Source organism: Asticcacaulis endophyticus, from assembly GCF_014652575.1.
GTDB classification, from domain to species: Bacteria; Pseudomonadota; Alphaproteobacteria; order Caulobacterales; family Caulobacteraceae; genus Asticcacaulis; species Asticcacaulis endophyticus.
The window spans coordinates 55,991-113,661 of record NZ_BMZB01000004.1 but is presented as its reverse complement, the minus strand read 5'-3'; the positions used below and the strand labels follow the sequence as shown (position 1 = coordinate 113,661).

50 protein-coding genes and 1 tRNA gene (2 of these 51 running past the window's edge) are annotated in these 57,671 nt (G+C 56.7%); 16 read left to right on the top strand and 35 right to left on the bottom strand.

Going from position 1 to position 57,671, the window contains the following annotated elements; genetic code table 11:
• Positions 1 to 818, bottom strand: the 5' portion of a protein-coding gene (locus IE102_RS13685; RefSeq protein ID WP_189487621.1) for an oxidoreductase. 10 nt of this gene lie to the left of the window's left edge; the window shows 818 of its 828 coding nt (coding positions 1-818); it begins with the start codon at positions 816 to 818; its stop codon lies beyond the left edge, outside the window.
• 213 nt (positions 819 to 1,031) lie between these two features.
• Between IE102_RS13685 and IE102_RS13680 the strand changes: the two genes are divergently transcribed.
• Positions 1,032 to 1,604, top strand: a complete 573-nt coding sequence (locus tag IE102_RS13680; protein ID WP_189487619.1) for a TetR/AcrR family transcriptional regulator — start codon at positions 1,032 to 1,034, stop codon at positions 1,602 to 1,604.
• Between the two features lie 18 nt (positions 1,605 to 1,622).
• Here the strand turns inward: IE102_RS13680 and IE102_RS13675 are convergent, their stop codons facing one another.
• The 5 genes from IE102_RS13675 to guaB all read right to left on the bottom strand — a co-directional run bounded on the left by IE102_RS13675 (position 1,623) and on the right by guaB (position 7,865).
• Positions 1,623 to 2,798 carry a glycoside hydrolase family 140 protein gene (locus IE102_RS13675; RefSeq protein WP_189488027.1) on the bottom strand — a complete coding sequence of 392 codons (1,176 nt, stop codon included), beginning with the start codon at positions 2,796 to 2,798 and terminating at the stop codon, positions 1,623 to 1,625.
• A 292-nt stretch (positions 2,799 to 3,090) separates the two neighbouring features.
• Positions 3,091 to 4,629 (bottom strand): glutamine-hydrolyzing GMP synthase, encoded by a 1,539-nt coding sequence (gene guaA, locus IE102_RS13670; RefSeq protein ID WP_189487617.1) that lies wholly within the window; start codon positions 4,627 to 4,629, stop codon positions 3,091 to 3,093.
• A 5-nt stretch (positions 4,630 to 4,634) separates the two neighbouring features.
• Positions 4,635 to 5,954 carry an RsmB/NOP family class I SAM-dependent RNA methyltransferase gene (locus IE102_RS13665; RefSeq protein WP_189487616.1) on the bottom strand — a complete coding sequence of 440 codons (1,320 nt, stop codon included), beginning with the start codon at positions 5,952 to 5,954 and terminating at the stop codon, positions 4,635 to 4,637.
• Positions 5,955 to 5,960: 6 nt separating this feature from the next.
• Entirely contained in the window at positions 5,961 to 6,350 is a 390-nt protein-coding gene (locus IE102_RS13660; RefSeq protein WP_189487613.1) for an MAPEG family protein, read from the bottom strand.
• A gap of 54 nt (positions 6,351 to 6,404) precedes the next feature.
• On the bottom strand, positions 6,405 to 7,865 hold the full coding sequence (guaB, locus tag IE102_RS13655; protein WP_189487611.1) for an IMP dehydrogenase: 1,461 nt from the start codon (positions 7,863 to 7,865) through the stop codon (positions 6,405 to 6,407).
• A 206-nt stretch (positions 7,866 to 8,071) separates the two neighbouring features.
• Between guaB and IE102_RS13650 the strand changes: the two genes are divergently transcribed.
• A complete protein-coding gene (locus tag IE102_RS13650; RefSeq protein WP_189487610.1) occupies positions 8,072 to 8,230 on the top strand; it encodes a hypothetical protein in 159 nt (52 codons plus the stop codon).
• Positions 8,231 to 8,394: 164 nt separating this feature from the next.
• Here IE102_RS13650 and IE102_RS13645 read toward each other — a convergent pair whose 3' ends face one another.
• Positions 8,395 to 9,123, bottom strand: a complete 729-nt coding sequence (locus tag IE102_RS13645; RefSeq protein WP_189487608.1) for an RlmE family RNA methyltransferase — start codon at positions 9,121 to 9,123, stop codon at positions 8,395 to 8,397.
• Between the two features lie 118 nt (positions 9,124 to 9,241).
• Here IE102_RS13645 and IE102_RS13640 point away from each other — a divergent pair, with 118 nt between their 5' ends.
• From IE102_RS13640 to tgt, 5 genes are all read left to right on the top strand, one after another.
• Positions 9,242 to 9,709: a peptidylprolyl isomerase gene (locus IE102_RS13640; RefSeq protein WP_189487605.1), complete on the top strand. Its 468-nt coding sequence runs from the start codon at positions 9,242 to 9,244 to the stop codon at positions 9,707 to 9,709.
• 144 nt (positions 9,710 to 9,853) lie between these two features.
• Positions 9,854 to 10,288, top strand: coding sequence for a hypothetical protein (locus IE102_RS13635; protein WP_189487603.1), 435 nt, complete (start codon positions 9,854 to 9,856; stop codon positions 10,286 to 10,288).
• A 79-nt stretch (positions 10,289 to 10,367) separates the two neighbouring features.
• Entirely contained in the window at positions 10,368 to 10,781 is a 414-nt protein-coding gene (locus IE102_RS13630) for a hypothetical protein (protein WP_189487601.1), read from the top strand.
• 31 nt (positions 10,782 to 10,812) lie between these two features.
• A complete protein-coding gene (gene queA / locus IE102_RS13625) occupies positions 10,813 to 11,892 on the top strand; it encodes a tRNA preQ1(34) S-adenosylmethionine ribosyltransferase-isomerase QueA (RefSeq protein ID WP_189487599.1) in 1,080 nt (359 codons plus the stop codon).
• The gene (gene tgt / locus IE102_RS13620) at positions 11,889 to 13,010 is read left to right on the top strand and encodes a tRNA guanosine(34) transglycosylase Tgt (protein ID WP_189487597.1); all 1,122 of its coding nucleotides are present in this window, start codon (positions 11,889 to 11,891) and stop codon (positions 13,008 to 13,010) included. Before queA ends, tgt begins: the two co-directional genes overlap by 4 nt.
• Position 13,011: 1 nt before the next feature.
• Here tgt and IE102_RS13615 read toward each other — a convergent pair whose 3' ends face one another.
• Positions 13,012 to 13,662 carry a hypothetical protein gene (locus tag IE102_RS13615; protein WP_189487595.1) on the bottom strand — a complete coding sequence of 217 codons (651 nt, stop codon included), beginning with the start codon at positions 13,660 to 13,662 and terminating at the stop codon, positions 13,012 to 13,014.
• A gap of 253 nt (positions 13,663 to 13,915) precedes the next feature.
• On the opposite strand from IE102_RS13615, the gene IE102_RS13610 reads away from it, so the two are divergent.
• Positions 13,916 to 13,992 (top strand) — tRNA-Lys (locus IE102_RS13610).
• A gap of 297 nt (positions 13,993 to 14,289) precedes the next feature.
• Here IE102_RS13610 and hspQ read toward each other — a convergent pair.
• Positions 14,290 to 14,661, bottom strand: coding sequence for a heat shock protein HspQ (hspQ, locus tag IE102_RS13605; RefSeq protein WP_229807767.1), 372 nt, complete (start codon positions 14,659 to 14,661; stop codon positions 14,290 to 14,292).
• 218 nt (positions 14,662 to 14,879) lie between these two features.
• On the opposite strand from hspQ, the gene IE102_RS13600 reads away from it, so the two are divergent.
• On the top strand, positions 14,880 to 16,079 hold the full coding sequence (locus IE102_RS13600; RefSeq protein WP_189487593.1) for a Ppx/GppA phosphatase family protein: 1,200 nt from the start codon (positions 14,880 to 14,882) through the stop codon (positions 16,077 to 16,079).
• Between the two features lie 36 nt (positions 16,080 to 16,115).
• On the opposite strand, the gene IE102_RS13595 is transcribed toward IE102_RS13600, so the two are convergent.
• The 6 genes from IE102_RS13595 to IE102_RS13570 form a co-directional block, all read right to left on the bottom strand.
• Positions 16,116 to 16,976, bottom strand: a complete 861-nt coding sequence (locus tag IE102_RS13595) for a peptidylprolyl isomerase (protein ID WP_302112843.1) — start codon at positions 16,974 to 16,976, stop codon at positions 16,116 to 16,118.
• 3 nt (positions 16,977 to 16,979) lie between these two features.
• Positions 16,980 to 17,462, bottom strand: coding sequence for a pantetheine-phosphate adenylyltransferase (coaD, locus tag IE102_RS13590; protein WP_189487591.1), 483 nt, complete (start codon positions 17,460 to 17,462; stop codon positions 16,980 to 16,982).
• Between the two features lie 21 nt (positions 17,463 to 17,483).
• Positions 17,484 to 20,243: a DNA gyrase subunit A gene (gene gyrA, locus IE102_RS13585; protein ID WP_189487589.1), complete on the bottom strand. Its 2,760-nt coding sequence runs from the start codon at positions 20,241 to 20,243 to the stop codon at positions 17,484 to 17,486.
• Between the two features lie 297 nt (positions 20,244 to 20,540).
• Positions 20,541 to 21,965 (bottom strand): efflux transporter outer membrane subunit, encoded by a 1,425-nt coding sequence (locus IE102_RS13580; protein ID WP_189487587.1) that lies wholly within the window; start codon positions 21,963 to 21,965, stop codon positions 20,541 to 20,543.
• A gap of 21 nt (positions 21,966 to 21,986) precedes the next feature.
• Positions 21,987 to 25,172 carry an efflux RND transporter permease subunit gene (locus IE102_RS13575; RefSeq protein ID WP_189487585.1) on the bottom strand — a complete coding sequence of 1,062 codons (3,186 nt, stop codon included), beginning with the start codon at positions 25,170 to 25,172 and terminating at the stop codon, positions 21,987 to 21,989.
• Between the two features lie 12 nt (positions 25,173 to 25,184).
• Positions 25,185 to 26,399 carry an efflux RND transporter periplasmic adaptor subunit gene (locus IE102_RS13570; RefSeq protein ID WP_189487583.1) on the bottom strand — a complete coding sequence of 405 codons (1,215 nt, stop codon included), beginning with the start codon at positions 26,397 to 26,399 and terminating at the stop codon, positions 25,185 to 25,187.
• Positions 26,400 to 26,642: 243 nt separating this feature from the next.
• On the opposite strand from IE102_RS13570, the gene IE102_RS13565 reads away from it, so the two are divergent.
• On the top strand, positions 26,643 to 27,269 hold the full coding sequence (locus IE102_RS13565) for a TetR/AcrR family transcriptional regulator (protein ID WP_189487581.1): 627 nt from the start codon (positions 26,643 to 26,645) through the stop codon (positions 27,267 to 27,269).
• Here IE102_RS13565 and IE102_RS13560 read toward each other — a convergent pair.
• The 12 genes from IE102_RS13560 to flbT all read right to left on the bottom strand — a co-directional run bounded on the left by IE102_RS13560 (position 27,266) and on the right by flbT (position 38,805).
• On the bottom strand, positions 27,266 to 28,333 hold the full coding sequence (locus tag IE102_RS13560; protein WP_189487579.1) for a glycosyltransferase family 2 protein: 1,068 nt from the start codon (positions 28,331 to 28,333) through the stop codon (positions 27,266 to 27,268). The two genes, IE102_RS13565 and IE102_RS13560, sit on opposite strands and share 4 nt — an antisense overlap.
• 3 nt (positions 28,334 to 28,336) lie before the next feature.
• Positions 28,337 to 29,092, bottom strand: coding sequence for a polysaccharide deacetylase family protein (locus IE102_RS13555; protein ID WP_189487577.1), 756 nt, complete (start codon positions 29,090 to 29,092; stop codon positions 28,337 to 28,339).
• Positions 29,093 to 29,252: 160 nt separating this feature from the next.
• On the bottom strand, positions 29,253 to 29,768 hold the full coding sequence (ssb, locus tag IE102_RS13550; protein ID WP_189487575.1) for a single-stranded DNA-binding protein: 516 nt from the start codon (positions 29,766 to 29,768) through the stop codon (positions 29,253 to 29,255).
• 153 nt (positions 29,769 to 29,921) lie between these two features.
• A complete protein-coding gene (locus tag IE102_RS13545) occupies positions 29,922 to 30,374 on the bottom strand; it encodes a hypothetical protein (RefSeq protein WP_189487573.1) in 453 nt (150 codons plus the stop codon).
• Positions 30,375 to 30,390: 16 nt separating this feature from the next.
• Entirely contained in the window at positions 30,391 to 31,056 is a 666-nt protein-coding gene (locus IE102_RS13540) for a hypothetical protein (protein WP_189487571.1), read from the bottom strand.
• Between the two features lie 149 nt (positions 31,057 to 31,205).
• Positions 31,206 to 34,112 (bottom strand): transcriptional regulator, encoded by a 2,907-nt coding sequence (locus IE102_RS13535; protein ID WP_189487569.1) that lies wholly within the window; start codon positions 34,110 to 34,112, stop codon positions 31,206 to 31,208.
• A 155-nt stretch (positions 34,113 to 34,267) separates the two neighbouring features.
• Positions 34,268 to 35,104 (bottom strand): flagellin, encoded by an 837-nt coding sequence (locus tag IE102_RS13530; protein WP_189487567.1) that lies wholly within the window; start codon positions 35,102 to 35,104, stop codon positions 34,268 to 34,270.
• A 199-nt stretch (positions 35,105 to 35,303) separates the two neighbouring features.
• Positions 35,304 to 35,651, bottom strand: a complete 348-nt coding sequence (locus IE102_RS13525; RefSeq protein WP_189487565.1) for a flagellar biosynthesis protein FlaG — start codon at positions 35,649 to 35,651, stop codon at positions 35,304 to 35,306.
• 135 nt (positions 35,652 to 35,786) lie between these two features.
• Positions 35,787 to 36,617, bottom strand: coding sequence for a flagellin (locus IE102_RS13520; protein WP_189487563.1), 831 nt, complete (start codon positions 36,615 to 36,617; stop codon positions 35,787 to 35,789).
• A gap of 284 nt (positions 36,618 to 36,901) precedes the next feature.
• Entirely contained in the window at positions 36,902 to 37,735 is an 834-nt protein-coding gene (locus IE102_RS13515; RefSeq protein WP_189488021.1) for a flagellin, read from the bottom strand.
• Between the two features lie 250 nt (positions 37,736 to 37,985).
• Positions 37,986 to 38,405 carry a flagellar biosynthesis regulator FlaF gene (gene flaF / locus IE102_RS13510; RefSeq protein WP_189487561.1) on the bottom strand — a complete coding sequence of 140 codons (420 nt, stop codon included), beginning with the start codon at positions 38,403 to 38,405 and terminating at the stop codon, positions 37,986 to 37,988.
• Positions 38,406 to 38,409: 4 nt separating this feature from the next.
• On the bottom strand, positions 38,410 to 38,805 hold the full coding sequence (gene flbT / locus IE102_RS13505; RefSeq protein WP_189487559.1) for a flagellar biosynthesis repressor FlbT: 396 nt from the start codon (positions 38,803 to 38,805) through the stop codon (positions 38,410 to 38,412).
• A 322-nt stretch (positions 38,806 to 39,127) separates the two neighbouring features.
• Between flbT and IE102_RS13500 the strand changes: the two genes are divergently transcribed.
• Both IE102_RS13500 and IE102_RS13495 read left to right on the top strand, forming a co-directional pair.
• The gene (locus IE102_RS13500) at positions 39,128 to 40,984 is read left to right on the top strand and encodes a tetratricopeptide repeat protein (protein ID WP_189487557.1); all 1,857 of its coding nucleotides are present in this window, start codon (positions 39,128 to 39,130) and stop codon (positions 40,982 to 40,984) included.
• Positions 40,981 to 42,618, top strand: coding sequence for a tetratricopeptide repeat protein (locus IE102_RS13495; protein ID WP_189487555.1), 1,638 nt, complete (start codon positions 40,981 to 40,983; stop codon positions 42,616 to 42,618). The genes IE102_RS13500 and IE102_RS13495 overlap by 4 nt, the downstream gene beginning before the upstream one ends.
• Here IE102_RS13495 and IE102_RS13490 read toward each other — a convergent pair.
• Positions 42,596 to 43,429: a universal stress protein gene (locus tag IE102_RS13490; RefSeq protein ID WP_189487553.1), complete on the bottom strand. Its 834-nt coding sequence runs from the start codon at positions 43,427 to 43,429 to the stop codon at positions 42,596 to 42,598. The two genes, IE102_RS13495 and IE102_RS13490, sit on opposite strands and share 23 nt — an antisense overlap.
• Before the next feature lie 126 nt (positions 43,430 to 43,555).
• Between IE102_RS13490 and IE102_RS13485 the strand changes: the two genes are divergently transcribed.
• Both IE102_RS13485 and IE102_RS13480 read left to right on the top strand, forming a co-directional pair.
• Positions 43,556 to 44,173: an HD domain-containing protein gene (locus IE102_RS13485; RefSeq protein ID WP_189487552.1), complete on the top strand. Its 618-nt coding sequence runs from the start codon at positions 43,556 to 43,558 to the stop codon at positions 44,171 to 44,173.
• 13 nt (positions 44,174 to 44,186) lie between these two features.
• A complete protein-coding gene (locus tag IE102_RS13480; RefSeq protein WP_189487550.1) occupies positions 44,187 to 45,152 on the top strand; it encodes an NUDIX hydrolase in 966 nt (321 codons plus the stop codon).
• Here the strand turns inward: IE102_RS13480 and IE102_RS13475 are convergent.
• The 5 genes from IE102_RS13475 to IE102_RS13455 form a co-directional block, all read right to left on the bottom strand.
• Positions 45,149 to 45,862, bottom strand: coding sequence for a helix-hairpin-helix domain-containing protein (locus tag IE102_RS13475; RefSeq protein WP_189487549.1), 714 nt, complete (start codon positions 45,860 to 45,862; stop codon positions 45,149 to 45,151). The two genes, IE102_RS13480 and IE102_RS13475, sit on opposite strands and share 4 nt — an antisense overlap.
• A 111-nt stretch (positions 45,863 to 45,973) precedes the next feature.
• Complete coding sequence (locus tag IE102_RS13470) at positions 45,974 to 46,654, bottom strand: hypothetical protein (protein ID WP_189487546.1); 681 nt, start codon at positions 46,652 to 46,654, stop codon at positions 45,974 to 45,976.
• A gap of 218 nt (positions 46,655 to 46,872) precedes the next feature.
• Positions 46,873 to 49,536, bottom strand: coding sequence for a pyruvate, phosphate dikinase (ppdK, locus tag IE102_RS13465; RefSeq protein ID WP_189487544.1), 2,664 nt, complete (start codon positions 49,534 to 49,536; stop codon positions 46,873 to 46,875).
• Positions 49,537 to 49,874: 338 nt separating this feature from the next.
• A complete protein-coding gene (gene glyS, locus IE102_RS13460; RefSeq protein ID WP_189487542.1) occupies positions 49,875 to 52,157 on the bottom strand; it encodes a glycine--tRNA ligase subunit beta in 2,283 nt (760 codons plus the stop codon).
• A 22-nt stretch (positions 52,158 to 52,179) separates the two neighbouring features.
• Positions 52,180 to 53,100 carry a glycine--tRNA ligase subunit alpha gene (locus IE102_RS13455; RefSeq protein ID WP_189487540.1) on the bottom strand — a complete coding sequence of 307 codons (921 nt, stop codon included), beginning with the start codon at positions 53,098 to 53,100 and terminating at the stop codon, positions 52,180 to 52,182.
• 148 nt (positions 53,101 to 53,248) lie between these two features.
• Between IE102_RS13455 and IE102_RS13450 the strand changes: the two genes are divergently transcribed.
• Positions 53,249 to 54,562 carry an AmpG family muropeptide MFS transporter gene (locus tag IE102_RS13450; RefSeq protein ID WP_189487538.1) on the top strand — a complete coding sequence of 438 codons (1,314 nt, stop codon included), beginning with the start codon at positions 53,249 to 53,251 and terminating at the stop codon, positions 54,560 to 54,562.
• A 119-nt stretch (positions 54,563 to 54,681) separates the two neighbouring features.
• Here IE102_RS13450 and argS read toward each other — a convergent pair whose 3' ends face one another.
• Positions 54,682 to 56,478, bottom strand: a complete 1,797-nt coding sequence (argS, locus tag IE102_RS13445) for an arginine--tRNA ligase (protein WP_189487536.1) — start codon at positions 56,476 to 56,478, stop codon at positions 54,682 to 54,684.
• Between the two features lie 73 nt (positions 56,479 to 56,551).
• Complete coding sequence (locus IE102_RS13440; RefSeq protein WP_189487534.1) at positions 56,552 to 57,241, bottom strand: Tat pathway signal sequence domain protein; 690 nt, start codon at positions 57,239 to 57,241, stop codon at positions 56,552 to 56,554.
• Between the two features lie 157 nt (positions 57,242 to 57,398).
• On the opposite strand from IE102_RS13440, the gene ispH reads away from it, so the two are divergent.
• Positions 57,399 to 57,671, top strand: the start of a protein-coding gene (gene ispH, locus IE102_RS13435) for a 4-hydroxy-3-methylbut-2-enyl diphosphate reductase (protein WP_189487532.1). Its footprint extends 690 nt past the window's final position; the window shows 273 of its 963 coding nt (coding positions 1-273); the start codon lies at positions 57,399 to 57,401; the stop codon falls past the right edge of the window.

The window sequence follows — 57,671 nt, the reverse complement described above, 5'->3', positions numbered from 1 at the left end:
CCAAATTGCTTGCGCAAGGTCGCGTCAAACAGGGCGCGCGGTAGAAAGCGCCTCGCAAAAGAGGTTTGCCGTGCGGCCTTGCCCGAAGGGTAGCGCAGCCGTGGGGTCTTGTCCTCGGCGGCCGCCACAATGGTCGCCGCAACATCTTCCGACGTGTCTCCGGCCGCCATCGCCGCATCAAAGGCTGCCTGATATTTAGCCTTCGTCTGGGCATAGGCTGCAACCGGACGGTCGCCCTGCGGCGAATTGGCCTCAATTGAGGTCTTGGTGGCCCAGGGCTCGATCACCGCGACGCGGATGCCAAACTGACGCACTTCGTGGTCCAGCGATTCCGAATAGCCCTCAAGGGCGTGCTTGCTGGCCGAATAATAGGCGCCGTAAGGCCCCGGTATCAGCCCCATTACCGAGCCGATGTTGAGTATGCGGCCATGGCCCTGCTGACGCATCATCGGCAGAACCGCATTGGTCACACGTACAACGCCCAGGAAATTAGTATCGAACAGCGAACGCACCTGATCTATCGAGCTTTCCTCGGCGGCACCGGACACAGCGTAACCGGCATTATTGATCAGGAGATCGATATGGCCGAGTTCGGCATGGGCCAGAGCAATGGCCGCAGCGACGGAGTCATCAGAGGTCACGTCACATGCAATCATCCGGATACCCTCGCGAACCTCATTAGGGGTCGCCTTTCGACTGGTGCCGATCACCCGATAACCGGCCTTTGACAGGGCCAGAGCTGCGGCCTTGCCGATGCCGCTCGACGCACCGGTAATGAAGGCCGTTTTGTCGCGGTGTACTTTTTTAGACAAGGCCATTTTCGTTTCTTTCTTAGGTGTCCGGCGCTGGTTAGACTTCAGATGGAGGCAAACGACGCTGCGCATATTTTAGATGATGATTATCATCTTTTATGATAGATGATATTTACAATCTAAATTGTCAAGCGCGTTTTTGACTATGTGTGGACGCATACCTCCGAAACAGGCCAAGTTGGTCTGCTGGCGAGGCCCGACCAGAAAGGACAAGCACAGATGAGAGTGTCACGAGAAAAAGCCTTGGAAAGCCGTGAGCAGGTCATTGATACGGCGGCGCGCTTACTACGTGAACGCGGCTTTGACGGCATTGGCGTGGCCGATATTATGAAAGCCGCCGGGATGACACATGGCGGATTTTATCGTCACTTCGAGTCAAAGGACGAACTGGCCGTCAAAGCCAGCGAACGGGCGATCGCAGAGTCGAAAGCCGTGATCATCGATGAGCTGTCGAAAAGGCCGCAAGACCCACTCCGGGCAGTCATTGAGCGCTATGTGTCTTCGATCCATCGCGACGATCCCGGCACCGGCTGTATACTTCCGGCCCTTGCCGCCGACGCTGCGCGCCGGGATGACCCGGCTTTAAGTCAGGTTTTCACGGACAACATACAGGAATATCTCGATCAGCTTGGGACACTTCTGGCTGTCCGTCCCGCCGCGACTGGCGTTCGCACGCCCTCAGCCATCCTTGCAGAGATGGTCGGCGCCGTCGTTCTATCGCGGGTGATCAGCGACAAAGCGATGGCAGATCAGCTAATTGGCGACGTTGTTGATGATATAGTTGGTAAGTAGGCGCACCCTATGCTTCCACTATAGTCCGGGCGGCACAAAACCGGCATCTGCGTCGTCGAGCACCAGAACCCAATCCGGACCGTGAGGAGGACTTCGAAAGGTATATCGCCCCTCTTTGGGTACTGTGCCGATTAAAATCCCAACGCCTGAGCGAGGATCGAACCACCATGCCCTGAGTGTCTTTCCATTCAATTTCATCAAGTCTACAGTGGCCTCCTGATCATATTGGGGGAAATAGATCATCGCATAACGACCCGCCTTGTCGCGGGTAGCGACGATGCGGGACTTGCCCTGACCGAGATCACTTACCACAAGGCTATCGTCCGGAATGCGACCTGTTTGAGGCCTTGACTGCATCAGGTACCGCAAAAATCCCATCTGGCGCCCACCAGGGCGCTGCATCCCGCTTACCCAATCCATAGTCGCTAAATTAGTGACATCGTTGCGTGATCCGACAAACGGCCATACGGCGTTGTGTCCATAGGTTACGCCAGCAGCTCCGGCGAATACCGAACGATATACCTGTTTGCGAACATCATAATCATCGTAGAAACCCGTAGTGGCATCCCAGCGCGGCCAGGGGTTGTAGGCATGATCTTCGTAATTGGGCTCCAGATCCATGGTAGGTTTCGCGGTGGGAAGATGGAAATCGCGATGGACAAGCTCCCACACGGGGTAATCGCGCCCCCCGCCGTGACCGCTCTGCATACCATTAAAATCAAGCCATGCCTGATCAGCGAGAACAACCGAGGTTGATCTAGCAGCCCCTTGGGGATGGTAGCCGATCAAAGCCCGCTTACCGTAACCGGCCTCTATGCCTTGCGCCATTGCGCTCCAGACAGGTGTCCAATCAATTGTTTTTCCGAGATTATTGCGCGCCGCCATGACTTTGTCATTAGTATCGCTCCCCTCTTCAATACGGGGAGACCTGTCGCCGCCAAGCATCCAGATGACATTGTCGTAGGGCTTTAAGCGGTCACCCAGAAACTGTCCGTACGCTTTGACGTCCGGTAAGTTGTCATTGCGAAATAACGCAGGCCCGGTGCCCCAAGGGGCGGTAACCTTATCCCCCCATGTCGGTAACAAAATAACATAGAGCCCAAGGGAGTCGGCTTTTGCGATTATCTTCTCAAGTCGATCAAAAAATGCGGAATCTGGTCTTGAAATATATTGCCCATCTTTTTTTCGAAGCATCACCTGTAAACACTCGTTTATTGTCTACGCGTCGGCATATTGTACCTCAAACAATCCGCACTACGGAGGGCGGCGGTCGGATGGACCGAAATATATCTACCGTCACGGCCCTTAATGCCGTGACGGTAGATTCAATTTCTGGCGGTATCAAGCTGACGACATACCGCTCCTACGCTGTCACGCGATTGGATGAGGGTTCAAAAGTAAGCAATAAATTGTGAATTTTTCTATTGAAAATCAAATATTTATATCACAATAGAGAGCAAATCAAGGCGCAAGAAAGTGCTCGGATTTATTCCCACTCGATGGTACCGGGGGGCTTTGAGGTCACGTCATAAACGACACGGTTGACCCCTCTGACTTCATTGACGATGCGGGTGGCGCAGCGCCCCAGCACGGCCCACGGGAACTCATAGAAATCCGCCGTCATACCATCCGATGAGGTCACGGCCCGCAGCGCCAGCACGTCCTCATAGGTGCGGGCATCGCCCATGACGCCGACGGTTTTCACCGGCAGCAACACCGCAAAGGCCTGCCAGATCTGATCATAGAGCCCGGCCTTGCGGATTTCATCAAGATAGATGGCATCGGCGTCTTGCAGGGTTTTGACCTTTTCCGGCGTCACTTCTCCGGGGATACGGATGGCAAGCCCCGGCCCAGGGAACGGGTGGCGACCGACAAAGGCATCGGTCAGGCCCAGTTCTTTGCCCAGAGCACGCACTTCGTCCTTGAACAGTTCGCGCAACGGCTCGACCAGTTTCAGCTTCATATAGTCAGGCAGACCGCCGACATTGTGGTGCGATTTGATGACGGTTGATGGCCCACCGTGCGGCGAGACGCTTTCGACCACATCGGGATAAAGCGTGCCCTGCGCCAGAAATTCCGCGCCGTCAATTTTCGCGGCTTCTTCGTCGAAGACCTCGATAAACAGGCGGCCAATGGTTTTGCGCTTTTTCTCAGGGTCGTTCTCGCCCTTTAGTGCACCAAGGAATTTATCTTGCGCCTGCACATGGATCAGCGGAATATTGTAATGATCGCGGAACAGGGTCACGACCTGCTCGCCCTCGTTTTTGCGCAGCAAGCCGGTATCGACGAACACGCAGGTCAGTTGCTCACCGATCGCTTCATGGATCAGCACGGCGGCGACCGACGAATCCACCCCGCCCGACAAGCCGCAAATAACCTTGCCAGTGCCGACTTGTTTGCGAATCTTCTCGATCATTTCCTGACGGAACGCCGCCATCGTCCAGTCGCCTTTGAGGCCCGCGATCTCGAACAAAAAGTTGCGGATCATGTCGGTGCCGCGTTTGGTATGCACGACTTCCGGATGGAACTGCACCGCGTAGAAACGCTTGTCTTCATTGGCAATCGCGGCAAATGGCGCACCCTCAGAGACGGCGATGACCTCAAAACCATCAGGGATGGCCGTCACGCGGTCGCCGTGGCTCATCCACACGGTCTCTTTGGCGTCCAGGCCTTTGAAAATCGGCGACGATGTGGTGATTTCGATCTCGGCGCGGCCAAATTCACGGTGATGACCGCTTTCGACCTTACCGCCCAGCAGATCGCACATCAATTGCTCGCCATAGCAGATGCCAAACACCGGCAGCCCCATATCGAACAAGGCCTTATCAACCGTCGGCCCAGCATCAACAACGCTGTGCGGGCTGCCCGACAGGATGACCGCGTTGGGCTGCACGTTTTTCAGCGCCTCAGCCGCCTTGGTAAAGGGATGGATTTCGCAATAGACGCCGCATTCACGCACCCGGCGGGCGATCAATTGGGTCACTTGCGAACCAAAGTCGATGATCAGAACCTTTTCGTGGTGCATGGTGTTTAAGCTTTCCGTTGGTAGAGCGAGACGAAGAAACCATCAGTATTGGACTTGGCGGGCGACAGGCGTAAGCGATGGCCGCGCGTATCTGTTGCTTGGGCGATTTTGACAAGGGCGTCACCGCCCGCTGGCGTAATTTGAGGCACCTTAACCGCGTCGGCAATGGTGCGCGGTGCGAACTGCGGATGATCGACCTCGAACCGATCCGCCGTCATCTCATTCTCATCCGGCAGGACAGAACACGTCACATAGGCCAGCAGCCCACCGGGCTTTACCAGACGCGACGCCTGACGAAGAATTGCAGATTGCAATTCATGCAGACGTACAACCTCTTCTTCGGTCAGTTTATGGGCGGTTTCCGGCCGTCTGCGCCATACGCCTGAACCGGAACAGGGCGCATCGACCAGCACCACATCGGCCTTGCCCTCAAGGTCTTCCAGCCCCTCACCGGCCGCGCCAAGCTGACGAAACTCGGCCTCAAGCCCGGCCCGTGCCAAACGCGGCTTGATATTGTTCAGGCGCGTCTTTTCAATGTCAGACGCGATCAGAGCGCCAGACGTCTTGCCATTTGGTGCCTGCATCGCCTGCAGCAGCCCCAAGGTCTTGCCACCCCCGCCCGCGCAGTAATCAACCACCGTCATACCGGGTTTAGCGCCCGCCAGAAACGCCGCCAGTTGTGAACCTTCATCCTGAATTTCAATGATGCCCTGACTAAACGCCGGTAACGCGCGTACATTGGGCGGCGGATCGGCGGGCAGACGCAGACCAAACGCTGAATAGGGCGTCAACTCAGGCTTATACCCCAGCATCTCCAGCCCTTGACGTATCGGCTCACGGTCACCATTGACGCGCAGATCAATCGGGGCCCGTTCCTGCATCAGACCTTGGGCCTCGGTCAGCCAGTCGTCGCCATAAACCGTCTTCAGGCGTTCGGCGACAAAGGCCGGCAGGCCGGTTTGCGTCCCTTGCGAGGCATCCCCCTCACTGGCAATCAATTGATTGCGTTCAGCAACCGACAGCGCGGCTGGCGCATAGCCTTCACCGTTATAGAGTTGGTCGATCTCATCAAGTGAAACCCCATCCAGCAGGTGTAAAGCCCCTAAAATCAATGACCTGCCGGAATCAGACTCCATTGCAACTGACAAGTGTTCGCGCGCACGCAGGGCCTGATAGACCTTATCGGCAATGGCACGGCGATCCTTTGAGCCCGCATAACGGTGATTGCGGCCCCAATCTTTCAGAACCTCTTCGGCGGCTTTGCGCGTACCTTTGAGGATGTCGAGAATGTCAGCAGCGGCGGCTAATCGGGCGGCAGGGGTCATAATGTCCTAAATCAACAAGGCGATCAGACAGGCAACGATCGCAAAAAACGACACCAGCCAGATCGCGAAACGAAACGGCCAGCCAAAGGCATAGGCCGGAATATAGAGTGTGCGCGCCACCAGATAGACCGTGGCGCCGATTTGCGACAGCTCAGATGAGCGGCCCCTCAGCGCTAGGCATATAATGATGACAGCAAAGAAAACAAAGGTTTCCTTGAAGTTGGCAAACGACCTCTGCAACCGCGCCGCCATGCCAGTGTATTCAAACGGCTTATCGCGCGGGCCCGCCGCATATTTCAGATTACCTTCCTGACGACGCGCCGCCAGAGCCGTGATCACCAGATGGATCAGGCCCAGGATAACGGCATAGGCAAGAATAAACACTTCATAGGACATGGACGGCTCCGGTACAGGTTCAGGACCACCTTTATGATGGCCCTGTCTGATACGCTACTGGCGGTAGTTTGGAGCTTCGCGGGTGATCATCACGTCGTGGACATGGCTTTCGCGCAGGCCCGCATTGGTGATGCGCACAAACCGCGCCCGCTTTTGGAACTCCGCAATATCGGGCGCGCCGACATAACCCATCGACGCCCGCAAACCACCGACCAGTTGGTGAACAACCGGCGCGATCGGGCCTTTGTAAGGCACCTGTCCTTCGATCCCCTCGGGCACCAGTTTCATGGTGTCCTGCACATCCTTCTGGAAGTAGCGATCGGCCGAGCCGCGCGCCATAGCCCCGACCGAACCCATGCCGCGATAGGATTTGTAGGAGCGGCCCTGATAGAGAATGACCTCACCGGGCGCTTCTTCGGTGCCGGCAAACATCGACCCCAGCATGGCGGTAGACGCACCCGCCGCAATGGCCTTGGCCAGGTCGCCCGACAGCTTGATGCCGCCGTCGGCGATGATCGGCACGCCGGTACCTTCGGCGGCCCGCACACAATCTATAATGGCGGTAAGCTGCGGCACGCCGACGCCAGCCACCACGCGGGTGGTGCAGATTGAGCCCGGCCCGATACCGACCTTAACCGCATCCGCACCGGCATCAATCAGGGCACGGGTCGCGTCATAGGTCGCGACATTACCGGCCACGATCTGAACGTGATTATAGGCTTTCTTGATGCGCTCAACGGCCTGAGAGACCAGAATGGAATGGCCGTGGGCCGTGTCGATCACGACTACATCCACGCCGGCTTCGATCAGCCCAATCGAACGCTCAAACCCGGCATCGCCAACCGTGGACGCCGCTCCGACCAAAAGCCGTCCGGCATCGTCCTTGGCCGCACTGGGATAGGCTTGCGATTTTTCCATGTCCTTGACGGTGACAAGGCCGACAGCGCGGTAAGCGTCATCGACCACAATGATACGCTCAATCCGGTGCTCGGCCATCAGATGACGGGCCACCGATTGCTGAACGCTGCCGTCTTTCAGGGTGATCAGTCCTTCACGCACCATCAGTTGCGCGGCGATTTTGGAATTATCGCTTTCAAAGCGGATATCGCGGTTGGTCAGGATACCGACCAGTTTGCCCGTGCCGCGCTCGACCACCGGAAAGCCGGAAATACCGCGACGGGCGATGATGTCACGAACTTCGGCCAGAGTCGTTTCAGGATTGATGGTGATCGGGTTGATGACCATGCCCGACTCAAAACGCTTAACTTCGCGGATTTCTTCGGCCTGACGCTCTACGCTCAGATTGCGGTGAATAATTCCCATGCCGCCGACCTGCGCCATAGCCACCGCCAGACGCGCTTCGGTAACCGTATCCATCGCGGACGACACCAGCGGGATATTGAGATTGATCGAGCGGGTGAATTTAGATTTCGTATCGACCTGAGTGGGAATGACCTCTGACGGGCCGGGTTCCAGCAAAACGTCGTCGAAGGTTAAGCCTTCGCGTATTTCCATTACGGACTCTCCATTTTGCGGGTTGTTCCTAAGCCAAGCGCCGCAATAGGTAAAGGGCTTGAATGAAATTTTTATGCGCCCATCTAATAAGTCTGCGTGCCGTTAGCCTGGCCTAGAAAATAAGACGTTTTTAACCACGCTTATAACGGCTGCCTTAATCACTTCGGGGTAGTGTGAAATGTCCATCCCTCACTAAGGCCACCGTCATGAGCCATTCCACGCAGTACCAAATCGCCAAAGGCCTTGTCTGGCTGTCGTATCGCCTGCGCCCGCTGTTCGCCGGTCGGGTGTTTGGGGCCATGATGGAACGCCACCGCGCACGCTTAAAAATCTCGGGCTATTTCCCCAAAGCCGTTAAAATTTAACGATCAGCCGTGTGGGCGCCTGCCTTCGCACGCGCTATTGATCCAACGTCCACCGCCATCGAGACAAACATCTCTGGCGATTACCGGGCTAAACCGAAAATAAAGCAACAGTCCGATAAGTGAGATCGCCAGCAAGACCAGAGGTAACCACTGGCTGACCCGTCTCATCCTTTAAACCCCATCGCCACGATAAAGGTTTCGGACGAACCCTGACGGCTGGCCTTGGGCTTTATGTGCTTCACCTCGGTAAAATTGCGCTTAAGGATATCCAGCACAGCATGGGTTTCACCGCCCTGAAAGGCCTTGGCCACAAAAGTGCCGCCGGGCTTTAAGTTCAAAATCGCAAAATCAACCGCCATCTCAATCAGGCCGACGATCTTAAGGTGATCGGTCTGCTTATGGCCAACCGTATTGTGCGCCAGATCCGACAGCACCAGATCAGGTTTACCGCCCAACATCTCCATCAGGCGTGGGCCAACTTCCGGGTCGGTGAAATCCGCCTGAATGATCTCAGCCCCCGGCACCGGATCGACCGGCAGCAGATCAACCCCGACCACATGGGCCGCGCCGCGCTTTTTGGCGACCTGCACCCAGCCACCGGGCGCACAGCCCAGATCAACCACCCTCACCCCACGGTGCAGCAGCTTAAAGCGGTCATCAATCTCGGTCAGCTTGAATGCCGCGCGTGAGCGCCAGCCTTCGGCCTTGGCCCGCGCCACGAACGGGTCATTTAATTGCCGCTCCAGCCATTTGGCTGAGGATTCCGTGCGCTGCTTAGCCGTTTTGACGGCGGTGTGACCCTTGTTACGACCGGACAGATTGCCGCCGGTCGGGGGCTTGACCATTTTACGGCGCGCTTCGGGGGCGTCTTCAGGCGTTTTTTTATCGTTCATGGCAGGGCTATAGCGCTTTTTACGCCGCCGCAAAATGGCCTGACGTTAAATTACTTTTTGAAATAGCCACCGCAATGGCCTAAGAGGGGCGCAATTGTATACTCCAAGAGGACGCACCATGTCGGCTGATCCCGAAAACACCATCATTCTGACCCTCGAATCTGGCGAAGTCGTCATTGAACTTCGCCCTGATCTGGCGCCGAACCACGTCGCCCGCATCAAGGAATTGGCCCGCGAAGGCTTTTATGACGGCATCGTCTTTCATCGCGTGATCCCCGGCTTCATGGCGCAGGGCGGCGATCCCGAAGGTCAGGGCTATGGCGGCTCCGGCAAAAAGCTTAAGGCTGAGTTCTCGAATGAAGCGCACGTACGCGGCGTCTGCTCGATGGCCCGCTCGATGAACCCGGATTCCGCCGACAGCCAGTTCTTCATCTGCTTTGACGATGCCAATTTCCTTGACCGCCAATATACGGTCTGGGGTCAGGTCACGTCGGGCATGGAACATGTCGATGCCCTGCCCAAGGGTGAGCCGCCGCGCGCACCGGGCAAGATCGTGTCCTTCCGCGTCGCCGCTGACGTCACTTAACTGATGTAAAATCCAGCCGGTTCAGCGCACCGCTCCGCGGCGGTGCGCTTTTTGGCGTTTGAACGCCGGCCACAGTCAATCATTCATTAAAGGTCCACAGCTATAGTTGACATCCATAGGGACTAAACCAGAGGGCAACCGGTCATGGCGATACGATCGCGAATTACGGTACGGCTGGACGAAGAGCGCAAGATCATTGTGTTCAGAGTGCTAGGGGACGTAGACGGTGCTGAAATCGTTGATACCCTGATGAAGACCTATGCGGCGCTAAACGAGCCCTGGACATACCACCGCATTCTGGATATGCGCCGCCACGATGGCTTAATGCACGTAAGCCATATCGATGATCTGCGGCAACGCTGGCAGGCTATGGCCGGTGAGGATCATAACGTCATGCGTGGCGCTGTAATCACCCACAATCCGGTCAGCTTTGCCCGCATCGGCAATGTGCGCTCGTCATTTAACAATAAAAATATTTATACTTTCCGTGAATTCGAAGAAGGTATGGCGTGGGTCGAAAAGGGCGAACTGCCCGAATATGAAATGGCCGATGAACTCAGATTTGCGGCCAATTTTTAGGTCAATAAAGACTTAATGAGTTCCTCTTAGTATCCATCCTGTAACCTATGCCTAAGCGCCTTCAGGAAAAATCGCCGCCATGTCTATCCGTGCGCGTCTTGTCTTTGATGTTGATGATGCCCGCCGGATGATCACGGTGAAATACTTTGGCGATCTGGATTCAAAGACGATAGCCGATACACTTGCGGCCCAGTTTCAATCCCTCGAACAGCCCTGGCTCTACGACTCTTTATTCGATATGCGCCGGTTTGAAGGGGTTGTCGTTCTGGATGATCTGGCGCAGATGGCCCGCGCCTGGAATCAGGCCGCGCGCGGCCGGGATGCGGGCAGGCTTACCGCTATCGTCAGTGCAGACCCCCTGACACATGCCCGCCAAAAGGCCTATGAGGCGGGCTTACCTCTGCGGATCGTGCGCACGTTCAATGAGCTGACCGAGGCGACACAATGGCTGGAGGCCATGCGAAACGCTACGGACCCCAAGCTGGCCTCTTGACCTTTGGTCGCTTTGCCTGTTTGAAGCGGGCATGCTGGTATCTCAATTTGATTTCGACCTGCCCGACAGCGCCATAGCCCTGCGCCCTGCCACGCCGCGGGAGAGCGCACGCCTGATGACCGTGGACGAAAATGGCGAGATCGGCGATCATCATGTCGCCGATCTGACCCGCCTCATTCGCCCCGGCGATATTCTGGTTGTCAACGACACCAGGGTTCTACCAGTGCAACTTCACGGTCAGCGCAACCGCGAGGGCCAGTGTGTGGATATCGAAGCCACCCTGATCAAATCCCTGTCGCCCGTCATCTGGCAGGCCTTCATCAAGCCGGGCCGTCGCGTAAGAGTGGGAGATATAGTCAGCTTTGGCCATGAGGGCAGCGCGTCGATCTTAAACGCCATCGCCACGGCCAAGGACGACGACGGCCTTTACACCCTGTCGTTCGACCACAGCGCCGAAGACATGAGCACCCGCCTGCATAAGATCGGCGGCATGCCCCTGCCACCTTATATCCGTTCAAAACGCAGCGAAGATGAGCAGGATAAGACCGATTATCAGACCATTTTTGCCGCCTCCGAGGGCTCCGTCGCGGCCCCGACCGCCGGTCTGCATTTTACGCCCGCCATCCTCGAGACCCTGACCGCCAAAGGCGTCGAGATCGCTCAGGTCACCCTGCATGTCGGGGCCGGCACGTTTCTGCCGGTCAAGGTAGACGACACCCGCGACCATAAAATGCACGCCGAATATGGTGAGGTGACCCAAACGGTGGCCGATAAGATCAACGCCGCCCGCGCCAATGGTGGCCGCGTAATCTGCGTCGGCACCACGGCGCTGCGGCTGATCGAGAGCGCGTGCGATGATGACGGCGTGATCCATCCGTTTGCCGATGAAACCTCGATCTTTATCACCCCCGGCGTGCGGGTCCGGTCAGCGGACATTCTGATGACCAATTTCCACCTGCCGAAATCGACCCTGTTCATGCTGGTCTGCGCCTTTTCAGGCTATGAGACCATGAAAGCGGCCTATGCCCACGCGGTTGAGACCGGTTACCGCTTCTTTTCCTATGGTGATACCTCGCTTTTGGCCAATCGTTCCGGTATTGACGCGCGATGACAGCTTTTCCCTTTGAACTGACGGCCAGTGATAGTCAGGCCCGTACCGGCGTATTAAAAACCCCGCGCGGCGATATACCGACCCCGATCTTTATGCCGGTTGGCACCGCCGCGACTGTGAAGGCCCTGACGCTCGATATGGTGCGCCAGAGCCATGCCAAGATCATCCTCGGAAACACCTACCACCTGATGCTGCGCCCGACGGCGGAGCGGGTGAAGCGGCTGGGCGGGTTGCATAAGTTTATGGGCTGGGATGGCCCTATCCTGACCGATTCCGGCGGCTTTCAGGTCATGAGCCTGTCGCAGATTTCCAAGGTTACCGAAGATAACGTCACCTTCCAGAGCCATATCGACGGATCGCGCCACATCCTATCACCTGAACGCTCCATTGAAATTCAGGCCGATCTGCTGGGTTCTGATATCGTCATGCAACTTGATGAGTGCGTATCCTACCCTGCCGATGAGGCCCGCGCCCAAAAGGCCCTGCAACTGTCAGCCCGCTGGGGTCAGCGGTCAAAAAATGCATTCGGCACCCGCGACACTCAGGCTTTGTTTGGCATTCAGCAGGGCTCGACCTTTGAGGCCCTGCGCCGCGAATCGACAGATCGGTTGCTGGAGATCGGCTTTGATGGCTATGCCATTGGCGGTCTGGCAGTCGGCGAAGGCCATGAGGCCATGTGCGACACGCTCGATTACTGTGCCTCGATCCTGCCGTGGGATCGCCCGCGCTACCTGATGGGGGTCGGTAAGCCCATTGATCTGGTCGAAGCGGTGGCGCGCGGGGTCGATATGTTCGATTGCGTCCTGCCGACCCGCTCCGGCCGTCACGGTCAGGTCTGGACGTGGGAAGGGCCGATCAATATCAAAAACGCCCGCTTTGCCGAGGATGACACCCCGCTTGATCCGACCAGCGATTGCCCGGCCAGCCGTGACTATTCAAAGGCTTATCTGCATCACCTGATGCGGTCTGAGGAAATTCTGGGGCAGGTTTTGCTGTCGTGGCACAACACCGCCTTTTTCCAGGCGCTGATGATAAGAATCCGAACCGCCATTGCCGCAGGCGAATTCGCTCAGTTCAGAGCGTGGTTTCGCGAAACCCACCTGCGCGATAAGGCATAGCCTATTTATTCGAGCGCCGTGCCGTCGGCGAGGTGCGCACAACGTCCGAAGCCTCAATAACATCGGCGCGCCGACCACGCGGGGCCACATCCTCGGCCATTTGCGGCATGACGGCGGGCACGAACCACGAAGGGGCCGCAGGAGGTGCGCAGTTCTTGTTCAAGCCAATCCCTTTGAGATAGGCGCGACGGACAATCCCGGCTTGCTCGGCACGATCAATAGATTTCTGGTGCTTTTCCGCACCGGTAATTTTACGCACCAGGCCGCGCATCGGGATGATATCGCGCGCGGCGGATCGCACAGCCCCCAGAGTATAGCTGGTCGCGGCGCGACCGCTCTTTTCCGTCATATCGCTTTCCGGGGGTGGCGGTTCATCGAAATCATCGCCCAGAACCTCATCCAGACGCCGGACTTCGGCAGCAATCCCTTCGCAGCGTTCCATGCCGGTCAGGTCATAGGTTTTGGTGGAAGCGCGTATCAAAATAGCCGGAATATCGTCACGGCGCAGATTGAGGTCTTCGAGGGGTGCGGCCAGCGCATCGCCAAAACCATCCCCCACATCCATGGCGCTCTTTTTCATGGTCGAGCCGATTTTGCCTTTTTTCTCAGGTTCAGCCTGAGCATAGACAGGTTTTGATTCGACGAGAGACATCTCCCCCGCCTTGGGCTTGGACGCACATGCCGTCATACCCAACGACGTAAAGCCCATGCAAACAAGGGAAATGATCCCTATCTTGCGGCCCGCGCCCAAGGAAAATTCAGTGCTCACTGAAAAGCCTCCACACCTTTTACGCCATAAACCAATAAAACTGCGTCAAAATAAAGATGATGTGCTTGCGTAATCAGTCACACCTCTCTATGTAGTCCCTCTCGCTGACCGGTACTTGGTCGGCCATGAGGAGAGTGAGCTCTTAGCTCAGCCGGCTAGAGCATCTGACTTTTAATCAGAGGGTCCTGGGTTCGAGTCCCAGAGAGCTCACCAACTCACAAAATCTCCGCAGCAAAAAATCCGTAGTCCGATACGATCCGGTAGCGCCACCGCGCCCCCCAAAGGGCTCCGCCGTTGCACGCGATTGCAAGGTATTTTCTGCCTTGAAACACTGTTGCAACATTGCATCACCCAAAAATCGCAAATCAATCACTGTGGTAGCATTGACACGATTTTAAATAGGGTCAACTGCGCAGATGAGTCTAACCGTTCTCTTCTGATATTATATGACAGCATTTATAGGAATTCGATGGGGGCCGCAGGACACAAAATAAACCTGATCTAATTCGGTTAATTGGCCAGCCGTATCTTGGGCAGGTAGCGGCCATTTTCAAAACGATCGAAAATCAGATCGGTCTGCGGGTGGCGCAAGGGCTCCCCCGTGTCATCGGCGTCCAGATTGCCTTCTGAGGCATAGGCGACGTAACAGCTTTCACCGTTTTCCGCGAGCAGATGATAAAAGGGCTGGTTCTTTTCCGGACGCACGGCTTCCGGGATCGCCTGCCACCATTCTTCGTCATCCAGATATTGCGGATCGACATCAAACACGACGCCGCGAAAATCGAACAGACGATGCACGACAACCTGACCTATATCAAATTTTGCGCTTCGCTGATACGTCATCGGTTCACCGCCCTGATCCGGATTGCCGGAGAAATGCATAATTGAATTAGCCCCTGTTCATAAGCGCGATTCGTCCGTGGTCGCCTCATGCCGCCTTCATGTTTTAGCGCGAATATTCAAAAAGGCCTTTCCCCTTCTCCCCTTGGTTGATAGTGTTTTCGCGAAGTGGGTGCATGTGGAGATGATGTAACGATATCGCGTCATTTCGACCTCACCCGAAACATAAAATAACAATAAAAAAGCGGGGTATGAGCCACATGACAAAGGCTCCCTCTGACCATAGCGGACGGCCTGTGGCCTCCGGCAAAGCTTTGAACTCCGCCTCGGAAAATCCGGGTGCGGCTAGACGTTCTGAGGGGTTGAAACGCAGGCGGCGTGGCTCAGCGCAACAAGCGGCGGCATCCGATATAGCCAATTACGCGGCTCTTGATCTGGGCACCAATAATTGCCGGCTGATGATTGCGTCTTTTCAGAACGGCCAGTTCAAAATTGTCGAAGCCTTCTCCCGCATCGTCCGCCTTGGCGAAGGTGTATCCTCCACCGGCAACCTGCAACCGGCGGCGATGGAGCGGGCGATGGCCTCCCTCCGGCAATGCGCCGAGAAGATCAAGCGCCGCAATGTCGTGAAAATCCGGGCCGTCGCCACTCAGGCCTGCCGCGCGGCGGGGAATGGGGCCGACTTTATCGCCCGCGTCGAGCGTGAAACGGGCCTTAAGCTCACCATTATCACCCCTGAAGAGGAAGCCCGGCTGGCCGTCGTTGGGTGCGCCTCCCTGCTCGATACTCCCGCCAAGGCCGCCATCGTCATGGATGTCGGCGGCGGATCGACTGAAATTTCGTGGCTGGACCTCAGCCAGTACACCCCGCCCAAAGATATAGCCACGACCGGCAACCTGAAACTGATCAAAAATCACCCGCTGCCGAAATGCTGGCTGTCGATCCCCAAGGGCGTGGTCAATCTGGCCGAACGCTTCCCGGAGCCCAAGGACGGCGATCCCAAGGTCTGGTTTCAGGCCATGGTGGCGGATGTTCAGGCCGAACTGGAAAAATTTCGCGATGCCGACGGCATGACCGAGCACTTTTTCAATGGCGAGACCTATATGATCGGCACGTCGGGCGCGATCACTTCGCTGGCCGGTATGCATCTGGGGCTGGAACGCTATGACCGGTCGCGCGTGGACGGCCTGTGGATGACCCATGACGACTGCAAGGCCGTGATTAATCGGCTGCTGGAACTGGGCCAAAAAGGCCGGGAATATGAGCCGTGCATCGGCAAGGATCGCGCCGATCTGGTGCTGGCGGGGGCCGCCCTGCTTGAGGCCGTGCAGAACTTATGGCCCTCGCAGCGCCTGCGTGTCGCCGACCGGGGCCTGCGCGAAGGGCTGTTGCTGTCGATGATCAAGAAGAAAACACGCCATAGACGCCGCCGCAAACCGGGCACACATAAAACGGTATAAAAAAGCCCCTTCACCTGAGTGAAGGGGCTTTTTTGATTACTCGACCTTGGTTGGCACCGTGATGTCGCAGGCGGAGAAATCAGCGCCCTTTTCTTTGCGAGTCTTTTCGATCAGGTCGGCAAAGGCTTTTGAGCTGGTGTTCATAACCTTGACCTTGGGACGGTCGGCTTCGGGAATGTCAGCCATGATCTGAACCTTGGTCATGGTATCAGGGTCAACCGGCGGCTCACCGAGTTTCAGCTTACGCACCACATCCAGACCCTGCACCGTCATGCCAAAGGCCGTGTAGCGCTTTTCCAGCGCCGCATTATAGGAGCGCATCAAAAAGAACTGCGAATTGGCCGAATTATTGTCACCGGCCCGCGCCATACCCAGCACGCCGGAGCAATAAAGCCCCCAGGCGTGAACCTTGCCGTCCTTGGCAATAGGGATCAGTTCCTGAACCTGCGACTGCACCGGCATGGCACCCAGATAGCCGATCTGAGAACCACGCGGACGCGATGCCGTCACCATCGGGAAATCAGCACCGTGACGAATGGTAAATTCGCCGGGGACGTTAGGCAGGGTTGAACCGCCCTCACCCGTGCCTTGCGGATCACCGGTCTGAGCCATAAAGCCCTCGATCACGCGGTGGAATTTTTGACCGTTGTAAAAACCCTGACGCGTCAGCGTCTTCATGCGCTCGACATGAGCCGGGGCCAGTTCAGGATACATTTCAACGACCACGCGGCCTTTGTTCGTATCAATGACGAGCGTGTTTTCGGCATTCAGATCGCGCCATTCCGAAGCCGCCTGCGCCAGAGCCGCACTGATGGGTGCAAACGCCGTTGCCACCACCGTTAATCCCAAAACGGCGGATTTGAGTGCCGCAGACTTATATTTCAGAACAGACATCATGTCTTAGTTTCCCACCTTCGCCAAAAGCCGTGTCGCCACGCTTTCCGATACAAACGGCGCAATATTGCCGCCCAATTGGGCTATTTCTTTGACCAAGCGCGACGCAATCGCCTGATGGCGCGGGTCAGCCATTAAAAAAACCGTCTCAAGCTCACGATTAAGCTGTTGGTTCATGGCTGTCATCTGAAATTCGTACTCAAAGTCGGCCACAGCGCGCAAACCGCGGATAATCATGCTGGCACCGACCTCCTGGGCATAGTGCATCAGCAGGCTGTCAAAGGCCGCCACCTCAACCATGTCACCGAGATGACGGGTTTCTTCGCGCACCATCTCCACCCGCTCTTCGAGGGTAAACATAGGTGTCTTACCGATATTACGCGCCACGCCAATGACCAGTCTGTCGACCAGCTTGACCGCCCGCCCGATGATATCGGAATGGCCATTGGTGATCGGATCGAACGTGCCCGGATAAAGACCGATACGCATGGGCTGCCCCCTCTTTTTTATTTATTCGGTCGCGGTTCCGGCATCAGCGTCTGGTTCCCCGGCGATATCACCTTCGTCCTCAGCACTTTCGGCCAAGCGTTCAACCGACACAACCTTTTCGCCCGCCGTGCGGAAGATGGTCACACCTTGCGTATTGCGACTGGCGATGCGGACCTGCGAGACGCGCGTCCGGGTCAGTTGCCCGCCATCGGTAACCAGTAACAACTGATCGGAATCTTCGACGGGGAAGGACGCCACCAGCTTGCCGCCGCGTTTTGAGAGGTCGATGGCGACGATACCCTGCCCGCCCCGACCGGTGCGGCGATAATCATAGGACGATGTGCGCTTACCAAAACCGGTGTCGGCGATGGTCAGAATAAACTCTTCGGCAGCACCGAGTTCGGCAATCCGTTCAGGTGTCAGCGAGGCTTCATCTACCGCTTCGTCGCCGTCGTCTTCAACGGCCACAGACACGTCTTCGCCTTCGCCGGTCACCGCGGCGCGCATGGCCGCGGCATGTTTCAGATAGGCGGTCCGCTCCGCAGGTGTTGCCGCCACACGGCGTAAGATTGCCATCGAAATCACACTGTCGTCAGCCCCAAGGCGGACACCGCGCACGCCGGTCGAACTGCGGCCCGCAAAGACGCGCACTTCATCGACCGCAAAGCGGATCGAACGGCCCGAAGCGGTCGACAGCAGCACGTCCTGATCTTCGGTGCAGATGGCCACGCCCACAATCGCATCGCCCTCTTCGAGCTTCATGGCGATCTTACCAGCGCGGTTGACGTTGACGAAGTCCGACAGCTTGTTGCGACGCACATCGCCTGAGCGGGTGGCAAAGATGATGTCGAGCTTATCCCAGGCCGCTTCTTCTTCCGGCAGGGCCAGAATATTGGTGACGACCTCACCCTTATCGAGCGGCAGGAGGTTGACGAAGGCCTTGCCTTTAGATTGCGGATTGCCGAGCGGCAATTTCCAGACCTTAAGCTTATAGGCCTTACCGGCCGAGGAGAAAAACAGCATCGGTTGGTGGGTCGAGGCTGCGAAAATGCCGGTAATGGCGTCTTCATCCTTCATCGCCATGCCGGAACGGCCCTTGCCGCCGCGATGCTGGGTGCGGTAGGCGGTCAGTGCCGTGCGCTTGACATAGCCCGAATGGGTGACGGTCACGACCATGTCCTCACGCGGGATCAGGTCTTCGTCTTCGATATCACCTTCGCCGTCCACAATCTCAGTACGGCGCGGAATAGCAAACTGGTCGCGCACTTCGATCAGTTCATCGCGCACGATGCCCAAAATACGCTCACGCGACGACAGGATCTCAAGGAACCCGGCAATCGCGCCCGCCAGAGTGCGGGCTTCGCCAAAGATTTCGTCCTGACCCAGACCGGTCAGACGCGACAGGGTCAGCGCCAGAATAGCGCGGGCCTGCTCATCGGTCAGGCGGACATTGGAGCCATCCAGCACGATCGAGCGCGGGTCGGCGATCAGGTCGATGAGCGGCGACATTTCCCCGGCCGGCCAATCGCGGGCAGTCAAGCGCTCACGCGCTTCGGTCGGATCGGCGGATGAGCGGATAATATGGATGACTTCGTCGATATTGGCGACGGCAATGGCCAGACCGACCAAGACGTGGCCACGATCACGGGCTTTGTTCAGTTCAAACTTGGTGCGGCGGATCACGACATCTTCGCGGAACTCAAGGAACAGTTCCAAAAGCTTACGCAGGCCCATCTGCTGCGGGCGGCCGTGGTTCAGCGCCAGCATATTGACGCCAAAGCTGGTCTGAAGCGCCGTATAGCGGAAAAGCTGATTGAGGATGACATCGCCCGACGCGTCGCGCTTAAGCTCAACGACGATGCGCATACCCTGACGGTCGCTTTCGTCGCGGATGTCGGAAATGCCTTCGATACGTTTGTCACGAACCAGTTCAGCGATGTGTTCGATCAGGGACGCTTTGTTGACCTGAAACGGGATTTCGGTGACGACAATGGCCTCGCGGTCCTTACGGATCGTCTCAACGGTGGCTTTAGAACGCATGATCACCGAGCCACGCCCGGTCATCAGGGCCTGACGCGCACCGGAGCGACCCAAGATTTCGCCGCCGGTCGGGAAGTCCGGCCCCGGCACGAATTCCAGCAGTTCTTCAAGTGAGATATCAGGTGTTTCCAGCATGGCCAGACAGGCATTGACGATTTCGCCCAGATTGTGCGGCGGAATATTGGTGGCCATACCGACCGCGATACCCCCGGCGCCATTGACGAGCAGGTTGGGGATGCGCGATGGCAGAACGGTCGGTTCTTCTTCCTTACCGTCATAGTTGGGCTGGAAATCGACCGTGTCTTTATCGATGTCGGCCAGAATAGGCATGGCCGCCTTGGCCAGACGACATTCGGTGTAACGCATGGCGGCCGGCATATCGCCATCGACCGAGCCGAAGTTACCCTGACCGTCGATCAGCACCAGGCCCATCGAAAACGGCTGCGCCATACGTACCAGCGCCATATAGATGGCCGAATCGCCATGCGGGTGCAGGCGACCCATGACGTCACCGACAGGACGGGCGCACTTCACATAGGATTTATCCGGCGTATAGCCCGACTGCTGCATCATATAGAGGATACGGCGGTGTACCGGCTTCAAACCGTCACGGGCGTCCGGCAATGCGCGCGAAACGATCACGCTCATGGCATAGTCGAGATAGGAGCGTTTCAGCTCGTCTTCGATGGCGATATGGGCAATGCCGCCAGAGGGAATACCGGGAAGATTAGTAACAGTCATAAGGCTGTGGTCTTTGCGTTACGGATACGATGGGGGAATCACTTAAGCCCTAAGTTAGCACGGCCCAAAGCGATCATCAAAACGGGCGTTAACGTCTAAAGCAACGGGCAGAAAAGTGTGAGCGGTTTTCTGCGAAAACGTTGCGAAAAAGCAAAAATGAGAGCTGCGGATAAGTTCTTACGAACGTCCGCAGCTCTGACGGTAACGCGCCCCAAAGCAAATAACCGCCGCCATCAGATGTGGATAGGCGTCTCCAGCTTAAATAAAAAAGGCGGCCCGAAGACCGCCTTTTTTCCGTTACTGATTGGCCGCCGCCACGTCGGTGCCGGTTTCGGACACCAGACCGCCACCCAGAGCGCGATAAAGGTCAACCAGATTGGCCGAACGATTATAGCGCGCCTGAATGAGGCCCTGCTGAGACTGGTACAGGGTGCGCTGCGAATCCAGCAGAGTGATATAGCTGTCCACGCCGCGATCAAAGCGGGCCTGAGCCAGTCTTTGGCTGTCGGTTGCCGCCGCCACCACACGTTCAGACGCGGTGATCTGCTGATCGATCGTCGATTTGGTAGCCAACGCATCGGCCACATCGCGGAAAGCACTCTGGATCGCCTTTTCATAGGCCGCGACCAGAATATCACGCTGAACCCTGGCACCACGCAGATTAGCCAGATTGGCACCACCGGCAAAGATCGGCACTGAAACCTGCGGCGTAAAGCTCCAGGTCGACGTCCCGCTTGAGAATAAATCCCCAAATTCCGGGCTGACCGATCCGGTAGACCCCGTCAGCGAAATACGCGGGAAAAAGGCCGCGCGCGCCGCACCTATATTGGCGTTTTGTGACTTAAGATCGTGTTCAGCCGCCACGACATCCGGGCGATTGATCAAAACTTCAGACGGCAGACCGACCGACAGGTCAGAGCGCACCGCACCGGTTTGCGGGAATGACGTCGGCAGATAGTCCGCCGGAATTTCCGAACCGACCAGCAGGGTCAGGGCGTTTTTATCGCGTTCAACCTGCGCCGTCAGCGTGGCGACATCAGACCGCGCCTGCTCCGTCAGGATTTCAAGTTGACGCAACTGAAGCTGATCGGCCACGCCCAAATCAAAGCTGCGCTTGGTCAGGTTATAGCCATCTTCGCGCGCCTTGAGCGTATCACGCGACAAACGCAGGAGATCCTGATCCGCCGCCAGCGCCAGCCAGGCATTGGCGGTTTCCGCCATGAGCGAAATCTGAGCCGAACGACGAGCCTCGTCGGTGGCAAAATAGCTCTCTAAAGCCGCCCGGCTGAGCGAGCGCACCCGGCCAAACAGGTCGAGTTCATAAGACAGCCCCAGATTGGCGCTATAGCTTTCGGTCTCGCCCGACGCCGGTGTGTCCGCCTTGGTGCCCGATACCGCGGCATCAAGCGCCGGCACTAACGATGCCCGCTGAATACGGTACTGAGCGCGGGCCAGTTCGACATTAAGCACCGCCTGACGCAGATCGCGGTTATTTTTCAGCGCCAGATCGATCGTGCTTTGAAGCGCCGGATCAAGGAAGACATCCTTCCACGGCAGACTTTCGGCCGAAGCCGTCCCGGTGGTATCCGGTGCGATCGGCCAGCTTTGCGCGACCGGCATGAGCGGACGCTCATATTTCGGTGCCAGGGTGCAGGCGCTGAGGGCCAAAGCCCCCAGCACGCTGGTTGTCGTGAGCCGGACAACGGATTTGATACGCATCATAAAAATAGTCTCCATGCTCAATTAATGCCCACCATGATCGCGCGGATCATCGGTGGTGGGCGGCAGGCCTGTCGCTTCACGCTCACGCGCCAGCTTGGCCATGTGTTTTTCGTCAGCCTTGAATATCTTTTGTACGATGACAAAGAACAAGGGGATGAAGAAGATCGCCATAACCGTCGCCGCGATAACCCCGCCCAGCAGGCCGGTACCGATGGCGTGCTGCGCCCCGGAACCCGCACCGTTCGAGATGACCAGTGGCATGATCCCGAAGGAAAAGGCCAGCGACGTCATGATGATCGGACGCAGACGGATACGGACGGCCTCTAACGTCGCCTCAACCAGTCCCTTGCCCTGCTCATGCAGTTGCTTGGCAAACTCCACGATCAGGATGGCGTTCTTTGACGACAGGCCGATGGTGGTCAGCAAACCGACCTGGAAGTAGATGTCGTTCGATCCGCCGCGCAGCATGGTGGCCAGAAGCGCCCCCAGAATACCGAGCGGAATAACCAGAATGACCGAGATCGGGATCGACCAGCTTTCATAAAGCGCCGCCAGCAGCAGGAACACCACCAGAATAGAGATGGCATAAAGCGCAGGCGCCTGATTGCCGGATTCGCGTTCCTGCGCCGACAGGCCGGTCCACTCATAACCGATACCCGCAGGCAGTTTGGAGGCGATATCTTCCATGGCCGCCATCGCCGCCCCGGTCGAATTACCGGGGGCCGCAGCACCTTGGATATTCATCGACGAGACACCGTTATAGCGCTCCAGACGTTGCGGGCCGTAAGTCCAGTCAGAGGTCGCAAAGGCTGTGAACGGCACCATCTGCCCGGATGAGTTACGCACATACCATTGGCTCAGATCTTCGGGACGCATACGGTAAGGCGCATCGGCCTGCACATAGACTTTCTTGACACGACCGCGATCCACGAAATCGTTGACGTAGGAGCCACCCCAGGCAGAGCTGAGCGTCGAATTGATATCAGCAATGCTGATACCCATGGCACCCGCCTTAGCGTGGTCAATCGTGACCTTAAGCTGCGGCGTGTCTTCCTGACCGTTCGGGCGAACCCCGGCCAGAACCGGATTTTGACCGGCCATGCCCAGCACCTGATTGCGCGCGGCCAGCAAGGCTTCGTGACCGACGCCGCCAACGTCCTTAAGCTGGAAGTCAAAGCCCGAAGATGTCCCCAGTTCCGCCACGGCGGGCGGGATAATGGCAAACACCATCGCATCGCGGATACCGGCAAAAGCCCCCATCGCACGCCCGGCCACAGCCGGTGCCTTAAGGTTAGCGGCCTTACGATCCTCGAAATCCTTCAGGCGCACGAAGGCCATACCAGCGTTTTGTCCCGCGCCGGAGAAGCTAAAGCCCGTGATGGTGAAGGTCGACAATACGGCTTCGTCCTTGGAGAAGTGATCATATACCTGCTTTAGAACGCCCTTGGTGCGATCTTCCGTCGCGCCCGCCGGCAATTGAACCAGAGTAAAGACAATCCCCTGATCTTCATCGGGCAGGAAGGACGACGGCACGCGCGTAAACAGGAAACCAACCAGCGCCACAATGACGGCAAACACCACCATGTAACGGCCACCCTGATTCAGGATCTTTCCGACCGTGCCCTGATATTTGTTGGCGGCCGAATTGAACGACTTATTGAACCAGCCGAAGAAACCGCGCTCGCTCAGGCCGTGGCCCTTGGTGACCGGCTTAAGCATGGTCGCACACAGGGCCGGTGTCAGCACCAGAGCCACAATAACCGACAAGGCCATGGCCGAAACGATAGTGATCGAGAACTGACGGTAGATCACGCCTTGTGAGCCGCCAAAGAAGGCCATAGGCACGAACACCGCCGACAGCACCAGACCGATACCGACCAGAGCGCCGGTGATTTCATCCATAGACTTACGCGTGGCGGCAACCGGCGATAATCCTTCTTCCGCCATCACCCGCTCAACGTTTTCAACGACCACGATGGCGTCATCGACCAGAAGACCGATGGCCAGCACCATGCCGAACATGGTCAGGGTGTTGATCGAATAGCCAAAGGCCGCCAGAATCGCGAACGTCCCAAGCAACACCACCGGCACGGCAATGGTCGGAATAAGGGTCGCCCGCCAGTTCTGCAAAAACAGAAACATAACGATGAACACCAGCACGACCGCTTCGACCAGAGTTTTTACGACCTCATGGATCGACAGTTCGATGAACGGCGAAGAGTCATACGGCACAACATACTGGTAACCGGCCGGGAAGTTGGCTTTAAGCTCATCCATGCGGTGCTTAACCGCTTCGGCCGTTTCAAGCGCATTACCGCCCGGCGCCAAACGAATGGCCAGACCCGACGCAGGCTTGCCATTATAAAGCGCGCTTGAGCCATAGCTTTCGGAGCCCAGTTCAACCCGCGCTACGTCGCGCAGACGCACAATGGCCCCATCGGTGGCGTTTTTAACGACGATTTGATTGAACTGATCGACCGTCTGAAGCCGCGACTGGGCGGTGATGGTGGCGTTTAGGGCCACACCTTCGGTTGCGGGCAAACCCCCGATCTGACCGGCAGAGACCTGAGCATTCTGGGCCTTGATAGCATTCATGACATCGGTGGGAGTCAGGCCATAATTGGTCAGTTGCCCCGGATTAAGCCAGATACGCATAGCGTATTGCGCGCCAAACAACTGCACTTCGCCCACGCCCTGAACCCGGCTTAACGGGTCTTGCAGGTTGGCGGCGATATAGTCGCCTAGATCGGTATTGGTAACATTAGGGTCGTCAGAATAGAGCCCGACCACCATCAGGAAGTTACGCGCCGATTTGTTAACCCGCACCCCCTGCTGCTGCACTTCTTGTGGCAGGAGCGCCAGGGCCGATTGCAGTTTGTTCTGCACCTGCACCTGCGCAATATCGATGTCCGTGCCCGCCGAGAAGGTCAGGGTCACAGACGCCGAACCCGACGCATCCGAGGTCGAATTCATGTATTCCAGGCCATCAAGGCCCTGCATGCGCTGCTCAATGATCTGAGTTACGCTGTCTTCGACCGTCTTGGCCGAAGCGCCGGGATAGCTCGCCGACACCGACACCTGCGGCAGAGCGATTTCAGGATACTGCGAAATCGGCAGGGTGCGGATCGCCAGCAAACCCGCCAGCATGATAACAATGGCGACGACCCACGCAAAGACGGGCCTGTCTATAAAGAAACGCGATAACATATGACAGGTTCCCTATTGCTTGGCCGGAGCGGCAGCCGCTTTGGCCGCAGGTGTCGGTGCATCAGATTCCTTGGCACCAACCACGACCGGCTTGACCGGCGCATCACCTTGCACCTTCATCAGGCCGTCCACGATCACGCGGTCATTGGATTGCAGACCGCTGGTGACGACCCACTTATCGCCCATCATCTGAGCGATCTGAACCGGACGGGGCTCGACCTTGTTGTCCTTGCCCACGACCATGACCGAGGCATTACCCTTCGGGTCACGTTGCACGGCGGCCTGCGGGACCAGTATGCCCTGCCCCACCACACCCTTAGTCAGGCGGGCGCGTACATACATCCCCGGCAGCAAGGTGCCGTTAGGGTTATTGAAAATGGCGCGCAGGTTGACTGACCCGGTTTCAGGATCGACCGTCACGTCGGAAAATTCCAGCCGGCCCTTTTGCGGATAAACGCTGCCGTCTTCGAGGATAAGCTCTACATCGGCACTGCTGGACGCCCCCAATGAGCCGTCCGCCATCGCCTTTTGCAGGCTGAGCAGTTCCGAGGTCGTCTGATTAATATCGACGTAAATTTTGTCGGTCGCCTGAATCGTCGCCAGCGGGGTCGCCTGCGATGCCGTCACCAGCGCGCCAGACGTGACGCTCGACTTACCGATGCGGCCGGAAATGGGTGCCAGAACCTTGGTGTAGCCCAGATTGATGCGGGCATTATCCACAGCCGCCTTTTGGGCCGCGACATTGGCCTCGGCTTGCTGCAAAGCGGCCTGAGCGTCATCATTGGCCTGCTGAGAGACCGCGTTGATCTTGACCAGTTCAGTATAACGTCCGGCCAGAAGCTTGGCCGAGGTCAGGCTGGCATTGGCCTGAGCGAGCCCCGCTGCGGCACTGTTGTAGGCTGCCTGATAGGTGGCCGAATCGATCTGATACAGTGACTGACCGGCACTGACGACCGAGCCTTCTTCGAACAGGCGAGCCTTGACGATGCCATTGACCTGCGGGCGGACTTCCGAGACCAGAAAGGCCGAGGTACGGCCGGATAATTCCGTGGTCAGGGTGACGGGTTCGCTCTGGACGACGACAATGCCGACCTCAGCCGGGCCACCGGCTCCCATACCCTGAGCGGCGTTCTTATTGCCGCAGGCGACTAACAGCACCCCTGCAGCGCCGACGATCAGCGCCGTGCGGCCGGTTTGGCCCAGAAGGGTGCGTAAATGAATGCGCATGAAAAGCTCCATAGCTGAAAATATCTGGCGCATATCCCGCAAACGGAAATAAGCCCCATCTTTTGGATGACGCCGGCCAAAGAAATTATTGAGAATGAACGATCATTCTCATTTTCACTGGATTTATGCCGTCAAATGAACTAAGTCAAGCCTACAATAGCTTACAAACGCGTAATTTTTGTGCAACCGCACAAAACAACGCATACAATACCGCATCCGTATCACAGGTAAATTCACGTAAAAATGAACACGTCAGTGTCACCAAAGCCCGCTACCAAACCCCGCCAGAATCGGGAAGCCCGCCAGCAGCATATACTGGACGCGACCGCGCGTTGCGTGCGTCAGTCAGGCTTTCATGGTGCCAGCATGGCCAGTATCGCTCAGGAAGCGGGTATGAGTGTCGGCGTCATCTATCGCTACTTTGCCAACAAAGAAGCGATCATCGAGGCTATTGTCGCCAACGATCTGGCTGAAATGCGTGAAAAATTCGCTGAGTTTGATACAGTTGCGGATGACGATCTGATTGACCGTCTGGTCGATATCATCCCGATGGCGATTGAACATAAATATAATAATGAAAAAACTGCCCTCGCCCTTGAGGTGCTGGCCGAGGCTGCACGCAATCCAAATGTCGCCGCGATCATCAAAAAATCAGAAGCTCAGGAACGCGAACTGGTTCTGACCCTGCTTAGACGCATCTATGGCGAAGATATCGAGACCTCAACACTTCTGGCGCGCAACGAGGTGATTGCCATGATCTTTGACGGCATGCTGGTTCGCAGCGTCTGCGCCCCGGATATAGACCGTGATCAGATGATCAAATGGCTGCGTAAGGTCGTGCGTTATACGTTTGAAATAAAAGACTATTAAAATCCGGCCAGATTTTGCAAGCCGCCCGTACCAATCGACAAACAGGTCGGCATGGCCAGCGAAATAGGCACGCTCACCATCCGCACCAGACTATTCAAGGGCCGCCGCAGGGCCTCAGTCACCATGCCCATATTGAACGCCAGCCGCAGGTCAATTTCCCGCCGCACTGGCAACAGCGGCGACGTCAGCATCAGCGGCAAGGATTTAATGCCCGCCGTGATCGCCGATCGGGTCAGTTTCCCTGGTTGCGTCACAGTCATGATTCGCGCCGTTGAAATCCCTTCCCAGTAGGATCTTCGACGGGCCCAACTCCGGTCAAGGCGATCAGGCTCGATGTCATGCCATACCCGGATGCGATCAGAATGCCATATCCGCCAGCCGCGTGCGTCTAACTGGATAAGCAACAAAACCTCTTCCCCGCTCAGCAGGCTGCGGCCATCCCGTCCTAAGCCGCGATTAAACCCACCGACCTGTTCCAGTGCACAGACGCGCACCAGCGAGTGTCCGATACCGAATTGCGGGCGCTCAGTCTGATCGAACTCCCCCTCGGCCATAATCTCCCCCAGAAAGGCGCGCCAGCGTGGCCCTATCCGCCCCATATCCGGCGCCAGTTCATAGGCCGGGATCACTACACCCCCGCAGGCCGCGCAGTCTTCTGGCAGACGCCGGATCAGCGTCATGGCTTCATCCAGCCAGTCTTCTGATGGGACTTCGTCGTCGTCGATAAAGGCGATCCACCCGCTACGGGCGTGCGCCACGCCGGTGTTGCGCGCCAGGGAGACACCTTTTTCTTCAACCCGGATAAGTCGTACGTCCGCAAACTCGGCTACGATGTCAATAAGCGCACGGCGATGATCATTATGACTGGCGCTATCAATCACCAGAATTTCAGCCGCATGGGCTTTTAACTGCGGCGTCAGGGCCTTGAGCAGCCGTGCCGTCAGGGCGGAGCGGTTATGGGTGCAGATAATAATGCTTAAATCCGGACATACCGTCGCAAACGGCAGCTTCGGGCCTTTGACTTCGCGGGCTTTATCAGCCTGCGGTATTTTGGCATGTTTCACATGCTACTCCATGTAGACCGTTCTGATGTAACGGTTGACAAGCTTCTGCCTGACCGGAAGCATTTCCGTTACCGCCACACCTTTTACTTGTGCGGTCAGCAAGATCCGTTCCAAAAGAATGGAAGCGACATCCCCGATATAGCGCGCAGGCACCCCGATCGGATCTTCGTGCATAAGGATGGTTGATCCTAGAAACCTCGGATCAGCAAAGGCGGCTTCGACCGCCGCATTACAGTTCCGCTCAACCTGTGAGAGATCGACACAATCATCAGCGAGGGCGAAATCCTTAAAATCATAACGCCAGTGACCTATCTGACATCCCGGCAGCCAAGCCTTTAACAACCTATGCATGTCAGGTGAACGGTGACCCGAACCATAGGGCAGACGCACAATGTAATCTTGCGGCGTAGGCCGTGCCTTCGCCAGAATCGCTTCGGTGCGCCGCAGTTCATCTAGGGCGGCTTCGGGGGCTAATCGGTCAAGCCGTACGTGGGAATAGCCGTGGGCATAGATCGCATTACCACTATCCACTATCGCCTGTACCAATTCGGGATATTGCTCGGCCCGTTCTCCCGACAGGAAAAACGTCGCCCTGGCGTCATGGGTTTTCAGCAGTTCAAGCACTTTAAGCGTGGTGCGCGGTGACGGGCCGTCATCAAGGCTTAAGGCAATACGCGACGGCCCTTTTGGCGCCTTGTGCACAATCGGCAGCCACGCCCCGTTCGACACGCCAAACTGCTGTCTCAGATAGCCGAACATATTTCCTGCGCCCTATGACGGAACCCATGGCGGTTCCCTATTAGGCGCAGACTATAGCCGTTAACCGTTAAATCGCCGTAAGACGACACGGTTAAGAAACGTAAAAAGCCACGTTAAATCAATAACGTGGCCTTAAGATTTCATACGGCTTTTCAAAGCTTTAGAACGGGATTTCGTCATCCAGATCGAAGTTTTGGGCCGGTCCGGAGCCTTGCTGACGCGGGCCAGAACTGGCCGGCGCGCCGCCGCCGTAGCCACCGTCATCACCATAGCCGCCCTGATCGTAGCCGCCCGACGACTGGTTGCTTTGGCCGCCGGAATCGCCACGCCCGCCCAGCAGGGTCAACTCACCGCGGAACTTTTGCAGCACGACTTCGGTGGAATATTTTTCAACGCCCTGCTGATCGGTCCATTTGCGGGTCTGCAATGAACCCTCCAGATACACGGTCGAGCCCTTACGCAGATATTGCTCGGCGATCTTGGCCAGATTGTCATTGAAGATCACCACGCGGTGCCATTCGGTCTTTTCCTTGCGCTCACCCGACATCTTGTCGCGCCAGCTTTCCGAAGTAGCGACCGTCAGATTGGCGACACGGTCACCGGAATTAAGCGTGCGGATTTCCGGGTCTTTGCCCAGATTCCCGACCAGAATAACCTTATTAACACTGCCCGCCATTACGAATACCTTTCTGTCACAGGCCCCGCGACCAAAGCGCTCAGGGGCCGGAGGGTTCGCCCCTCTGATTCCAAGCCCCGACACTATGATGAAGCCGCCCGCACGCCAAGCGCAGAGTTTGCACCATTAACACTTAATTAAAGCGTCCAACGACTACGGCAGATTGGCGGGCTCACGGATCGGGCCCGAAGGCTGCGGCGGTGTGCGGTCTTCGACAATCGATCCTGGTACAATCAGGCGATCCTCACGCGGGTGCTTGACCAAAAGTGTCATGCGTCGCCCGTCCAGGGTACGCGAAAACTTAACCAGCTTGGCGTCTACAAACAGGAAGTTGCCCTGATAGGCGCCGTAAATGATCTTGCGGCTGACGCCCTGTTTCAGGAATTCCAGACGCAGCTTGAACAACTGCGCCGCGCAATATTCGATCGACGGCTGATTGCGGGCAACCACATTATATTTGACGTCGCCAGATGCCGGAAAGCCAACCTGATAACAGACGCCGGTATCGAGCGGCGCCTTGGGGCCTGCTTTTTGACACGACGCCAGCCCAACGGAGGCCATCACCATAAGGCCAAGACCGGCGATCAGTTTCATCCCTTTTGACATTTCACTCACCTGATTTCTATTTCACCAGCGGGACGCTACAGCCCTTGCCCTGATCAACAAACGTGCGGAAATTTTTGTTATCGCTTGAGATTTCTACCCGGTTTGGCACCAGACGCAGGCTCTGATCGCCCCAGCGGCCATAGGATGCCGATCCCGGACGCTCGCACCGGCCATCATACAGCAACTGCACGCAGGTGCCGAGGCTCAAACCTTCGGACAACCGGCGCCATTCGCCACCCGCGTAGCGCAGACAGGCCGCAACCGGTCCACCCGACTGATCCAGATTCTGCGGCATGACTTCGCCGCCCAGCGTACCATCCGGGGTGGCGGGTGTCGCCACAACCGGCTCGGCCGGTGGCGGGGCCAATGAGGCCGTCGGTGCTGCGGACAATTCACCGCTTTCATCGACGCCGACATCGAGCGCCTGCGCGGCCACACCGTTTTTCTGCGCACATTCGGCTAGCGTAAACGTGCCGACATATTCGCCGCTGACGAAGCAGCGAAGCGTGCGCGACGAATTAATAGCGGGCGCTTCGGCGATATCCAGTTGCAGCCCCGGCGGCGCTTCGTTCATGCGCTCACCGTCCTTTTGGCCGGACGACATCGCAAACGCCAGCACAATGCCGATCAACAGGGCCGCACCGGCGCCAATGCCCAGATAAATCATCTGCTGCTTTTGCATGAAACCTTCTTCCCCCACCTTAAAGGCCTTTTTTCGGCCAAAGGTTAAGCTACACCAATAATTATCGCGCACACTAAAGCGCAATCGCCAAGGTGTGAAGCGTTTTTAGGTTAATGCGATGATGTGATATTTGTACGGCCGCGCGAAATCTATCCGCCGGAAAGGCGGTTTAGAGCGTCCTGATAGTTGGCCAGTTGCTTGGTCAGGTACGCTGGAACGGTCCCGCCGGTCTTGCCTTTTTTATCGGCTTCTTCGGACGAGTCGCCATAACGCAGGTAACGATAGGCGCTGCGGACGTTTTTCATAGCGTCTTCAAGCACCTTTTTGACCGCGTCGATGGTATCTTCATCAGAGATGTTGAGATTGCTGTCGAGGTTAAGACCGAACATCTTGACGTCCTTACCCGACTGCTTGCTGGCTTCTGATGAGGTTTGTGAGGCCGCGTTCGTGACCAGACCTTCGCTCAGGCCAAGGCTATCGAGCGCATCCTTGCCTTCGGTTCCGCGCACGATTTCGATCTCAGCATTGCCAAATTTAGGCGTGATGGTCAGGATGGATTCTGGTTTGCCCGTCACCTTGGTGACCTTAACATCCATCTTGTAGCCGGCGGCACGGTTGATCTTGGTCGCCAGGGTTTCCAGTGTGTCCTTGGCCTCGATCACGATCTTTTTCTTAGTGCCCGTCTTCGGGTCGCGTACATAGAACTCATCGCCCGGCCGGGCCGTGGTGTTGGCCACCAAGCTGGACGAATCCTTGTACTGCAAGGTCCCGGTCGGCAAACCCAGCTTATCAAGCACGCTTGATGAATTCTTGGAAATGGCAATCGCGTTCGGATTAACCTCGCCGTTTTTGCCGGTATAGCGGGTCTGCCATTCGACATCACCGCTTTCGACATCCACGCGCGCCAGCACGGCGTCTTTTTCGCCAATCTTGGTGGTGCCGTCGACTGCACCCTTGGTCTGGAAGGCAATCCAGGCCTTGCCGTCGCTGAAGGTCACTTTCGCGTTGGCTTCGCTTTCGCTAGAACCGTAAAACGACACCGCATCCGCCGAGGTATCGCCCAGATCCTTACTTACCGACAAGGCAAAGGCATCCTGTCCACCGGTGTAGGCATGACCTGCGCTCACGCCGTCCATAAGTTTTGTATTCGCACCCGTCGCCGTCGTACTCTGATTGGCACTGCCGCCCAGATAGACCTTGCCGTCATAAACCGAAACCGAACTGATCGAACCGCCGCCCAGATTACCCAGATCGCGCGTTTCAGACAGCACAGGCTTGCCCGACGTCAGGTCATATGACCTCAAGACGGCATTGCCGTTTTCGTTGGCGGCCACATACAGCGTATTGCCATCAACCGTCATGGCATTCGCCGCGTCGGTGGCACTCGTGCCGAACTGGGTCGTTGACTGATAGCCACCGGTGGCCGAAAATTTCATGACATAGGCATCCCAGCCCCCGGCGCTGGTGACGCCCTGCGCTGTGGCTGCGCCATCAGTCGCGCCGCTCATAGTGCCCTGCGCGCGCCCGCCGACATAGACCGAACCGTCCGTGCCAAAGGATACTGACAGGGCTTCGTCCATCCCGATTGAGCCGCGGCGCTGAGTCCACAACTCATCACCTGCCGCATCAAAAACCGTGACAAAACTATCTGAGATGCTTTCGTTATAGCCCTTGGTGGTCTCATAGGTAGAGGTCGTATAGGTTTTGCCATCCGCACTGGTAAAGGTCTTGGTAGTCTGAACGCCCAGTTCGCCGGTCACGGAGCCCGCAATCGCCACCTTGCCATCCGCGCTTACCGTCATGGCAAGCCCCGATGCCTGATCAGCAGCCCCTAAAGTGCGCGTGTAAAGCATCTTACCGGCGGAGTCGTATTTGATCAGGGCGACATCCTTGGTGCCCTTGATGCCCTGCCCGTCAACTTCACCATCCACATCGGCCAGCACGTAGACCGAGCCATCTGCCCCCGATACGGTCTGGCGAACATTGGTGATGTTTTCTTCCAGCACCGCCTGCCCGGTTCGCCCTTCGGACCAGTAGGTATCGGTCACACCCGCCGTAGCGGTTGAAGGGTTGGTGCCGGAAATATCGGCCTGAAACTTGACAAGCTGGGTCGACAGATCATCCAGAGTTTCCGGTTTATCCTTGTCGTCGTTATCAGTATCACCTGTGGTTTGAACCACATAAACCGAATCCGACATCTGGGCCGCCGAAAACTTGATCAGTTCGGTCGTCGTGCCCTGCACCTTTAGCGAAAAGGTATCAAGGCCTTTATTAACTGTGACTTCCTTTTCACCGACCTTGATGGTCTCCGCCTTGGCGGGTGTACGCTCGACCGTGAAACGGGTGGTGGCCCCGGCATCTTTGAGCTTGGAATTGATGAAATTGACGACATTGCCCATGGAGCGGTTCGTCGTGCCCATTTCGGACAGGTCAATCTCAACATTCTTAGGGGTATAAAGGCCGGCACTGGGCGGGTTGATGGCGATGTTGAATTTCACGTCGCCTTCAAACGCCTTGACCGATGACGTCGCCGAGCCCTTATGGATATCCTTAGCCACATAGGTGGTATCGGTGCGCGCCACGCCGGTTGTGCTTTTCAGCTTTTCCGTCAGCGCGCCCTGCACCAGACTAACGTGGTCCAGTTCGGCATCCGAGACATAGTCCTGAATTTCAGACATGCCGCTGGTGAACAGGCGCTGTAAGGTACGCATGACGGTCGAGGTCGTGGTATTTTCCTGAGCCTTATTGGCGATGCCCATCAGGGTGTTCAACCCCTGATACAGGGTAAACAGCTTTTTATAGTCCTGCGACGCCCCGGCCAGATCAAGCGAGACATTGCCTTCCTTGATGAATTTGGAACCGGCCATGACCTTGCGCACCAGTTCGTCAGAACTGGCCGCACCGGATTTGGTTTCCCAAGGCGCGCTTGGGGCCTTGGTGGTACCGGTCGGAGAATTCGTCGCGGTTGATGCATTCGTGAGCGAAGACACACCGCTATTAACGCCAGCTTTGGCGTTATAGTAGCTTTGCAAAAAGCTGGCATCCAGTCCGATCACGAGAGCTCAATCCTTGAGGCACAATTACGAATTTCGAGGATGCCCGAACAAAGCTTAAGATTCGTAAACGTTTGCGCCATTTCCATTGAAAATAAGCAAAATAAAACCGGCCAAAGCGTATTTGGCCGGTATAAAGATACAGATTATTCGGCAGTTTAGCCGCCCTGGAACAGACTCAAAATCACCTGCGGGCCAGAGTTGGCGATCGACAGCGCCTGCGTTCCCAACTGCTGCTGAACCTGCAAGGCCTGAAGCTTGGCGCTCTCCTTGGCCATATCGGCATCAACAAGATTGCCGATACCCGAATTCAATGAGTCCGTCAGCTTTGACACAAAACTCAGATGGCCATCGATTTGTTTGGCTTGCGACCCCAGCGCACCCAGAGCAGCGTTAACATTCTGTATGGAGGTATCAAGCCTAACCAGCATTCCAGATGCAACAGTCGCGCTCATTATTGTCGATCCGGACGTCAAGGTAATCGTTGTGCCGCCAAGCGACAAATCGCGCGTCGACAACGTAATATTCGAGGTCGCGTCCGCATCGGCAATAAATTGAATTCCATTCGGCAGACTGCCGTCAAGTATATTGGCACCATCGAAATTGGCGCTAGTGGTCGTCTGCTTGATCTGGTTCAGCAACGCACGGAAGTCGGAGTTCAATGCATTGCGCGACGCCGTATCAATCGACGGGTCCATGGCCGAAACGACCTTTTCGCGCAACTCAACCAGCAGATCGGAAACCGTTTCACCGGCTGCCAGAGATACATCTGAAATCGAGGCTGCCCGGTTAAGGCTGGAGGTTACCGCCGCCAGCGAACTGACGTCCGCGCGCTGCCCCTGAGCGATGGCATAGACTGAGGCATTATCCTTGGCGCTGTTGACATTTAACCCGGTAGAAATCCGGTTCTGAACCCCGTTGAGATTACTCGTCGTGTTGTTCAGATTCTGCAACGCGATCATGGCAGACTTATTCGTATGCACACTGACCGTCATGACCTAACCTCCATAATTCTGCGCTCCGTGATCCAATACCTGAACCCTAATATGCCGGTATTTTCGGCACAGGGAATCGGCGCGACTCACAGTCTTATTAATTATGGTAAGCAAAAGGTTAATATTAACCAACGACTTTATCCGCACGCCAGTCAGCGTACGGTAAAAAACACCCGATAATGACGCTTAAGTGTTTTACTTAAATATCTGTTTTTATTACAGAACCTGTGCGGTAGTTCGCGTCGTTTTTCATGTCTAATAATTCTTTACGCGGCAACTGACTTACGACCTGCCCGGTAAGACGATTAATGGCTTTATAGACAAAATCGCCCGTATCGGGATCGACATCGACCACGAGCTTCAATTGATAGGCCAAAGGCTTGGCCATGGAATCACTTTTGGATTCCTTAGAAGAGCCCTTGTTATCCGCAGCACTCTTGCCGGCACTGGCCAGCACAGTCTGCGGCATTTCCCTGGCTACATCAGGAACAGCTTTGACGGGAGTTACGTCTGAAACCTGAGGTACGCCTGATACATTATTGATCATCTCCTGCTACGCTTCACTTTGGGAGGCCCGAAAACGACGGAACTGAGTGAAACGCCCTCTGCTGATTGGACCGCGCGTTCCGCGGCCTGAATGAGAGAGGAAGGCGGGATTTCAGGTCCCGCCTCCCCTTCCGGATTAACGGAACAAGCTCAAAACAGTCGAAGTCGACTGGTTGGCGATCGAGAGCGCCTGAATGCCGAGCTGCTGCTTGGTTTGCAGAGCTTGCAGTTTAGCACTTTCCTTGGCCATGTCGGCATCGACAAGGTTACCAATACCGGCTTCCATGGCATCCTGAAGCTTCGAAACGAAGCCTGCATGGTTTTCAAGCGCCTTGGACGATGTACCCAGCTTCGACAGAGAGGTCGACACGTTCTTGATAGACGCATCAATCGTTGCCAGCAGGGCACCCGCTGACGACGCCGTAGCGAAGGTAGCGTTCGTTGCCAAGGTGATGACAGAACCGCCCAAAGACATGTTCTGACCAGAAACCGTCAACGTGCTCGAACCGCTGGCGTTAGCCAGTGCCTTAATGTCGGCATCCGAACCATCAACCAGGTTGATCCCGTTGAAAGTGGCGTTAGTGAGGGTTTTTTTGATCTGATCGCGGATAGACGCAAAGTCTTCCTTCAGAGCGTCGCGGCTGGTGGTGTCAAGGCCGGTGTCCGAAGCCGCCAGAGCCTTTTCCTTCAACTGCGTAAGCATGTCGGAAACCGATTCACCGGCTGCCATGGACACGTCAACGACCGATTGGCCGCGTGACAGCGATTCCGAAACAGCGTTCAGCGCGCTGACTTCCGAACGCTGGCTTTGCGCGATAGCAAAGATAGCGCCGTTGTCCTTGGCCGAACCGACTTTCAGGCCCGTATTGATACGCTCCTGAGTGGTGGCAAGTTGCGAATTGGTTTTGTTGAGGTTTTGCAGAGCAATTGCTGCACCGACGTTCGTGTTAACGCTATTGAGCGCCATGATTCTATTCCTTCTAATAGATGTAACCAGCGACATTTTGTCTGCTGGCGGCATTTTGCCTGAGCTGAAGGATGCAAAGGCCGCGCCAAAGGCCGCGAAGGAAGAAAACTTACGCAAACCTATGAAATATAAGCGTTATAGCTTTGTTAATTATACATTTTAGTGGTAATTTTTGCCGGTCAAGACCTGGCGAATAGGCAATATTTGCCCAGGGCGGCAAAATATGCCACCTGAAAAGGCTGCCGGAGGAGACGGCAAGTGCCGCCCCGCTCCGGCCAATGCGATTAGCCCTGGAACAGACTGAGGATCGTCTGTGGCGCCTGATTGGCAATAGAAAGAGCCTGTATACCCAACTGCTGCTTGGTTTGCAGCGCGGTGAGCTTTGCGCTTTCCTTGGCCATGTCGGCATCCACGAGGTTTCCGATACCCGCTTCCATGGAATCGACAAGTTTTGAAACGAACGTAGAATGAGCCTCCAGAGACTTTGACGATGTCCCTAGACGTGCGAGCGCCAGGGATACGTTCTTAACGGAGCTATCCAGGGTAGACAGCAAACCACTCGCCGACGAAGCTGTCGAGAAGGTCGCATCTGACGCCAGAGACAGAATAGTTCCGCCAAGGGAAAGATCCTGCGCTGCCACCGTCAGCTTATTCACCCCATCCGCCGAAGCCAACGCATTGATACCGTCAGCGCCCGCCTCGATCAGATTGATGCCATTGAAGACCGCATTCGAAATCGTCTTCTTGATCTGGTCACGCAACGACTGAAAATCTTCCTTCAGGGCGTCACGGCTGACCGTATCAAGACCGGTATCCGAAGCTGATAGAGCTAACTCCTTCATTTGGGTAAGGATATCCGAAATCCCCTCACCCGCCGCCATAGCCACATCCACAGCGGACATGGCACGGTTAAGCGAGTCTGAAACCGCTCCGAGCGCTGCGACGTCGGCGCGCTGACTTTGAGCAATCGCATAGACCGCACCATTGTCCTTCGCGCTGGCGACCTTCAGGCCGGTATTAATGCGGTTCTGGGTTTCCGAAAGATCCTTATTCGTTCTGTTCAGGTTTTGGAGCGCGATCATTGCGCCCACGTTGGTATTGACCGATACATTAGACATCGGGTGTTCCTTTCCATTCTGGTCGGGGATTTTGCGCGGCGATTTTGCCGAAAAGCCATTTTGGCTTAACTTAGACATAGCAATGCCGATGCCAGCGCAGGACGCCGTCGTTAATTATTTATACAATTGAATTTTATGGATATTTTTAAATTGAAAACGGCGAGAATCATATGACTCCCGCCGTTCAAATCTTAATGCCTAGGCAAAATCATCCTAAAGGCAATATTAACCGCACAAGAACCCGGCTAAATCAGCCTAACGAGCCGCGCACACGATTGGCAAAGGCCGCATCGGTCGGATTAGCGGCCGGCGCCGCCTGAATTTGCGGCATCAAACCCTGCATGATGATGCGATTGACCTCAATCAGAGGCGCTATCTCTTCTTTGTTACGCATAACCAAAGAGGTGTGCTTCGACACCCAGATCGACAGGGAGATAATCTGCGCGCGCAAGGCTTCGGGAAGACCATTGGTCGGCGATGCGCAGTCCATGCCGAACACCGACCACATGCGCCGGTTCCAGTCGAGCGCATGAATGCGCACCTGAAAATTAGACGTATCGGTAGCTTCCGCTTCCAGAAGCGCGCGCGTTACCTGACCAAACAGCCGGTATTCGGTTTGACGAGGATCTTCCGCGCGTGCGGCCGTTCTCTGATACGCCTGAAGTGACATCTATTTACTCTTTAGCCCCTAAAAGTGCATCCTCAAAGTCGACAAGCTTACGGCAGCCCATCAGGGCCTTGTAATACTCACGCGCCATAATGCTTTTGGAAACCGTCACACATTCCGCCAGAACGGCCGCCTGAGACACGACCCCCATGAACTCGGTCATGCGGCGCAGAAACTCATCATAATAACGGTCAGCCCCCGCCTCATCGAGATACATCATCATGACGGGGAAATAGATATGGCGGGCCGGAGACGTGGCCTCATGCTCCTGCATGATGTCTTTTTCACGTAAGACCGAGGCTTTATTTTGCAGGATCAGCGAACAGCGGCGATCCCCGTTTTGCACAACGGCGCCATTTAAAACGAACTTCTCTCCGGGCTTCAGAGACAGTTTCAAAGGCATGAAAGGCTTTCCTTACACTTGAAGCCGGTGCGAATCTTTTCAGATTCTACCCCCGACCGGGTTAATATCAGGTTCACGCTGTCCCAAAATCGTAATTTAAAGACGGGCTTAAGGCGAATCCCTGTATCCACACTGCCATGACAAACCCCGCGGAGCTAGTATCGTGAATTCGAAGTTCGCCTGATTTCGATATCCAGGTGCTACAGCGAACTTCGAATTCAGAACGATACTAGGTTTATTAATTTCTAGTGTCCTGTTGAATCTGAAATTCGCTTGAGGTTGATATAGGCATGAGGCGAATTTCAGACTCAGGACACTAGTCATGGTTAAGCGTAGCTTTGAGCAAAACCCGCCACCACAGCCAAATCCACTGGCGGCAAGTGGTATAACTGATGACGCGCCTGCGTTTGTTCCGGCGTTTGATATGCGTCCCTCATCGTCGCTTCTGGGCGATGCCAGTTCCCGCGCAGCCCTGGCACGGCTTGATGTCGCCGCCGACCATGCCCGCCTGAAACAAACCCTGACGCTGCTTAAGGCCGCTTTGACCGCCCTGAAAAAAAGCGACTGGCAGGCGGGCGCGGAATTGGCTATTCAGGCGCTGGAGGTTGATGAAAAAAGCGGCGAAGCCTGGCATATCTTAGCCATATCGCGCGAAAAATCAGGCGATCTGGCAGGGGCATTTGCCTGTTACGAAGCCGCCCTTAAGCTCATGCCCAACAATGTTCCGGTCACCAATGACCTAGGACGGCTGGCAGTGCGGATGGAATATCCGGATATTGCCGAAAAATTCTTCACTTTCGTGCTTCGGATCGAGCCCGACAATACCGAAGCGGCCAACAATCTGGCGACCGCCCTGCGCGAAGCCAGCCGGTATGAGGACGCCATTGAGGTTTTACGCACCGCCATAGGCCTGAACCCGCAGGACCCGCAACTGTGGAATGCGCTGGGCACCGTCGTCAACACTCAGGGCGACGTCGATACCTCGATCATCTTTTATCAGGAAGCCCTGAAATTCAATCCCAAACATGTCCATGCGCTCTATAATCTGGGCAATGCACTGGGGCTTTTGGGGCATTATGAGCAGGCGTTGGAGCATCTGATGCGGGCACTGCCGCTGTTTGATGATCCGCTCAATATATATACCTGCCGCCTGTCGATCACGTTTATTAATGCTGTGCTCAATAATTTCGATGTGGCCTGGGACTATTATGACGGTCGCATCAAGGAAGGTACGCCTGAGAAGATCCTTTTCCTGATCGACCGGCCCAAATGGACGCCTGATACTGATGTGGCGGGTAAGCATGTTCTTGTGTCCGCCGAACAGGGGCTGGGCGATGAGGTGCTGTTTGCCTCGCTCCTGCCCGATCTGATCCGCGATATCGGCCCAGACGGGAAGCTTACCATTGCCGTTGAACCGCGCCTGGTCAGCCTGTTTGCGCGCTCCTTTCCCGACGCCAGCGTTATTAAACATCACACCACCAAGCACAAAGGCCGGGTGGTGCGCCTGTTCCCCGACCTGACCGACGCGGGCAGCATCGATTGCTGGGCGATGATGGGCGATTTGCTGAAACGATACCGCCGGTCGCTTAGTGATTTTCCGGCCACAAATGTTTTCCTGACGCCAGACCCGGATCGGGTAGCTTACTGGCGGGCAGAATTGGACAGGCTGGGGCCTGAGCCCAAGGCGGGCATCCTATGGAAATCATTGATTAAACACTCCCGCCGCGATCGTTATTATTCGCCGTTTGAGACTTGGAAAGAGGTTATCGCCACTGAGGGTGTTACGTTCGTCAACCTTCAATACGGCGATGTCACCGCCGAACTGGCCGAAGCCGAAGCGTCGGGTTTACGCATCTGGAACCCGCCAGGCATTGACCTGAAAGCTGATCTTGACGACCTATGTGCCCTGTGTTGCGCACTTGATACCGTCATGGGTCCTTCCAACGCCACCAGCAATATCGCCGCCGGAGCGGGTGCGACGATCTGGATGTCGATACCGTTCCGCAGCGCCTGGCTGTGTCTGGGCACCGACCATTACCCGTTCTACCCGACCGCCCGTGTGTTTGCCCCCGCTGTGCTTAATGACTGGGGGGATGCGCTGGGTCAGATGAAACAGGCCTTGATCGACGATCTGATCCCGGCCAAGACGCGCGCTCAGGCCCCCACAAAAGCCTTATGAAACCCGATCCGTTGACCGACAGCATCGCCGCCGGAGATTGGGCCAGGGCCGAGGCTCTGGCGCGGGTGCATCTGTCGCTAAAGCCCGACGATATGGAGGTCAGACGCTATCTGGCGCTGGCACTGGAGCGACAGAACCGCCTGCCCGAAGCCTTTGATACCTATCAAGATTTGCTGGCACGCCTGTCGTCACCACCGCCGTCTGATATTGTGCATGATCTGGCGAGGCTGGCCTTCCGGCTGGATCAGATGGACATGGCTGAAAAGCTGTACCGCTTTGTGGTGCAGGCCGAACCCGATAATGTCGCCGCGATCGCCGGTCTGGCCGCCAGCCAGCGCCAGCAGATGAAATATGATGCCGCCATAGGCGGCCTGAAAATCGCGCTCGGTTCCCATCCCGAAGACAGCGAACTGTGGAATGTGCTGGGTACGGTGGTCAACGCGAAGAACGATCCGCACACCGCTTTGACTTTTTTCGATGAGGCGCTGCGGCTTGATCCGGACAACCATCAGGCCCGCTTCCACCGCGGCATTGCCCATGCTGAACTTGGCGATTTTGACAGCAGTCTGAGCGACTTTTTTGCCTGTATCGATGGCTTTTCCGATCCGTCCAATATCGCCAGCGTGCGCTTAACAACCGCGCAGATTGCCCTGTGCGCCGGAAAAACCGACATCGCCTGGCCGCTGTATGAAGCCCGTCACAAAACCGGCACGGCGATGGAGGTCCATTACCCGTTCACGGCGCCGCGCTGGCACCCCGGTAAATCTTTGACGGAAAAGCGTTTGTTTGTGTCGGCGGAACAGGGTCTGGGCGATGAAATCCTGTTCGGCACGCTTTTGCCGGATGTCATTCGCGATCTGGGTGATGAAAGTCTGCTGAGACTTGGGGTTGAGCCACGTCTCGTCAGCTTATTTGCGCGCGCGTTTCCCAAAGCCAAAGTCTATGCCCACCGTACCCGGCGCGAGGATGGCCGCATCAGCCGCCATTTTGACGGCTTTGATGAAGCGCAAACGCCTGTCGATCAGTGGGCCCTGATGGCAGATTTTTGCGCCACCTACCGGTCAACTCCTGCCGATTTCCCGGCGCACAATGCCTATCTCAAGCCCGATCCGGCACGCATAGAACACTGGCGGGCATGGCTGAACCGTCTGGATAACCGCCCCAAGGTTGGTATTTTGTGGAAAAGCTTAAAAACCGATATCATTCGTGAGCGCTATTACTCACCGTTCGATGACTGGGAAATCCTACTTAAGCGTGACGATATTACCGTCATTTCCCTGCAATATGGCGATGCCCGCGCGGAACTGGACGCTGCCGCCGCGTGCGGTTTTAAGATCATCACGCCGCCCGGTATCGACCTTAAGGACGATCTGGATGATTTGTGTGCGCTGACATGTGCGCTTGACCTGACGCTGGGGCCGGCCAACGCCACAACCAATATCGCGGCGGCGGCGGGGGCACGGACATGGATCATCACCTCACCGAACAACTGGGTTCAGATGGGGCAAGTCCACCATCCGTGGTATCCGGCGGCCACAGCCTTTATGCCGCACGACCTGACCTCATGGGATGAGGTCATGGCCCGCGTCGATCAAGCGCTCAGCAAACTAATTAATGCGCCATATAGAGATTAAGCGTCGTATTCTGCAACAGCGCGCGGGTCGTGCCGCCAAAGGCAAACTCCCGCAGTCTTGAATGACCGAACGCGCCCGCCACCATGAAGGCCGCGTTGTGGCGGACATTGGCATCCACCAGAGCGCCCACAATATCCCCGCCCTTGGGCAAAAGCTCAACCTCGGCCGTAATGCCGTGCGCGCCGTAGTAGTTGACCAGACGGTTCAGATCGACCGGACGGTCCCCTATCGGCGCCCCGATAACCACGACCTTTCCGGCCTGTTTCAGCAGTGGCACCGCCCGCCGCGCGGCCCGCGATGATGGCTCCTTGCCGTCCCAGGCGACGATAGCCGTCCCGTTAAGATCCAGCGCCTGACGGGCGATGAACACCCCGGTGCGTTCTTCCATCAGCACTTGCGTAAAGGCTTCGGCCAACAAGCCCTGCCCCTTGGCGCTATCGGCTCCGAATACCATCAGGTCGGACAGGCGCGTCTCGCAGGCCAGATCCTGCCACACCGGCGATTTCAGGGCGTAAAACGACTTAGAAGCATAGTCGAGTGCGGCAAATTGCGCCCGCGCCACAGCTTCTGAGTCTTCGGCGATGAATTTCAGGCTTTCCATGGCCGACACCTGCACAGTACCCATAAACCCTTCACCCAGCCACGGCGCCAGTTCCGCCGGATCGGGCGGCGCAAACAGGGCATTTAGCTGCGCATCAAAGGATTTTGCGATCTCAAGCCCCACCTCAAGCGGTAAACGCTCAGAGTCAGCACCCGACAACAATACGCTGATGCGGGCCCAGCCTGAGTGACCTGTGTTGGCATTTGTCATAGCAAACTCCTTTTATGTGCACAGTTTCAACTTTATGCTCCGATTATAAACCTTTAGCCCTAAAAAGGCGATGCGACAGTTTCACCCCATATACCGATTTCCCCGAACACTTCTCGACCCCTTGACATGACCAAAGCCCGTAAAACCGCTACGAAATTACCACCCCGTGCCTGGCAGCGCATGTTGTCCGGTCGCAGGCTCGACCTGCTCGATCCGGCGGCGATCGATATCGAAATCGAAGATATCGCGCTGGGCCTTGCGCGGGTGGCCCGCTGGAACGGCCAGACCCTGGGCGATCATGGTTTCAGCGTGGCTCAGCATAGTCTGATTGTCGAAGATATCTGCGCCCATATCGTGCCGGATCTTGAGGCCAAATGGCGGCTGATGGCCCTGCTGCATGACGCGCCCGAATATGTTATCGGCGACATGATTTCGCCGTTCAAGGCGGCCTTGGGTTTTGACTATCGCCGGTTTGAAGATCATCTGGAGCAAGCCATCCATATCCGCTTTGGTTTGCCCGCGCTGATGCCCAAAGAGATCAAGGTCCTGATCAAACAAGCTGATCACGGCTGCGCCTATTTCGAGGCCACGCAACTGGTCGGCTTCTCACCCGATGAGGCACGAACCTTTTTCGGTCATCCGCCGGAGGGTTATGCGTTGAGATTACATGCGTGGGACTGCCTGACCGCCAAGACCCGCTTCATTGACAGGTTCAACCAGCTTAGTGCAATGCTGAACGCCTGACCGGAGGTTTTCAGTGTCCCTCGTCATCGAACTGTCCGCTGTGGTCGTCACCATCCGGGATCATCAGGCGTTTGTCCTGTGTCTGCCCTATGACGGCCTGCGTCAGGACGGACCGCAACTGGCCCTGCCGTCAGGGCCGTTCCTGCCCCATAACCATCGCACCTTTGATCTGGCGCTGCGGGCGTTTGTGACGGAACAGACCGGCTTTACCATCGGCTATGTCGAACAGCTCTATACCTTTGGCGATGATGGCCGCTATGCCCCCGTCATCACCGAAGGTCACGCCGTCGCCGATCAGCAGGCCGAGCGAATTATATCGCTCGGTTATCTGGCCCTGACACCGGATAAGGCCTTTCACACTGGCCTGAAAACCGAGTGGGTGGCGTTTAGCGAACTCTTTCCGTGGGAAGACTGGCGTGAGGGCCAACCCGTCTGCCTTAAACAGCTTAAGCCTGTGCTGGATCAGTGGGCGAACACGGTCGCAGGCCCGGAACAGGCGGTGCGTCAGATGCGCGTCCAGACCCTGTTTCCCGAAGATTTCGATCACTGGAACGAAGAGCGTGTCCTTGATCGCTATGAATTGCTGTACGACGCTGGTCTTATCCCCGAAGCCCACCGCCATCAGGGTAAGGCACCTGATCCGCGCACCGGCGGCCATGAAATGATGTCGGATCACCGACGCATCATCGCCACGGGACTTTCCAGACTGCGCGGCAAGATCAAATACCGCCCGGTGATTTTCGAACTGATGCCGGAGCGGTTCACTCTGCTGGAGTTGCAACGCGCACTTGAGGCCATAACCGGCCTGAACCTGCATAAGCAAAACTTTCGCCGCGCGCTCGATCGCACCGGGTTTGTGACGCCGCTGGGGGTTTATAATGATGACACCGGCGGACGACCGGCGGAGCTTTATAGCTATAACCGCGATCAGTTCCGCTTTAGTCCGTCGCAGGGCTTAAGCCTGCCGACCTTGCGTTAAGCCAGTTTCGCCAGTCGTGACTGCTGCAAACGGGCGGCCTGCGCCATCCAGTTTTCACGGGCGATGCGGTCGCCATTGTCTATCCGGTGGGCCAGCCAGGCGACATTTTCCGGTGTCCAGCTTGCCACCTGCCAGAAGTGATAGATACCCAACACATTCAGGGTCTTTTCCAGCGCCGGACTGATACCGGAGATGATATGCAGATCATCGGCATGGCCTTGGGAGGTTGACAATCGCATGGGCTCAAGGCCCGCGCCCGCCTGAACCACAGCGGCGGCCACACTATCCGGCGTCATGACCGCTAAGGTCGATATGGGGGTCGATTCGGCGGTTGCTAATCTGGCCCGATCACTGCGGTCTTCGTAAGCGATTTCGGTCTCTACCGCCACTTCAGGCACACTGGTGGGTGAGGCTACCGGCGTAGATACTTGCTCTTCAAACACTTGCGCGGCAGATGGGGTTTCAAACAACGCCACAACGGGTGCCGCGGCTCTGACTGGCTCGGCTACGGGTACAGGCACAACCTCGGCCTCCGCCTTGGCCGGTGTTTCCCAGTCCCAGTTGTGGGCCACAAACGGCTTAGCCACTGGCTGCGGCTTCGATACTTTTTTCGCCGCCTTGTTCGAACCGGCCACAAGCCAGCCAATGCCGCCCCCCAGCGCAAAACCGATGAGGCATAACACCAACGCCTGTAACATCATGACCTGCATAACATCCCCCTACCTGGCTTTACGGGCCAGAAACCCGGTCAGGAAACCGATCATAACGGCCCCCACAATAAACCAGCGTAATTCTGAAATCAGATAAAGCATCCCCGCCCCCTATGAATTTCCCGGCGATGATAAATCATCACCGTGGTAGTCGGTTTTGGTTACCCTGCCCTTGTGTTCACTTGGCGGCAGATCCTGCATATAGGCGGGCACAGCAGGCTTTTTCGGTGCCGGGCCATAGCTATCCGTGGCCACATCCCCCGCCGACACCGCCCTGTGAGCCGGATGAGGCGCATCCTGTGTCACCACTGTTGCCACACGTCCGGTCGCCGCCGGTAAGGCCTCAGTCGTAACCTCAGCCGCCGCTTCGTCGGTCGCGGTCATAACCGCAGGGGAATGTTCACGCGCTGATACCGGCGTCAGGGTCACCCGCGTCACCGGCCCGAATATCGGCCCGCCCTGCCCTTTCAGGCTGACGCGCTGCGGCCCAAGCTCAGGCACATCAATGTCGGTATAGTTGGCGGGCAAACCGTTATCGAGGCTCATCACCACGGATTTAGCATCACGCAGTCTTTGGCGGCCATCGGGCGATGTCGCCCCGTCTTTAAGTTTAAGGGTTACGGCCTGACCATCAACCACAGCCTCGATATCGTCGATACCTTCGGCTTTCAGCGCCGTATCAACCTGCGTCCGGATACCGGTCTCAATCGTGATCAGCCGCTCACGCACGCCAAAAGCGCCCATGATACTCATGGCGATCAGCCCCAGCCCCCAGACCTTAAGTGATGACATATAACCCCCGTATTATGTCCGCGCGTCGTTAACCCTAATGATGTAGGGCCAAACCGGTGACAAGACAACCGACCTTTGCGGCAGGGATGCGTAATTTTCCAGACTTTACCCCAGCGGCGCGAACGTCTTTTGGCCGATATGGTAAATGCGCAACAAGGGGGCACGTAAAAAATGCGCCGCCATAAGGCGACGCATTTTTTACGGTAGTTTGGGTAAGCTTACGCGTTCCGGATCGCCGCCTGTGCGGCCGCAAGCCTTGCGACCGGCACGCGGTAAGGCGAACACGACACATAGTTCAGCCCAGCCTTATGGCAGAACTCGATCGAGGCCGGATCGCCACCATGCTCACCGCAGATGCCAAGCTTGATGTCAGGGCGCGTTGCCTTGCCCTTTTCAGCCGCCATCTTGATCAGCGCGCCGACGCCGTCCTGATCCAGGGTCACAAACGGGTCTTTGTCAAAAATACCGGCTTCGATATAGGGATTGAGGAACCGGCCCGAATCGTCACGGCTGATGCCGTAAGTCGTCTGGGTCAGGTCGTTGGTGCCAAAGGAGAAAAACTCCGCCGTTTCCGCCAGCCGGTCAGCCAGTAAAGCCGCCCGCGGCAGTTCAATCATGGTGCCGACCTTGTATTCCAAGGCCACGCCCGACGCTTCGATCACTTCGCGGGCGATCGCATGGGTCATGGTCGTCAGCTTGGCCATTTCTTCACGGGTGGCCACCAGCGGGTGCATGATGTCAGGCTTGGGCGATTTGCCCTGCTTGACCAGATCGCACGCGGCTTCAAACAGCGCCCGAAGCTGGCTCTCATAGATTTCCGGGAAGGTGATCCCCAGACGGCAGCCGCGCCAGCCCAGCATCGGGTTGGTTTCCGACAGTTCCTTGGTGCGCTTATAGAGCTTTTCCTCGGACACTTCGGTCACTTCGGCGACGTGCTTGATGTCTTCCGGCGTGTGCGGCAGGAATTCATGCAGCGGCGGGTCGAGCAAACGAATAGTCACCGGCAGACCATCCATGATGGAAAGCAGTTCGAGAAAATCGGCCTTTTGCATCGGCTGGATTTTCGCCAAAGCCTTGCGGCGGCCGGCTTCGTCATCGGCCAGGATCATTTCCCGCACGGCGGTGATGCGCTCATCATCAAAGAACATATGCTCGGTGCGGCACAGGCCGATACCTTCCGCGCCAAAGCCCTTGGCCGTATGGGCATCGGTCGGCGTTTCGGCATTGGCCAGAACCTTGAGCGTGCGGAACTCATCGGCCCAGGTCATGATCTGATGGAAATCGTCCGAAAACTCCGGTTCGATCATGCGGATCGAGCCTTTGTAGATTTCGCCGGTCGAGCCATCAAGCGTAACGATATCGCCGTACTTGAAGGTCTGACCACGCGCCGAAAACTCGCCACGCTCGGTGTAGATCTGCAATTCGCCAGCACCCGACACGCACGGACGGCCCATACCGCGCGCCACAACCGCCGCGTGGGAGGTCATGCCGCCGCGTGCCGTCACAATGGCGCGGGCCGCATGCATGCCGTGGATATCTTCGGGTGAGGTTTCATCACGCACCAGAATGACCTCTTCGCCTGCCGCCGCCAGACGCACCGCGTCATCGGCCGTAAACACGATCTTGCCCGAAGCCGCCCCCGGCGATGCCGGCAGGCCCTTGGCAATAATCGTCCGCTCGGCCTTGGGGTCGAGCATCGGGTGCAACAGTTGATCGAAGCTCGACGGCTCAATGCGCATCAAGGCTTCCTGCGGCGTGATCAAACCTTCGCGCGCCATATCGACCGCAATCTTGAGGGCGGCTTTTGAGGTGCGCTTGGCGTTCCGGGTTTGCAGCATGAACAGCTTACCCTGTTCAACCGTAAACTCCACGTCCTGAACATCGCGGTAGTGCTTTTCCAGCGTATCAACCGTTGATTCAAACTGCGCAAACACGTCCGGCAAAGCTTCCTGCATCGACGGCTGGCGATCACCCATTTCTTCGCGGGCGCGCTTGGTCAGGGCCTGCGGCGTGCGGATACCCGCCACCACGTCCTCGCCCTGCGCGTTGAGCAGGAACTCACCATAAAGATTGGCATCGCCATTCGACGGGTTACGCGTAAAGGCCACACCGGTCGCCGACGTGTCACCCATATTGCCAAACACCATCGACTGGATATTGACCGCCGTACCCCAGTCTTCGGGGATGTCGTGCATTTTGCGGTAGAACTTGGCGCGATCGTTCATCCACGACCCGAACACGGCCTTAACCGCACCCCAGAGCTGATCCTGCGGGTCCTGCGGGAAGTCATGGCCCAGATCGGCCTTAACCTTGGCCTTGTAATCGGCAATTACCCGCGTCCAGTCCTCGGCGGTCAGATCGGTGTCGATCGTAATGCCCAAACGGTCCTTATGGTCGTCCAGAATATCTTCAAAGCCGTGGTGAGAGACACCTAACACCACGTTGGAATACATGGTGATAAACCGGCGATAACAATCCAGCGCAAAACGGCGATCTCCGGTCAGTTTGGCCAGCCCGTCGATGGTCGCATCGTTCAGGCCAAGATTCAAAACCGTGTCCATCATGCCCGGCATCGACGCCCGCGCACCGGAGCGCACCGACACCAGCAGCGGATTATCGACGCTGCCAAAGCCCTTGCCGGTCGTCGCCTCAAGCCGCTTCAGCGCCTCGGCCACCTCGGCCTCCAGCCCGTCCGGAAAGGTCTGACTGTTCTTATAATAGTGGACGCAGGCCTCAGTGGTGATGGTAAAGCCCGGCGGCACCGGCAGTCCCAGCGATGACATCTCGGCGAGGTTGGCACCCTTGCCGCCGAGAAGATTTTTCATACCGGCATTGCCGTCAGCTGCCCCTGCTGCGAAAGCATAGACCCAGTGATGTGACATGATATTCCCTTTTTTGCCTTGCCACAGGTTTAAAACACCCCTGTGGCAACTTGTCTGACCAAGTTGATTTATTAAACGTCCCACTTGAGCATGGGATCATTTGTAGTATTTATTTGTTGCCGTTGTGCCGGAATGAAGCATCCGGACTACTCATTTATAAAAATTACGCTTTAAACTGACTCGATATGCGTTGCGTTGCAAAAACTGCGCATCCTACGGCGATATAATCCTAAAACCCGTTATGTTTGAATAAGTAATTACAACATATTTTTTCAGTGCCGCCAACCCGCCACAGATATGACGGGTCGAGCTTAAGCGGCTGCATCATAAATTTTCCATTATTGGGTAATCTTAGACAGGTCAGCCACGCTTTCCACCAAGCCGCGAATGTCGCCCAATAGCGCCAGACGGTTCTGACGCACCGACGCATCCTCGGCATTGACTAGCACCCCGTCAAGGAAGGCATCGACCGCGCCACGCAAGGTCGACAGCGCTTTAAGAGCCTCCAAATAGGCCTCGCCCTCGATATGCTGACGCACCGTAGCGCCCACACCCGACATGCGCGCGATCAGGTCAGTTTCGACCTCCGGCGCGCCCGCCAGAATACGCGCATGGCCGGTCGGCAATTCACCCTTTTTGGCCTCAGCATTGAGGATATTGGCGACGCGCTTATAGAGCGCCAGAACGTCCTGCCCCTCAGCCGTATCAATGATGGATTCCAAGGCACGGATGCGTTCGATCATGCGGATGACATCATCATCTTTCAGGGCAAACACGGCCTCGATCAGGTCAAACCGAACGCCTTCGTCGCGTAACTGCACCTTGAGACGGTCGGCGAAAAACTCAAGGAACTCAGTCTTCACCACCTCGAAAGGACGGAAGGTCAGGACGGCGTTCTTAATTTCCTGCTTGTTGGTGACATGCTCAAACAGGATATCAAGGTCATAGTCGCGCGTATTCGGCACCACCCAGATCTGGCTTTCCAGCAGGCCCTGCTTGAAGTCGCGCAGATAGTTCTCATAGGTGTCGGTCGTGCCCTTATCCCAGCGCGGCCCGGCTGATCCGCGCCAGTTTTCAGTATCGACATGGACCGCACGATCAGCATTAGCGTAGGTCAATGTTGATTTATACCACGCTTCGACCAGTTCGCTTAAACTTGCCCGCACGCAATGCTCACGCAGGATACGCAATACCCCAAGGGCGGCGCGGCGCAGCGCATAGGGGTCTTTTGAGCCTGTCGGCTTTTCGTCAATGGCAAAAAAGCCAACCAGAGTGTCGACCTTATCGGCCAAAGCGACCGTTGCCGCTACTACATGAGCAGGCACAGTATCGGACGGCCCCTGCGGTTTATAATGATCGCGCACAGCTTCGGAAATCTCCGGGCGATGACCGGCGGCGACACTATAATAACCGCCCATAACCCCTTGAAGTTCGGGGAATTCCCCAACCATGAAGGACGCCAGATCCGCCTTGGCCAGACGTGCGGCCTCACCGGATGCCGCCACATCAGCCCGCATCAGAGGGGCGATATCTTCTGCTATGAGTTTCAGGCGCTGCACCCGCTCATAAAGCGTGCCGAGCTTAGCGTGGAAGGTCACGCCTTTCAGCTTTTCCAACCAGGCGTCGAAATTACCAGCGCGGTTATCTTCCGACCAGAAGAACACCCCGTCTGACAGGCGCGCCGACAAAACCTTGGCATTGCCGCGCTTGATTTCTTCGCCACCATCCGCCGCCGCCATGTTGGAGACCACCACGAAATGCGGGGCCATTTTACCGGACTTGTTATCCTTGACGGCAAAATACTTCTGGTGGGTTTTCATCGACGTCTTGATGACTTCCGGCGGCAGGGTCAGGAACTTCGGGTCCATATTGCCGAGCAGCGGCGTCGGCCATTCGCTTAGGCCCGCCACTTCCTCCAGCAGGCCCTGATCATCCATCAAGGTCAGCCCCGCCTTGGTGCAGGCTTCGCGCGCTTTGCTGAGGATGATATTCTGGCGCTCATAGTGATCCAGAATGACAAAATTTTCGGTCAAGCTATTCTTATAGCTATCGAAATCTGAAACCTTGAACGGCTTTTTCGAGCCTAAAAACCGGTGCCCTTCGGTGACATTCGAGGCTGTAATGCCTTCAAGTTCAAACGGAATGACCTTGCCGTTAAACAGAAAAACAATGCGCTTTAATGGCCGCACCCAGCGGAAGGTCGAGGTGCCCGACCGCATCGACTTCGGCCACGGAAAGTTTAGGATGACGTCCTCAAGGATCGCCCCCAAAACCTCAGTGGTCTTGCGCGCAGCTTTCTCAATCCGGGCAATATAGACATCGTTTTCAATCACCAGCTTATCGACTGTCAGGCCGGTTTTACGCAGAAAGCCTTCCAGTGCCTGGGGCGGGGCCCCTTCGCGTGGCCCTTTGACCTCTTCTGATACGGCCGCCTGTTCCAGCGGCAAACCTTCGATATGCAGCACCAGACGACGCGGCCCGACATAGGCTTTCAAGGTCTCATAGCTAAGGCCGGAGGCTTTGAGTTTGGCATCAAACAGACGCTCGAAATCACGCGCCGCGCTCAGTTGCATACGGGCGGGAATTTCTTCGGAAAACAGCTCGATCAATAGTTGAGGCATGGGATATTCTTAATCTGAAATCTTAAAGGCTGACAACGGGCGCGGTATCACCACGGGTCTCTTCCTGCGCGGCCCATTCGAGCGCGCAGGCCTTACACAAATCACGGATACGGCCGATGTAAGATTGGCGTTCGGCCACCGCGATCGCACCTCTGGCATCCATCAGGTTAAACAGGTGCGACGCCTTAAGCACATGGTCATAGGCAGGCAGCACCAGCTTATAACCGAGGCTGTTTTCCGTGTTCAGTATACGGGTGACATTTCGCTCCATGTCCTCGAACTGGCGCTTTAAGGTGTCAACGTCCGACGCCTCAAAGTTAAAGGCCGAGAACTGGCGCTCCTGCTCCTTAAACACATCGCCGTAGGTCGTACCGGCATTGTTAAAGCGCAGATCATAAACATTATCGACGTTCTGCACATACATGGCCAGACGTTCCAGGCCATAGGTCAGTTCGCCCGACACCACATCGACTTCGATCCCGCCGACGCCCTGAAAATAGGTATATTGCGTGACTTCCATGCCATCGCACCACACTTCCCAACCCAGCCCCCAGGCCCCGACAGTCGGATTTTCCCAGTCATCTTCAACAAAGCGGATATCGTGCAGATCCGGATCAAGACCAATAGCCTTCAACGAGCCCAGATAAAGTTCCTGAAGGTTTTCGGGGTTGGGCTTCAGGATGACCTGATACTGGTAATAGTGCTGCAAACGGTTAGGGTTTTCACCGTAACGACCATCGACCGGGCGGCGCGACGGCTGCACATAGGCGGCCTTCCACGGCTTTTTGCCGAGGGCGCGCAACACCGTCGCCGGATGCAGCGTTCCGGCCCCTACTTCCACATCATAAGGCTGGAGAATCGCACAGCCCTGTTTGCTCCAATAGGCATGCAGGGTCAGGATCAGGTCCTGGAAACTTAACGGCTCGGCAGTTTTAACGGTCATAATTATAAGTCAGCTCTTACTGATAATGGCCGGAACATAGAGGCTGCGTTCAGCCCTGTGAAGCGCTTTGTGCGCGGCCCCTCATGAAAACCTGTTGTTTTCGCGTAGAATCGGCTTTGCTCTGAGATCACCACAGGGATATCCGCCCATGCCCCCCCTTACTGCCGCCCGAACCCGCCTTAAGCCCGTGCTTGATGCCCTCAGACATCCCGCGGCCTGGCTGATGCTGGCGTTCGGGTTTTCAGCCGGATTGCCGTTTCTTCTGACCGGCACGACGTTAGGATTATGGCTGCGGCAGGACGGTCAGAGCCTGACCATCGCCAGTTTCGTGCAGTGGGTCAGTCTTATTTACGGCCTGAAATTCCTGTGGGCGCCGGTGATGGATAAGGTGCGCCTGCCCGTGCTTCATGGCCTGTTGGGGCAGCGCCAGTCCTACATGCTGCTCGCTCAGTTGGGCGTAATTGCGGGCCTGTGCCTTATGGCGTTCATTGGCCCAAACGGCGGTTTGGGCTGGTTTATTACCTCGGCGGCGCTGGTCGCGTTTTCGTCTGCCTCACAAAATGCGGCCATCGACGGCTGGCGGATCGAACAGACGCGAACCGAGGCCGACGAAGCGCTCAATCCGGCCTTTTACGCCTTTGGCTACAAGATCGCGGTGCTGATCAGCGGTAGTTTGATCCTGATTCCGGCAGAGCACTGGGGCTGGCCGGTGGCGTTTTTACTGCTGGCCGCCACCATGATCGTAGGGATCGTCGCCACCCTGATCGCGCCACGCCCGGCCGAGGACGGCATGATCCGCACTGAGCGCAAAACCATCAAAAGCCTCTACGTTGAGCCGCTAAAAAGCTTTTTCGGCACCCACGGCAAGGCGGCGGTACTGATACTGGTCACGGTTGGTCTTTATCGCCTGCCCGACTATCTAATCGGGCCGGTCGCCCTGCCGCTTTATAATGACACGGGCATCAGCAATACCGAAATCGCGGCCATGCGCTCGACCGTGGGCCTTGCGGCCTCATTCGTCGGCATCGCCATTGGGGGCGCTTTGATTCTGGGGATTGGGGTGACTCGGTCATTCTGGATTGGGGCTCTGGTCGGGCCGTTGTCCAATATCTGCTTTGCGGTTATGGCGACCTATCCCGGCAATTTGAATGTGTTTGGGGCCACGCTGTTCGTTGATAACATCGCCAATGGCGTGGCCGAGGCGGCGTTCGTGGCCTTTCTGACGCGGCTGTGCGTGCGCGAATTTTCGCTGACGCACTATGCCCTGCTCTATTCGATTGCCGATTTCAGCGGCAAACTGCTCAAAGGCTTTGCCGGTCAGATCGTCGATGGCCTGACGCCGGATCTGGGCCTGTTTGCGGCCTATAAGGCGTTTTTCATCGGCACCGCCATAATGGGCATACCAGCCATGCTGTGTTGTTTGATTTTATCTCGACAAAGCTTAGACAAATCAGTTCCCTGATTGCCCCCTCCGTCTTTATCGCTGCGCTCAAAAGCCACCTCCCCCGCTTCGCAAGGGAGGAGGAAAGTTCACCAGCCTCACCACCGGCTCCAAGTTCCGGGTGCAGGGGCGTGCCCCTGCTACATCTGATCGGGGGCGGTTAAGCCCATTAAATCAAGGCCTTTTTCGATTTGCTTGAGGGTCAACTCGACCAGCGCCAGACGCGAGGATTTGGTGGCGGCGTCTTCGGCGATCAGCACCGGACAGGCGGCATAGAACTTTGAAAAGGTCTGGGCCAGACGATAGACATGATCGGCCAGAATATTCGGCGCGCGCTTGAGATAGCTTTCCTTGAGAGCCGCATCGAACCCATCGAGCAACAGCACCAGTTCGCGCTCGGCAGGCTCTGTCACGGTCACAGCACCGGCGCCGACCCCCTGCTCGGCGGCTTTGCGCAGGATGGATTTCATGCGCACGGCCTGATACAACAGATACGGCCCGGTCTTGCCTTCAAAGCTCATAAAGCGATCAAGATCAAAGATATAGCTGGTCAAACGGTGATTGGACAGTTCCGCGAATTTGAGCGCAGCGATGGCGACCTTATGGGCGGTATCCGCGAAATCTTCGGCGCTCAAGTCCTTGCCCAGACCGGCTTCTTCGAGGCGCACCTTCGCTTTTTCGAGCGCGCTGTCGATCAGGTCATAGAGCTTGAGCACCCCGCCTTCGCGGGTCTTGAATGGCTTACCATCCGGCCCATTGACCGTGCCATTGGCGGCGTGTTCCAACTGACCTTCGACGGCATAACCGGCCAGATAAGCGGCGCGGAAGACCTGCACAAAGTGGGTCGCCTGACGCTGATCGACGCAATAGAGCACCAGATCCGGCGCAAATTCGACTGTGCGCTGTTTGATGGTGGCGAGGTCGGTCGTGCCGTACATGGCCGAGCCTTCGCTTGAGACCACCAGCATCGGCGGGATTTCGGATTTATCGTCTTCGCGAGCAACCCGGATGATCTGCGCGCCCTGATCCGGCACGACTAAGCCCTTAGCCGTCAGTTCCTCAACCATCGGCGCGACATAGGGATCAGCATCGGATTCGCCGTACCACAGGTCAAATTCGACGCCCAAGGCACCATAGTCACGGATCAGGGCTTCGCGGCTGACGGTCACAAAGTGCTGCCACAGGGCACGGTAACCCTTACGGCCATCCTGAAGCTCCTTGGTCGCTTTACGGGCCCGGTCGCGATAGTCCGGGTCTTCCTTGCCCTTACCCGACGCCAGCGGATAGAGCCGTTCCAGATCGGCCAGGGTCACCGGCGACTGCGTGGGATATTCGCCATCAAAACCGGCATCGAAATAGGGCAGATCGGGCTGCTCATCTGATACCGCCGTGATCAGCAGCCCCATCTGATAGCCCCAGTCACCGAAGTGGGCGTCGCCAATGACCTCATCGCCCATAAAACGCATAATGCGTTTCAGGCTTTCACCGATCACGGCGGTGCGCAAATGGCCGACGTGCATGGGCTTAGCGACATTGGGGCCACCATAATCGATAATGACCTTACGGCGGGTATCAACCGTCGATGCGCCCAGCCGCTCATCTTCACGCAACACATTGGCGCGGTCGCTCAACGCACTGTCCGAAATCACAAAATTCAGAAATCCCGGACCGGCGATCTCCAGCGATTTGATATGGTCGTCGCCCGTTAGATGGCTCGTGATCCGGCCCGCCACGTCGCGGGGATTGGCCTTGGCGGCCTTGGCCACGGCCAGCGCGCCGTTGCACTGAAAATCGGCCAGATCAGGCCGGTCGGAGACATTGACCTGCCCAAAGCGCGCCTCAAACCCTTCACGCACAAAAGCACTGGCGGTCAAATCCCCCAGAACGGTTTTGAAATCGTGCGCGCCCTTAAAAGCTTCGGGTTTCAGTTCAGTCATCGTCATACCTATAAACAATAAGCGCCTCCGTTACCGGAAGCGCTTATAAAAGTCATCATCAAATAGAGTGTGATTACTGCGCCGAAGTCACATAGCGGAAACGCTTGCCCTCGCGGTTGAACTCGGCCATTTCCGGCGTCACGTCAAAGCCCACCAGAACCTCAAAGTTCGAGCCTGCCACGGTCGAAGCCGCGCGCGGAATGACGATGTTTTCAAGCTTAGTGGCTACATCAACGCGGCTCTGACCATCGGCAAAGGTCACGGGCAAATCAAAATATTCCTTGGCCAGCACGGCCTGATCCTTATCGGTCACCGCCACCCAGTAGCGATAATTATTGCGGTTGCCTTCGGCCGCCGGGCCACGACCCAGCGAAAACCCGACCATCATTTCAAGCTCGATCGGCTCACCGCCTCTGTAGGCGCAGTCGGAAACGACCCCGTTGATTTCGCCGGTCCACTTAGCCGATGCGCTGGCGACCTTGCCGCCTTCAAAATCCTGATAGCGGGCAGCGTCATACAGCACCTTAACGAACGGGCATGGGCCGTCAGCGCGGCGCTTATCCAGGCGCAGATCGCGACCTTCCCATTCTTCCTTGTCTTTTTCCTTATCGGCGGCGGATTTTTCGGTGTTTTCACGGCCCGAATCACGGTCGCCGCGGCGCGATTGCGCAATGCTATCGGTCGGAACAGCGCTTAACGCCACCGCCGCCAAAGCCATACCGGCTAATAATTGACGCAAAGGAATAGACGAAATCAGCGACATATGGCGTGTGCGCCCCTTAATAATGATATTACCCAAGGCATAGCCAAGCCCGGTTACGTTGTATAGAGGTTTTTAGAGCGGGATAAAGGCCAAATCACGGCGGATATGTTTGCAGACCGCCATAGCCAAAGCGCCCATAAGCCCTTATGTTGAGCCCATGTCGAACCTTGCTGCCTCCAAATCGCCCCTGAAAGTTTATCTGGCCACACCGCGCGGCTTTTGCGCTGGCGTTGATCGCGCCATTCAGATCGTGGAGCGCGCCATCGAACTTTACGGCGCCCCCGTCTATGTGCGCCACGAAATCGTGCACAATAAACATGTGGTTGACCGGCTGAAAGCGCTGGGCGCTGTGTTCGTCAAGGAACTGGATCAGTGCCCGACCGACCGGCCTGTGGTCTTTTCGGCCCACGGTGTCCCGAAATCCGTGCCC

Coding starts and splice junctions, on each gene's coding strand:
- IE102_RS13640 (WP_189487605.1), top strand. CDS start 9,242: ATGTCGGCTGATCCCGAAAACACCATCATTCTGACCCTCGAATCTGGC.
- ssb (WP_189487575.1), bottom strand. CDS start 29,768: ATGGCGGGCAGTGTTAATAAGGTTATTCTGGTCGGGAATCTGGGCAAA.
- IE102_RS13660 (WP_189487613.1), bottom strand. CDS start 6,350: ATGTCCTATGAAGTGTTTATTCTTGCCTATGCCGTTATCCTGGGCCTG.
- IE102_RS13635 (WP_189487603.1), top strand. CDS start 9,854: ATGGCGATACGATCGCGAATTACGGTACGGCTGGACGAAGAGCGCAAG.
- IE102_RS13675 (WP_189488027.1), bottom strand. CDS start 2,798: ATGCTTCGAAAAAAAGATGGGCAATATATTTCAAGACCAGATTCCGCA.
- IE102_RS13470 (WP_189487546.1), bottom strand. CDS start 46,654: ATGTCATCACTTAAGGTCTGGGGGCTGGGGCTGATCGCCATGAGTATC.
- guaB (WP_189487611.1), bottom strand. CDS start 7,865: ATGGAAATACGCGAAGGCTTAACCTTCGACGACGTTTTGCTGGAACCC.
- IE102_RS13545 (WP_189487573.1), bottom strand. CDS start 30,374: ATGTCAAAAGGGATGAAACTGATCGCCGGTCTTGGCCTTATGGTGATG.
- IE102_RS13500 (WP_189487557.1), top strand. CDS start 39,128: ATGGTTAAGCGTAGCTTTGAGCAAAACCCGCCACCACAGCCAAATCCA.
- coaD (WP_189487591.1), bottom strand. CDS start 17,462: ATGCGTATCGGTCTTTATCCGGGCACGTTCGATCCGATCACCAATGGC.
- IE102_RS13450 (WP_189487538.1), top strand. CDS start 53,249: ATGCCCCCCCTTACTGCCGCCCGAACCCGCCTTAAGCCCGTGCTTGAT.
- queA (WP_189487599.1), top strand. CDS start 10,813: ATGCTGGTATCTCAATTTGATTTCGACCTGCCCGACAGCGCCATAGCC.
- IE102_RS13645 (WP_189487608.1), bottom strand. CDS start 9,123: ATGAACGATAAAAAAACGCCTGAAGACGCCCCCGAAGCGCGCCGTAAA.
- IE102_RS13555 (WP_189487577.1), bottom strand. CDS start 29,092: ATGTTCGGCTATCTGAGACAGCAGTTTGGCGTGTCGAACGGGGCGTGG.
- IE102_RS13600 (WP_189487593.1), top strand. CDS start 14,880: ATGACAAAGGCTCCCTCTGACCATAGCGGACGGCCTGTGGCCTCCGGC.
- IE102_RS13575 (WP_189487585.1), bottom strand. CDS start 25,172: ATGTTATCGCGTTTCTTTATAGACAGGCCCGTCTTTGCGTGGGTCGTC.
- IE102_RS13665 (WP_189487616.1), bottom strand. CDS start 5,954: ATGACCCCTGCCGCCCGATTAGCCGCCGCTGCTGACATTCTCGACATC.
- IE102_RS13530 (WP_189487567.1), bottom strand. CDS start 35,104: ATGACGGTCAGTGTGCATACGAATAAGTCTGCCATGATCGCGTTGCAG.
- IE102_RS13495 (WP_189487555.1), top strand. CDS start 40,981: ATGAAACCCGATCCGTTGACCGACAGCATCGCCGCCGGAGATTGGGCC.
- IE102_RS13615 (WP_189487595.1), bottom strand. CDS start 13,662: ATGTCTCTCGTCGAATCAAAACCTGTCTATGCTCAGGCTGAACCTGAG.
- IE102_RS13595 (WP_302112843.1), bottom strand. CDS start 16,976: ATGATGTCTGTTCTGAAATATAAGTCTGCGGCACTCAAATCCGCCGTT.
- IE102_RS13565 (WP_189487581.1), top strand. CDS start 26,643: ATGAACACGTCAGTGTCACCAAAGCCCGCTACCAAACCCCGCCAGAAT.
- IE102_RS13540 (WP_189487571.1), bottom strand. CDS start 31,056: ATGCAAAAGCAGCAGATGATTTATCTGGGCATTGGCGCCGGTGCGGCC.
- IE102_RS13630 (WP_189487601.1), top strand. CDS start 10,368: ATGTCTATCCGTGCGCGTCTTGTCTTTGATGTTGATGATGCCCGCCGG.
- IE102_RS13455 (WP_189487540.1), bottom strand. CDS start 53,100: ATGACCGTTAAAACTGCCGAGCCGTTAAGTTTCCAGGACCTGATCCTG.
- tgt (WP_189487597.1), top strand. CDS start 11,889: ATGACAGCTTTTCCCTTTGAACTGACGGCCAGTGATAGTCAGGCCCGT.
- IE102_RS13515 (WP_189488021.1), bottom strand. CDS start 37,735: ATGTCTAATGTATCGGTCAATACCAACGTGGGCGCAATGATCGCGCTC.
- IE102_RS13525 (WP_189487565.1), bottom strand. CDS start 35,651: ATGATCAATAATGTATCAGGCGTACCTCAGGTTTCAGACGTAACTCCC.
- glyS (WP_189487542.1), bottom strand. CDS start 52,157: ATGCCTCAACTATTGATCGAGCTGTTTTCCGAAGAAATTCCCGCCCGT.
- IE102_RS13520 (WP_189487563.1), bottom strand. CDS start 36,617: ATGGCGCTCAATAGCGTTAACACGAACGTCGGTGCAGCAATTGCTCTG.
- flbT (WP_189487559.1), bottom strand. CDS start 38,805: ATGCCTTTGAAACTGTCTCTGAAGCCCGGAGAGAAGTTCGTTTTAAAT.
- ppdK (WP_189487544.1), bottom strand. CDS start 49,536: ATGTCACATCACTGGGTCTATGCTTTCGCAGCAGGGGCAGCTGACGGC.
- gyrA (WP_189487589.1), bottom strand. CDS start 20,243: ATGACTGTTACTAATCTTCCCGGTATTCCCTCTGGCGGCATTGCCCAT.
- IE102_RS13440 (WP_189487534.1), bottom strand. CDS start 57,241: ATGTCGCTGATTTCGTCTATTCCTTTGCGTCAATTATTAGCCGGTATG.
- IE102_RS13580 (WP_189487587.1), bottom strand. CDS start 21,965: ATGATGCGTATCAAATCCGTTGTCCGGCTCACGACAACCAGCGTGCTG.
- IE102_RS13490 (WP_189487553.1), bottom strand. CDS start 43,429: ATGACAAATGCCAACACAGGTCACTCAGGCTGGGCCCGCATCAGCGTA.
- flaF (WP_189487561.1), bottom strand. CDS start 38,405: ATGTCACTTCAGGCGTATCAGAGAACGGCCGCACGCGCGGAAGATCCT.
- IE102_RS13570 (WP_189487583.1), bottom strand. CDS start 26,399: ATGCGCATTCATTTACGCACCCTTCTGGGCCAAACCGGCCGCACGGCG.
- IE102_RS13680 (WP_189487619.1), top strand. CDS start 1,032: ATGAGAGTGTCACGAGAAAAAGCCTTGGAAAGCCGTGAGCAGGTCATT.
- argS (WP_189487536.1), bottom strand. CDS start 56,478: ATGACTGAACTGAAACCCGAAGCTTTTAAGGGCGCGCACGATTTCAAA.
- IE102_RS13475 (WP_189487549.1), bottom strand. CDS start 45,862: ATGCAGGTCATGATGTTACAGGCGTTGGTGTTATGCCTCATCGGTTTT.
- IE102_RS13650 (WP_189487610.1), top strand. CDS start 8,072: ATGAGCCATTCCACGCAGTACCAAATCGCCAAAGGCCTTGTCTGGCTG.
- hspQ (WP_229807767.1), bottom strand. CDS start 14,661: ATGCATTTCTCCGGCAATCCGGATCAGGGCGGTGAACCGATGACGTAT.
- guaA (WP_189487617.1), bottom strand. CDS start 4,629: ATGCACCACGAAAAGGTTCTGATCATCGACTTTGGTTCGCAAGTGACC.
- IE102_RS13485 (WP_189487552.1), top strand. CDS start 43,556: ATGACCAAAGCCCGTAAAACCGCTACGAAATTACCACCCCGTGCCTGG.